Source organism: Comamonas sp. FG99 (assembly GCF_057808605.1).
This window is the reverse complement of the sequence record NZ_JBMDII010000022.1, coordinates 54,675-97,334: the sequence shown is the minus strand read 5'-3', so window position 1 is coordinate 97,334 and position 42,660 is coordinate 54,675. Positions and strand designations below refer to the sequence as shown.

The following is a 42,660-nucleotide window of genomic DNA, read 5'->3' as shown; positions in this document are numbered from 1 at the left end:
CTATCCGCGAAGGCGGCCGCACCGTGGGCGCCGGCGTCGTTGCCAAGATCATTGCATAATTGATCATTCTTGTAGGGGTATAGCTCAATTGGCAGAGCGTCGGTCTCCAAAACCGAAGGTTGTAGGTTCGATTCCTACTGCCCCTGCCACTTACTAGAAGTGGATAACGAGCCCGCCCAATGTGTGCGGGCTTCGGCGTCTTGGTGACGCCCATTTTGCAGGCTCATTGTTATGGCTGTTACGCAGGTTGAAACCGTGAATTCCGGTGCGGACAAGGCAAAGCTGTCCGCTGTTGTCTTGCTGGTGATTGCTGCCATTGCCGGCTTCTATCTGCTGGGCAAGCAGGGCGCAGTCGTGCAGTGGGCGGTCTTGCTGGTCGGCCTGGTGCTGGCTGCTGCCACATTCCTGGTTTCCGAGCCAGGCAAGCGCTTCGTCGGTTTCGCGAAGGACGCCACGCGCGAGGTCAAGAAGGTGGTGTGGCCCACCCGCAAGGAAACCTTGCAGATGACGGCCTATGTCTTTGCCTTTGTCGTGATCATGTCGCTATTCCTGTGGCTGACCGACAAGACGCTGGAATGGGTGTTGTACGATTTGATTCTGGGTTGGAGGAAGTGATGCCTAGCACCGATACGGCGATGGATTCGAATTCTGAATTGCCCGCAGGCTCCGCAAACCCCGATTTGCGCTGGTACATCGTCCATGCCTATTCCGGCATGGAGAAGGCGGTCGAGCGCAATATCCTGGAGCGTATCAACCGCTCGGACATGCAGCACAAGTTCGGTCGCATCCTTGTGCCCACGGAAGAGGTGGTCGAGGTGCGCAATGGTCAGAAGAAGACCGCCGAGCGGCGTCTCTTCCCTGGCTATGTGTTCGTCGAGATGGTCATGGACGACGACTCTTGGCACCTGGTCAAGCACACCAGCAAGGTGACCGGCTTCGTCGGCGGCGCCAAGAACCGTCCGGTGCCGATCTCCGAGGCGGAAGTCCAGAAGATCGTCAGCCAGATGCAGGAAGGCTCGGAAAAGCCGCGCCACAAGGTGGAATTCGTGGTGGGCGAGCTGATCCGCGTCAAGGAAGGCCCGTTCACCGATTTCAACGGAACCGTCGAAGAAGTCAACTACGAGAAGAACAGGCTTCGAGTTTCTGTTATGATATTCGGCCGCTCAACTCCGGTTGAGCTCGAATTTGATCAGGTCGAGAAAACCTAAAGCTCGAAAAAGCCTGATCTCTCAAGCGCTTATGGACTCGGCGCATCAATAGAGTCTTTACCCCGGGGAGCCTGGCTGCATGTGTTGCAGCGGGCGCTACTACCCGTCAGGAGCTTTTATGGCAAAGAAAATTGTCGGCTTCATCAAGCTGCAGGTGCCAGCTGGTAAGGCCAATCCCTCGCCGCCGATCGGTCCCGCACTGGGCCAGCGCGGTCTGAACATCATGGAGTTCTGCAAGGCATTCAATGCGCAGACCCAAGGTGTGGAACCCGGCCTGCCGCTGCCGGTGGTGATCACCGCTTTCGCGGACAAGAGCTTCACCTTCGTGATCAAGACGCCGCCCGCAACGGTGCTGATCAAGAAGGCCATCAAGCTGGACAAGGGCTCTTCGAACGCCCTGGCCAACAAGGTGGGCAAGATCACCCGCGCTCAGCTGGAAGAGATCGCCAAGACCAAGCTGAAGGACATGAACGCCGCTGACGTGGACGCCGCTGTGCGTACGCTGGCTGGCTCGGCCCGCTCGATGGGCGTGACGGTGGAGGGTCTGTAAATGGCTAAGCTGACCAAGAAGCAAAAGGCCCTGCAGGGCAAGGTGGACTCCACCAAGCTGTACGCATTCGCCGACGCCGTGGCCCTGGTGAAGGAAGCCGCGACCGCCAAGTTCGATGAATCCATCGACGTGGCGATCCAACTGGGCGTGGATGCCAAGAAGTCGGACCAGGTGGTTCGCGGCGCCGTGGTGCTGCCCCATGGCACCGGCAAGACCACCCGTGTGGCCGTGTTCGCGCAGGGCGCCAAGGCTGAGGAAGCCAAGGCTGCTGGCGCCGACGTGGTCGGCATGGACGATCTGGCTGCACAGGTCAAGGCTGGCGACATGCCCTTTGACGTGGTGATCGCCGCTCCCGATGCGATGCGCGTCGTGGGTACGCTGGGCCAGATCCTGGGCCCGCGCGGCCTGATGCCGAACCCCAAGGTCGGCACCGTCACGCCCGACGTGGCTACCGCCGTGAAGAACGCCAAGGCTGGTCAGGTGCAGTTCCGCGTCGACAAGGCCGGCATCATCCACAGCACGATCGGCCGCCGCTCGTTCGAGAACGACAAGCTGCAGGGCAACCTGGCAGCGCTGGTGGACGCACTGAACAAGGCCAAGCCCGCTTCGAGCAAGGGCCTGTACCTGCGCAAGGTGGCGGTTTCGTCGACCATGGGCCTGGGCGTTCGCGTGGACACCCAGACCATCGCGGCGTAATCGCGAAGAAATCATGCCGCCGGAGCAATCCGGCGCATGTGGTGGGCCGCCCCGGCGACGGGGCGGGCCATCCAAGACCGTTGGCGCGCCCGTCCTCGGGCAGGGTGCTTAAAGATTGGCCAACGTAGATGGCGATCCCGCTGCAGATGGAAATTTGGTTTCCCTAACAGTTGGTCGCTGCAAACCAAGAGCGCGTACAAGGCTGTGGCCGCGTACGCATTTGAAGGAGTAGACCTTGAGTCTGAATCGCAGTGAGAAAGAAGCGGTCATCAATGAAGTGACCAGCCTCGCCGCTAAAGCTCAAACGCTGGTGTTTGCGGAGTACCGCGGCATCACGGTCGCCGACATGACGAAGCTGCGCGTGGAAGCCCGCAAGCAAGGCGTGAACCTGTCCGTGTTGAAGAACACGCTGGCTCGCCGTGCTGTTGCTGGCAGCGCATTCGAAGTGGTGGCAGACCAGATGACCGGCCCGCTGATCTACGGCTTCTCGGAAGATGCAATTGCCGCCGCCAAGGTGGTGGCTGACTTCGCAAAGACCAACGACAAGCTGGTCATTCGCGGTGGTGCATACGAAGGCAAGGCCCTGGATGTGAACGGCGTGAAGCAGTTGGCAAGCATTCCGTCGAAGGAAGTGCTGCTGGCGCAATTGCTGGGCTTGATGCAATCCCCCATCTCTCGTACCGCTCGCGTGCTGGCCGCTCTGGCCGAGCAAAAGGGTGGCGGGGCAGAGGCAGCTGCCGCCTAAGGCGAGCCGCTGTCAACCAACACATTGTTAGGATTTGAAAAATGGCATTCGATAAAGACGCATTTTTGACCGCTCTGGACAGCATGACGGTCCTGGAACTCAATGACCTGGTGAAGGCCATTGAAGAGAAGTTTGGCGTGAGCGCTGCCGCCATGGCCGCTCCTGCCGCTGCCGGCGGCGGTGCCGCTGCTGCCGCAGAAGAAAAGACCGAGTTCAACGTGGTGCTGGCTGAAGCCGGTGCCAACAAGGTTGCCGTCATCAAGGCCGTGCGCGAAATCACCGGCCTGGGCCTGAAGGAAGCCAAGGACCTGGTCGACGGCGCTCCGAAGAACGTGAAGGAAGGCATTGCCAAGGCTGACGCCGAAGCTGCCGTCAAGAAGCTGACCGAAGCCGGTGCAAAGGCTGAACTCAAGTAATTGAGTCTCGTCGCCTAGGCTGGAGTGCTCGATGGGCGCTCCAGCCTTTGGCGCTTATGGAAAGCGCTGGCGAGAGAGCACCAAAAAATGGCCTGGCTGTTGCAGCCCGCGGCTCTTTTTTAGTGTTTTCTAACCACCCGACACTAGAAAACACCTTGGTTCGGGCGATGTGCAACGCATCGCCGTCAGCCATGGTTGGTAGTGGCCAACCGCCAAGCTGCAGACCCTGGATACGGGTTTGCCATTGCAGCGAGAGAGCGAAGCGACGCCCGAGGCGGTACCGAGTGTACTGCCAGACGCGCAATCCGCTGATCGCTGCGGTGGCAGGCCCGTGCGAGCAGGGGAAGTCGTCGCAGACCCGATTCCATGTCTTTGCCCGGAGATTTCATGGCCTATTCTTACACCGAACGCAAGCGCATCCGCAAAAGTTTCGGCAGCCGCGACAGCGTGCTGACAGTGCCTTACCTGCTGCAAATGCAAAAAGACGCCTATACGGCATTCTTGCAGGCAGATACCCCCCCCAAGAAACGCAGCGACGAGGGCCTGCAGGCGGCTTTCAATGCCGCTTTCCCTATCGTCTCCCACAACGGCTTCGTGGAAATGAAGTTCGTCGAATACAACCTGGCCAAGCCAGCGTTCGACGTGCGCGAATGCCAGACCCGCGGCCTGACCTTCTCCTCGGCCGTGCGCGCCAAGGTGCAGCTGATCATCTATGACCGCGAGTCCTCGACACCGCAGTCCAAGGTGGTCAAGGAGGTCAAGGAGCAAGAGGTCTACATGGGCGAAGTGCCCCTGATGACCGACAAGGGCTCCTTCATCGTCAACGGCACCGAGCGCGTGATCGTCTCGCAGCTGCACCGCTCGCCCGGCGTGTTCTTCGAGCACGACAAGGGCAAGACCCACAGCTCGGGCAAACTGCTGTTCTCGGCACGCATCATTCCCTACCGCGGCTCGTGGCTGGACTTCGAGTTCGATCCCAAGGACCTGCTGTACTTCCGCGTCGACCGCCGCCGCAAGATGCCGGTGTCGATCCTGCTCAAGGCCATTGGCATGACGCCGGAGTCGATCCTCGCGACCTTCTTCGACAACGACAACTTCCGCCTGATGGACAGCGGCGCCCAGCTGGAGTTCGTTGGCGATCGCCTCAAGGGCGAAGTGGCGCGCTTCGACATCACCGACAAGGCCGGCAAGGTCGTGGTGGCCAAGGACAAGCGCATCACCGCGCGCCACACCCGCGAGCTGGAGCAGTCGGGCACCAAGTTCATCAGCGTGCCGGAAGACTTCCTGCTCGGCCGCGTCGTGGCCAAGAACATCGTCGATCCGGACACTGGCGAGATCGTGGCCAAGGCCAACGAGGAGCTGACCGAGGCGCTGCTCAAGAAGCTGCGCAGCGCCGGCATCCAGGAGCTGCCCTGCATCTACACCAACGAGCTGAACAACGGCGCCTACATCTCGCAGACGCTGCGCACCGACGAGACGGTGGATGAGTTCGCCGCGCGCGTGGCCATCTACCGCATGATGCGCCCCGGCGAGCCGCCGACGGAAGACGCGGTGCAGGCTCTGTTCCAGCGCCTGTTCTACAGCGCCGACACCTATGACCTGTCGCGCGTGGGCCGCATGAAGTTCAACGCCAAGATCGGCCGCAACGAGGCGACCGGTCCGATGGTGCTGTCTAACGAGGACATCCTCGAAGTCGTGAAGATCCTGGTGGACCTGCGCAACGGCAAGGGCGAAGTCGACGACATCGACCACCTGGGCAACCGCCGCGTGCGCTGCGTGGGCGAACTGGCCGAGAACCAGTACCGCACCGGCCTGGCACGTATCGAGAAGGCCGTGAAGGAGCGTCTGGGCCAGGCCGAGCAAGAGCCGTTGATGCCGCACGACCTGATCAACAGCAAGCCGATCTCGGCTGCGCTGAAGGAGTTCTTCGGCGCCTCGCAGCTGTCGCAGTTCATGGACCAGACCAACCCGCTCGCCGAAATCACGCACAAGCGCCGTGTCTCGGCCCTGGGCCCGGGCGGTCTGACCCGCGAGCGCGCAGGCTTCGAAGTGCGCGACGTGCACGTGACCCACTACGGCCGCGTCTGCCCGATCGAAACGCCTGAAGGCCCGAACATCGGCCTGATCAACTCGCTGGCGCTGTATGCGCGCCTGAACGAGTACGGCTTCATCGAGACCCCATACCGCCGCGTGGTGGACGGCAAGGTCACCATGGAGATCGACTACCTGTCGGCCATCGAGGAAGGCAAGTACATCATCGCCCAGGCCAACGCCGAGCTGGATGCCGAAGGCCGCCTGACCGGCGACCTGGTGTCGGCCCGCGAGGCCGGCGAATCCACCTTGGTGTCGGCCGAGCGCGTGCAGTACATGGACGTGTCGCCGGCGCAGATCGTGTCGGTGGCGGCCTCGCTGATCCCGTTCCTGGAGCACGATGACGCGAACCGCGCGCTGATGGGCGCCAACATGTCGCGCCAGGCCGTGCCCGTGCTGCGCCCGGAAAAGCCCATGGTGGGCACCGGCATCGAGCGCGTGGCGGCGGTGGACTCGGGCACTGTGGTGACGGCCAGGCGCGGCGGCATCGTCGACTATGTCGACGCGACCCGCATCGTGATCCGTGTGAACGACGACGAGGCCGTGGCCGGCGAAGTCGGCGTGGACATCTACAACCTCATCAAGTACCAGCGTTCCAACCAGAACACCAACATCCACCAGCGCCCGATCGTCAAGCGTGGCGACAAGCTGGCCAAGGGTGACGTGGTGGCCGACGGCGCCTCGACCGACCTGGGCGAGATCGCCATCGGCCAGAACATGCTGATCGCCTTCATGACCTGGAACGGCTACAACTTCGAGGACTCGATCCTGATCTCGGAGCGTGTGGTGGCCGAAGACCGCTACACCTCGATCCACATCGAGGAGCTGGTGGTCATGGCGCGCGACACCAAGCTGGGCGCCGAGGAAATCACCCGCGACATCCCGAACCTGTCGGAGCAGCAGCTCAACCGCCTGGACGAATCCGGCATCATCTACGTGGGTGCCGAAGTGCAGCCCGGCGACGTGCTGGTCGGCAAGGTCACGCCCAAGGGCGAGACCACGCTGACGCCCGAAGAGAAGCTGCTGCGCGCGATTTTCGGCGAGAAGGCCTCCGACGTGAAGGACACCTCGCTGCGCGTGGACCAGGGCTCGTCGGGCACCGTGATCGACGTGCAGGTCTTCACCCGCGAGGGCATCCAGCGCGACAAGCGCGCCCAGCAGATCATCGACGATGAACTCAAGCGCTTCCGCCTGGACCTGAACGACCAGCTGCGCATCGTCGAGGCCGATGCCTTCGACCGTATCGCCAAGCTGCTGACCGGCCGCGTGGCCAACGGCGGCCCGCAAAAGCTCGCCAAGGGCACGAAGATCGACAAGGCCTACCTGGACGGCGTGGAGAAGTTCCACTGGTTCGACATCCGCCCGGCCGAGGAAGAAGTCGCCGCCCAGCTCGAATCGATCAAGAACTCGATCGAGCAGCAGCGCCACAACTTCGACCTGGCCTTCGAGGAAAAGCGCAAGAAGCTCACGCAGGGCGATGAGCTGCCCGCCGGCGTGCTGAAGATGGTCAAGGTCTACCTGGCCGTCAAGCGCCGCCTGCAGCCCGGCGACAAGATGGCCGGCCGCCACGGCAACAAGGGCGTGGTCTCCAAGATCGTTCCGGTCGAGGACATGCCCTACATGGCCGACGGCACCCCTGCCGACATCGTGCTGAACCCGCTGGGCGTGCCCTCGCGCATGAACATCGGCCAGGTGCTCGAAGTCCACCTGGGCTGGGCCGGCAAGGGCCTGGGCCAGCGCATCGGCAACATGCTGCAGGAGCAGGCCCGTGCCGCCGAGGTGCGTACCTTCCTGGAAGAGGTCTACAACTCGCGCGGCCGCAAGGAAGACCTCTCGCAGGTCAGCGACGACGAGGTCATGGTCATGGCCAAGGAGCTGACCAGCGGCGTGCCGTTCGCATCGCCCGTGTTCGACGGCGCCTCCGAGCAGGAAATCAAGGACATGCTGAAGCTGGCATATCCCGATGACCTGAAGGAGCGCAAGGGCCTGACCGAGAGCCGCACCCAGGCCTACCTGTACGACGGCCGCACCGGCGAGCGCTTCGAGCGCCCGACCACCATCGGCTACATGCACTACCTGAAGCTGCATCACCTGGTCGACGACAAGATGCACGCGCGCTCCACCGGCCCGTACTCGCTGGTCACGCAGCAGCCGCTGGGCGGCAAGGCCCAATTCGGCGGCCAGCGTTTCGGCGAGATGGAAATGTGGGCGCTGGAAGCCTATGGCGCCGCCTACCTGCTGCAGGAAATGCTGACGGTGAAGTCCGACGACGTGCAGGGCCGTACCAAGGTGTACGAGTCCATCGTCAAGGGCGAACACACGATCGAGGCCGGCATGCCGGAATCGTTCAACGTGCTGGTCAAGGAAATCCGCTCGCTGGGCCTGGACATCGAACTGGAACGTTCTTAAATATTGAAAGGGAAAGAGTCACATGAAATCGCTACTCGACCTGTTCAAGCAATTCACTCCTGATGAGCATTTCGATGCCATCAAGATCGGCCTGGCTTCGCCCGAGAAGATCCGTTCGTGGTCCTTCGGCGAGGTGAAGAAGCCCGAGACCATCAACTACCGCACCTTCAAGCCCGAGCGCGATGGCCTGTTCTGCGCCAAGATCTTCGGGCCCATCAAGGACTACGAGTGCCTGTGCGGCAAGTACAAGCGCCTCAAGCACCGCGGCGTGATCTGCGAGAAGTGCGGCGTCGAAGTGACCCAGACCAAGGTGCGCCGCGAGCGCATGGGCCACATCGACCTGGCTGCGCCCTGTGCCCACATCTGGTTCCTGAAGTCCCTGCCTTCGCGCCTGGGCCTGGTGCTGGACATGACGCTGCGCGACATCGAGCGCGTGCTGTACTTCGAAGCCTATGTGGTGGTCGATCCGGGCATGACCCCGCTGAAGAAGTTCAGCATCATGTCGGAAGACGAGTACGACAAGAACCTCGAAGAGTACGGTGACGAGTTCGTTGCCAAGATGGGCGCCGAAGGCATCAAGGACCTGCTCGAATCCATCGAGATCGAGGCCGAGATCGAGCGCCTGCGCAACGACCTGACCGGCTCCGAAGTCAAGGTCAAGAAGAACGCCAAGCGCCTGAAGGTGCTGGAAGCCTTCAAGAAGTCGGGCATCAAGCCCGAGTGGATGGTGCTGCAGGTGCTGCCGGTGCTGCCTCCGGACCTGCGCCCGCTGGTGCCGCTGGACGGCGGCCGCTTCGCGACCTCCGACCTGAACGACCTGTACCGCCGCGTCATCAACCGCAACTCGCGCCTGCGCCGCCTGCTGGAGCTGAAGGCTCCGGAGATCATCGCGCGCAACGAAAAGCGCATGCTGCAGGAAGCGGTGGACTCGCTGCTGGACAACGGCCGCCGCGGCAAGGCGATGACCGGCGCCAACAAGCGCGCGCTGAAGTCGCTGGCCGACATGATCAAGGGCAAGAGCGGCCGCTTCCGCCAGAACCTGCTGGGCAAGCGCGTCGACTACTCGGGCCGTTCGGTGATTACCGTGGGCCCGACGCTCAAGCTGCACCAGTGCGGCCTGCCCAAGCTGATGGCGCTGGAGCTGTTCAAGCCCTTCATCTTCGCGCAGCTGGAGCAGCGCGGCATCGCCACCACCATCAAGGCCGCGAAGAAGGAAGTCGAGACCGGCACGCCGGTGGTGTGGGACATCCTCGAAGAGGTGATCCGCGAGCATCCGGTGCTGCTCAACCGCGCGCCCACGCTGCACCGCCTGGGCATCCAGGCCTTCGAGCCCATCCTGATCGAAGGCAAGGCCCTGCAGCTGCACCCGCTGGTGTGCGCGGCCTTCAACGCCGACTTCGACGGCGACCAGATGGCCGTGCACGTGCCGCTGTCGGTGGAAGCGCAGATGGAAGCCCGCACGCTGATGCTGGCCTCCAACAACGTGCTGTTCCCGGCTTCGGGCGAACCGTCGATCGTGCCTTCGCAGGACGTGGTGCTGGGCCTGTACCAGGCCACCCGCGAGAAGATCAACGGCAAGGGCGAGGGCATGGTGTTCGCCGACCTCGGCGAGGTGCAGCGCGCGCTGGATTCCGGCGTGGTCGAGCGGGCCTCCAAGATCAGCGTGCGCCTGACCGAATGGTCCAAGAACAAGACCAGCGGTGAATTCGAGCCCGAAACCAAGCTGGTCGAGACCACCGTGGGCCGTGCGCTGCTGTCCGAGATCCTGCCCAAGGGCCTGCCCTTCGCCAACATCAACAAGACGTTGAAGAAGAAGGAGATCTCCAAGCTCATCAACATCTCCTTCCGCAAGTGCGGCTTGAAGGAGACGGTGGTGTTCGCCGACAAGCTGTTGCAAAACGGCTTCGGCCTGGCGACCCGCTCGGGCATCTCGATTGCCATCGGCGACATGCTGGTGCCGCCGCAAAAGGCCGAGATCATCGGCCGCGCGGAAGCCGAGGTCAAGGAGATCGAGCAGCAGTACGTCTCGGGCCTGGTGACCTCGGGCGAGCGCTACAACAAGGTGGTGGACATCTGGGGCAAGGCCGGCGACGAAGTCTCCAAGGTCATGATGCAGCAGCTGGCCAAGGAAAAGACCACCGACCGCCATGGCAAGGAAGTGGAGCAGGAGTCCTTCAACGCCATCTACATGATGGCCGACTCGGGCGCCCGCGGCTCTGCCGCCCAGATCCGCCAGCTCGCCGGCATGCGCGGCCTGATGGCCAAGCCTGATGGCTCGATCATCGAGACGCCGATCACCGCGAACTTCCGCGAAGGCCTGAACGTGCTGCAGTACTTCATCTCCACGCACGGCGCCCGCAAGGGCCTGGCCGACACGGCGCTGAAGACCGCGAACTCGGGCTACCTGACCCGCCGCCTGGTCGACGTGACGCAGGATCTGGTCATCACCGAGCAGGACTGCGGCACGCACAACGGCACGCTGATGCGCGCCGTGGTCGAGGGCGGTGAAGTGATCGAGTCGCTGCGCGACCGTATCCTCGGCCGCACCGCGGCCGACGAGGTGCTGCACCCCGAAACCCGTGCCGTGCTGGCACAGGCCGGCGATCTGTTCGACGAAGACCTGATCGAAGACCTGGAAGCCGCCGGCGTGGACGAAGTGAAGGTGCGCACCGCGCTGACCTGCGAAACCCGCTACGGCCTGTGCGCCACCTGCTACGGCCGCGACCTGGGCCGCGGCGGCCTGATCAACCTCGGCGAAGCCGTGGGTGTGATCGCCGCCCAGTCCATCGGCGAGCCCGGCACGCAGCTGACCATGCGTACCTTCCACATCGGTGGCGCGGCATCGCGCGCCGCCGTGGCATCGAGCGTGGAAGCCAAGTCCAACGGTGTGGTCGGCTTCAACGCCGCCATGCGCTACGTGACCAACAACAAGGGCGAACTGGTGGTGATCTCGCGTTCCGGCGAAATCATCATCCAGGACGAGTACGGCCGCGAGCGCGAGCGCCACAAGCTGCCCTACGGCGCGACGCTGACCGTCAAGCCCGACCAGCAGATCAAGGCCGGCGCCATCCTGGCGAACTGGGACCCGCTGACCCGACCCATCATTACCGAATACGCCGGCCAGGTGAAGTTCGAGAATGTGGAAGAGGGCCTGACCGTGGCCAAGCAGGTCGACGAAGTGACCGGCCTGTCCACGCTGGTGGTGATCGACCCCAAGCACCGCGGCTCCGCCAAGGTGGTGCGTCCGCAGGTCAAGCTGGCCGATGCCAATGGCCAGGAAGTCAAGATCCCCGGCACCGACCATGCGGTGACGATCGGCTTCCAGGTCGGCGCCCTGCTGCAGGTGCGCGACGGCCAGGAAGTGGGCCCCGGCGAAGTGCTGGCCCGTATACCGATGGAAGGCCAGAAGACCCGCGACATTACCGGCGGTCTGCCGCGCGTGGCCGAGCTGTTCGAAGCCCGCACGCCCAAGGACAAGGGTTCGCTGGCCGAGATGACCGGCACCATCTCCTACGGCAAGGAAACCAAGGGCAAGGTGCGCCTGCAGATCACCGACCTGGAAGGCCGCGTCTGGGAAGAGCTGGTCTCGAAGGAGCGCAACATCCTGGTGCACGAAGGCCAGGTGGTGAACAAGGGCGAGCTGATCGTCGACGGCCCGGCCGATCCGCAGGACATCCTGCGCCTGCTGGGCATCGAGGAGCTGTCGCGCTACATCGTCGACGAAGTGCAGGACGTGTACCGCCTGCAAGGCGTGAAGATCAACGACAAGCACATCGAGGTGATCGTTCGCCAGATGCTGCGCCGCGTCGTGGTCGAGAACCCGGGCGATTCGCACTACATCGCCGGCGAGCAGGTCGAGCGCTCGGAGATCCTGAACACCACCGACGCACTGCGTGGCGAGGACAAGATCCCCCCGACCTTCACCAACGTGCTGCTGGGCATTACCAAGGCATCGCTGTCCACCGACAGTTTCCTGTCGGCGGCATCGTTCCAGGAAACCACCCGGGTGCTCACCGAGGCTGCCATCATGGGCAAGCGCGACGAGCTGCGCGGCCTGAAGGAAAACGTGATCGTCGGCCGCCTGATCCCCGCCGGTACCGGCCTGGCCTACCACCAGGCCCGCAAGATCAAGGATGCGATGGACGAGGCCGAGCGCCGCGCCATCGCCGACGCCGAAGCCGCCGAGCTGGCTGAGGCCGAAGCCGTGGCCAGCACCGGCGACAGCGTCGCCGATCCGGCCGCGGACTGATCCACCGCAGGCGGCAGCGGCCAGGCGCCAAGCCTGCGCCGCTGACCGGGCCATCCGCCATCCCGCCCCATCCGCTTCGGATGGGGCGGGATTTTTTTGAATCAAACTGGCCTGTATCGCGCTATGGGTAAGCGCTACTAGCTATAAAATGCGTAGTATTTTGCCGCCACCCGCCATGGCGGCGGTGCTTGCCGCGGCAGTTCGGCTGCGGCAGCGTCCGCTGGGGCAAAATAGCGCCACATGAACCGCCCATCCCGCCACCCTGCCTCGCCACCCGGCGCCGCGCCTACGCTGGCGAGCCAGCTGCTGCCCGTGGCCGATGCCTTGATCGCCGTACGGCAGGGCCAGTCGGTGCGCACGGCGCTGGCGCGGGTCGATGCGGCGCAGCGCCCCGGTGTGCAGGCCCTGCTGTTCGAGGTGCTGCGCCAGCTGGGCACGGCTGAGGCGCTGCGCAGCCGGCTGGCCGCCCGCAAGCCGGCAGCCCTGGCCGATGCCCTGCTGTGCAGCGCGCTGGCGCTGCTGCTGCCCGAGCCGCCGCGCTACGACGCCTTCACCCTGGTGAACCAGACCGTCGAGGCGGCCAAGCGCCGCCCCGCCACGCGCGCGCTGGCCGCATTCATCAACGGCTGCCTGCGCCGCTTCCTGCGCGAGCGCGCCGAATTGCTGGCTGCCGTGCAGGCTGATCCGGTGGCCCGCTGGAACCATCCCCAGTGGTGGCTGCAGCGCCTGCAGCACGACTATCCGCAGCAGTGGCAGGAGATCCTGCAGGCCAACCATGGCCAGGCGCCGCTGGCGCTGCGGGTGAACCGCCTCAAGACCTCGCGCGACGCCTACCTGGCGCAGCTGGCCGGGGCCGGCCTGGATGCGGTGGCGGGCGAGGGGCCTGCCGCCATCTTGCTGCGCCAGGCCGTGCCGGTGGACCAGCTGCCCGGCTTTGGCGAGGGCTGGGTATCGGTGCAGGACAGCGCCGCGCAGATGGCCGCGCCGCTGCTGCTGGACGGCCTGCGCCGGCCTGCCGGGCGCCGCTGGCAGTTGCTCGATGCCTGCGCGGCGCCGGGCGGCAAGACCGCGCACCTGCTGGAGCAGGCGGGCGGCAGCGAGGTCGCGCAGGTGGTGGCCATCGAGGTGGACGCCCGCCGTGCCGAGCGCATGCGGGAGACCTTGTCGCGCGTGGGCGTGCAGGCCGAGATGCTGGTGGCCGATGCCGCCGACGTGCCCACCTGGTGGCCTGCGCTGCAGGCGCGCCAGGGCATTGCCGGCTTCGATGCGGTGCTGCTCGACGCGCCATGTTCTGCATCCGGCATCGTGCGGCGCCAGCCCGATGTGCGCTGGCTGCGCCGCGCCGCGGACATCGATCAGCTGGCCGGCATCCAGCAGCGCCTGCTGGCGCAGCTGTGGCCGCTGGTGCTGCCCGGCGGGCGCCTGCTGTACTGCACCTGCTCGGTGTTCCGCCAGGAGGGCGAGGAGCAGATCGCGCGCTTCATGGCGGCGCATGCCGATGCCCGGCGCCTGCCCGCGCCGGGCCACCTGCTGCCGCAGCGCCTGCGGGACGGCGGCCAGGCGGCTGAGCTGGCACGCGACCACGACGGCTTCTACTACGCGCTGCTGGAGCGGGGGCAGCCCCAATGAAGGGCCTGGCATGGCATCGGCTGGCCGCGGTGTTCGTCGCCTGCATGCTGTGGGCCGGGCTGGGCCATGCGGCGCCCAAGGTGGAGATGCAGCTCGAACGCAAGGCCGACGGGGCGTTCACCAATATCGCACTGCAGTTCGAGCTGCCGGAGCAGCTCGAGGATGCGCTGGGCAAGGGCGTGGCGGTGTATTTCGTGCAAGAGGCCGAGGTGATCGCCGAGCGCTGGTACTGGCGCGACAAGCGCGTGGCCAAGGTGGCGCGCTACCTGCGGCTGAGTTTTCAGCCGCTGACGCGGCGCTGGCGCCTGCACCTGTCGTCTTCGCCGTTCGCCGAGTCGGGCATGGCGATGTCGCTGGGGCAGAGCTTTGACAGCCTGGACGAGGCCATGGCCGTCATCAAGCGCGTGCGCCACTGGAAGATCGCCGATGCGCAGGACATCGCCGGCGGCAGCGACTACCTGGTGAAGTTCAGCTTCCGGCTCGACATGGCGCAGCTGCCCCGGCCCTTTCAGATCGGCCCCTTCGGCAGCAACGGCCTGAACCTGCAGCTGAGCACGCAGCTGCCGCTGCCCGAGCAGGAGACGCCATGAAGGTCGGCAAGCCTTCGTCGCTGCGCGCAGCCCATCCGTCCCGGCGGGTGCGCTGGTCTGTGATGCTGGGCCTGGCCGCCATTGCGGCGCTCGCGTTGCTGCTGCTGTTTTTGCTGTCCTTCGCCACCAACAACCGCGCGCTGTACGAGCGCAATTTCGGCTGGCTGCTCGGCGTCAACGTGGCGGTGGCGGTGCTGCTGCTGCTGGTGGTGCTGTGGGGTGCGGGCTACCTGCTCAGGCGGCTTTCCAAAAAGCGCTTCGGCAGCAAGCTGCTGCTCAAGCTCGCGGCCACCTTCGCCCTGGTCGGCGTGGCGCCCGGGGTGGTGATCTACTTCGTGTCGTACCAGTTCGTCTCGCGCTCCATCGAGAGCTGGTTCGACGTCAAGGTCGAGGGCGCGCTCGACGCCGGCGTGAGCCTGGCGCGCGTCACGCTCGACACCACCGCCAACGCCATGGCCGACCGCACCCGCACCGCCAGCGCGCAGCTGGCCCAGGTGTCCGACGCGGCCGCCGGCGTGGTGCTGGAGCGCATCAAGGACCAGCTGGGCGCCGACGACCTGGTGCTGTGGGGCGCCAACGGCCAGGCCATTGCCAGCACCGGCCAGTCGCGCTTCGTGCTCAATCCCGAGCGGCCGCCGGCCACGCTGCTGCGCGCGGCGGTGCAGCAGCAGCGCAGCTTCCAGATCGAAGGCCTCGATGACGTCGCCAACGCCAGTGCCCAGACCGATCCGCGGGTGCGGGTGAAGACGCTCGCCCAGATCGCCAGCAACGACCTGGGGCTGGTGCCCGACGCACGCTTTCTGCAGGCCACGATGACGCTGCCGCCCGCGCTGGTCTCCAATGCCATCAAGGTGCAGGAGGCCAACCGCGAATACCAGGAGCGCGCGCTGGCGCGCACCAGCCTGCGCCGCATGTACATCGGCACGCTGACGCTGAGCCTGTTCCTCGCGGTGTTCGGCGCCATCGTGCTGGCGGTGCTGCTCGGCAACGAGCTGGTGCGCCCGCTGCTGGTGCTGGCCGAGGGGGTGCGCGAAGTCGCGTCCGGCAACCTGCGGCCCAAGCCCACGCTGCTGAGCAAGGACGAGCTCAGCGGCCTCACGCGCTCGTTCGCCGAGATGACGCAGCAGCTGCTGGATGCGCGCCGGGCGGTGGAGCGCAGCATGCGCCAGGTGAACGAGGGGCGGCAAAGCCTGCAAACCATTCTTGACAATCTCACGGCCGGCGTGATCGTGCTCGACGAGCGCGGCGCCATCCTCACCTCCAACCCCGGCGCCACGCGGATACTGCGCGTGCCCATGGCGGCCTACGAAGGCAAATTGTTGCCAGATGTTCAGGGGCTGGAAGTGTTCGCGCACGAGGTCTCGGAGCAGTTCGCGCAGCTGCACGAGGCATCGTCCGAGCGCCGGCTCGACCACTGGCAGCGCGCCTTCGACCTGCATGCCGATCCGCACCACCTGCACAACCACGACAGCATCAACCTGATCGCGCGCGGCGCCATGCTGCCCGACAACCGCCGCCTGCTGGTGTTCGACGACATCTCCGAAATCGTCTCCGCGCAGCGCGCCCAGGCCTGGGGCGAGGTGGCGCGGCGCCTGGCCCACGAAATCAAGAACCCGCTCACGCCGATACAGCTGTCCGCCGAGCGGCTGCAGATGAAGCTCGAAGCCAAGCTCGACGAGCCCGGCCGCGCGGTGCTCAACAAATCCGTATCCACCATCGTCGACCAGGTGGATGCGATGAAGCGCCTGGTCAACGAGTTCCGCGACTATGCGCGCCTGCCCGCCGCCGACCTGCAGCCGCTGGACCTGAATAACTTGATTACAGACATGCTGCATCTGTATGGTGTAGAAAACGCAACCGTACCCATCGAAGCCGACCTGGAGCCGGCGGTGCCGCGCGTGATGGGCGATGCCCAGCAGCTGCGGCAGGTGATCCACAATCTGCTGCAGAACGCGCAGGATGCCACGCAGCAGGCCCACAAACTGGATGCGCTGATGCCGCCGGTGCGGATCTCGACCCGGTGGGCCAGCGGCAGCGAGCGGGTTCGCCTGACCATTGCCGACCATGGCAGCGGCTTTGCGGACTACATCCTGCAGCGGGCCTTCGAGCCCTATGTGACCACCAAGTCCAAGGGCACGGGGCTGGGGCTCGCGGTGGTCAAGAAGATCGCCGACGAACACCATGCACGCGTGGAAATTTCAAATCGAACGGAGGGGGAAAAAATTCTGGGCGCCCAAGTATCGCTATCATTGATGGCGGCTGTTGCCGCATAGATGTGGATCAAAGGCTGCGTACCGGTTTCTCGAAGAGCATATGGCAAATATTCTGGTTGTCGACGACGAATTGGGCATTCGGGATCTTCTGTCGGAGATCCTGAATGACGAAGGGCACAGCGTGGACTTGGCAGAAAACGCCACCCAGGCCCGGGCTGCGCGCAATGAAAGCCAGTACGACCTCGTGCTGCTGGACATCTGGATGCCCGACACCGACGGTGTTTCGCTGCTGAAGGAGTGGTCCATGTCGGGCGCGCTCACCATGCCGGTCATCATGATGAGCGGCCACGCCACCATCGACACCGCAGTGGAGGCCACGCGCATCGGCGCCTTCTCGTTCCTCGAAAAGCCCATCACCATGCAGAAGCTGCTCAAGGCGGTGGAGCAGGGCCTGCAGCGCAACGTGCCCGCGTCGGCCGCGCATGTGAACGGCAGCGCCGCGTCGGCGGCCGTGGCCGGCGATGAGGCGCCGGGGGCGGGCAATTCCGCAAGCCATGGCGCCATCGCATCCGCGGTGCCGGCCTCGGCCGATGCCGTGCCCCACGCCCACCAGGGCTTCGATCTGGACCGGCCGCTGCGCGAGGCGCGCGACGGCTTCGAGAAGGCCTATTTCGAGTTTCACCTGGCCCGCGAAGGCGGCTCGATGACGCGCGTGGCCGAGAAGACCGGGTTGGAGCGCACCCACCTGTACCGCAAGCTGCGCCAGCTGGGCGTGGACCTGACGCGGAACAAGCGAGGCTAATTTTGGCGTTTTCCCTGAACCCCGTTTTTTTCGGGCTATAATTCGATTCGTTGGCCCGGTAGCTCAGTTGGTAGAGCAGCGGATTGAAAATCCGCGTGTCCGTGGTTCGATTCCGCGCCAGGCCACCAACATCTTTCAAAAGCCCATCCATTGCGATGGGCTTTTTGCTTTGCGCGGCCTGCCATGGGGCCCTGGCGGCCTTCAGGGTGTTCGGGCAGGGTTCGGGTGCTAGGTGTCCTTCTCGTCGACTTTCTCCTGTTTATGTCTCCTGTCTCCCCGACCGCCTTACTGGGCATTGATTTCGGCACCTCCAACTCGGCCATGGCCTTCAAGCCCGATGCGGCGGTAGCCGGGCCTTCGCGGCTGCTGCAGGCCGAAGGCGCGTCGCTGGCCATGCCCACGGCCGTGTTCTTCAATACCGAGGAGCACCGTACCCACTTTGGCCGCGATGCGGTGGCGCGCTATCTGGAAGGCACGGAAGGCCGCTTGATGCGTTCGCTCAAAAGCCTGCTGGGCAGCGCGCTGATGCAGGAAAAAACCGTGGTGCACGGCCAGTTGATGGCCTACCAGGACATCGTGGCCCTGTTCGTGCAACAACTGGCCGCCACGGCCACGCGCCAGCTGGGCGCGCTGCCCGCCACGGTGGTGATGGGCCGGCCCGTGCATTTTGTCGATGGCGACGCGGCACGCGATACCCAGGCGCAGAATGCGCTGGAGCAGGCTGCGCGCGCGGCGGGCTTTGCCGATGTGCGTTTTCAGCTCGAACCGATCGCCGCCGCACTCGATTACGAGCAGCGCATCACGCGCGAAGCGGTGGTGTTGGTGGTGGACATTGGCGGCGGTACCTCGGATTTCACCGTGGTGCGCCTGGGGCCGCAGCGCATGCGCCGCCCAGGCCGCGCAGACGACATTCTGGCCACAACCGGCGTGCATATCGGTGGCACCGATTTTGACCGGCGCCTGAGCCTGCATGTGGCCATGCCCTTGCTGGGGCTGGGCCATGTGGGCCCTTCGGGCCGCGAAGTGCCCAGCGGGGTGTTTCACGATCTGTCCACCTGGCACCTGATCCAGTGGCTCTACACCGCGCCGCGCTTGCGAGATGCGCAGGCCCTGCGCAGCAACTACCGCGATACGGCCTTGCATGACCGGCTGATGCGCATGCTGCACGAACGCTGGGGCCATCGTCTGGCCAACGCGGTGGAAGAGGCCAAGATCGCCGTATCCAACCTGCACAGCGCGCAGCGCCTCGATGTGGAATGGCTGGAGGCCGCGCTCAGCCCCGAGGTGGCGCCCGCCAGCCTGCAGCAGTGCCTGCAGGCCTTGCTGGCGCAGGTGGCCGATTGCGCGCTGCACTGTGTGCAGTTGGCAGGGCTGCAGCAGGCGCAGATCGATGCGATCTACCTGACCGGTGGATCCTCCGCGCTGCGGCCTTTGCGGGCGGCGCTGGCGCAGGTGTTCGCCGGCATACCCCAGGTCGAAGGCGATCTGTTTGGTGGTGTGGCCGCAGGCTTGGTGCATGGCCAGATGCCGTGATGATCGTGCCCCCGAAAAACGTACCCCTTGCTGAGTGTTTCAATGTAGGCAAGGAAAACGGAAATGACAAAAACAGCGCGGCGCGCTACACGCTGGAATTCAAGCAGGAGGCGGTGCGATTGGTGCACGGCGGGCAGAGCATCGCAGCAGCGGCCAGGACGCTGGTCGTGGTCGAGCAGACGCTGTTCAACTGGGTCAAAGCCGAACGCCAAGGCAAGCTCACTGCGCTGACAACAAGGTGGTCCGTGCCGAGCAAATGGAGATCAGCCGGCTGCGTGCGGAACTGGCGCGGATGACCTTCAGTTAGACTGCAAAGCAAACCGGAGGAGACCCAATGCCAATACCACTGGAGGCCATCCAGCAGCCGTTCTCTTTACCGCCTTGCGCCAAGCGCCTGGTGGATTTGCGCGTTGAGGTAGCTGCCAGAAGTTTTGCGTGTGATGCACTATCCCCAGGATTTTGAAACATTCAATCGCGAGACGCTGATTGCCATTCCGGCCTTCAATCGCGCCGCCTGCTTGCTGCGGCTGCTGGAGAGCCTGCATGCCAGCCAATCGGTATTGCCGGCCAATGTGCATGTGTTCGACGATGCCAGCGACGAGTTTGATGCGCATTTTTTGCGCGCCTGCCTGCACCCTGCGTCTCAGCTGATCCGCCACGCTGAGAACAGTGGCGGTGCGGACCGGGCCGTGGAGCGGATTTTTCAGTTTTTTGTGCGCAGCGACTACCAGCAATTGCTGCTGCTGGACAGTGATCTCATCGTTGCCGATGGCTGGCTGCGCGCGAGCTGGCGGGGCTTTGCGCATGCGCAAGGGCTGCTGTCGCTCTTCAATACGCCCACGCACTATGCCAGCGCGCCTGCTGGCCCGGGCCTGGTGCAAAAAGCCAGCGTAGGTTTTGCGGGGACATTGTGGAGCAGGGAGCTGGTGAGCGAAGTGCTGCAGCAGGTAGACGCGGGTGGCGCCTACGACTGGGACATTTGTGCATACCTGCAAAAACGCAGGAAGATCATGTGCCTGCTGGACTCTTGCGTGCAGCATTTCGGGGTTGAGGGCCAGAACTCCTGCCTCGCCAGGTTTGACTACGGCATTGGATTCATGCCGGGCAACATGGTTGCCGCCAACATCGTGGCCAGGGAGACCGAGAAGATCATCCTGGCCTTGAAAGACCTCACGCAAGGCCCCCGGCCCAAGCCCTCGATGGCGGCCCATTTGGCTTCATTGTTCTTCAAGTCGTGAGTGCCGGCGCCGGTGCGAGGCAAGCTGCAAAACCTTGCAGGGCGGCTTCGACTCGAAGGCATCGCGGTGCTGGCTGATGAAGGCCTTCAAGACTGCAATCGGAGCAGGGGTGCCTGCCCGTCAAGCCAGCTTCCGCACCTCGAGGCGAGCACGCCACGGCGCTCTTCGCTACTTGTTTTCCGGTGGCGCCACGGCTGCCTCATTGGGCGGAGATCCCTCGGGTGCCGCAGCCTTGCGCTGGGCCTTCTCGGCCTTCTTTTTCTTCTTCTCCAGCTCGCGTTGCCGCTTTTCGAATTGGTAGTTTGGTTTTGACACTGGACGATTCCTTTTGTGGTTTGCACCGCTCACCATACCCGATGTATCACACCCGACAAACCCAAGCGCCTCTTTTTGTTGTGGTCAGCCCAGCAAAGTGGCCTGTGCCAGGCCAAGGCGAGAGGTTCCATGAAGAAGTACACAACGGAGTCCAGGCGCGCGGTTGTCCGGGACTTCACGCAGCTGAACGCCTGCGATGCCATGCTCGCGCGGCTGGCGCGCTATCTGCGCGAGCACGATTCACCGGTGGGGGCGATTGGAGACGGGGGTGAAATGCCGTGGCACAGGCCGCCCCTGCTACACCCCCTGCATCAGCGCCTTCACCTCCGCCCGGGCCTGGGCCTGCAGTTCGGCCAGGTCCAGGCCGGGGATGGCGTCGTCTTCGGCGATGATCCTGCCGTCGCACAGCAGCCAGCACAGGCGCGGGCGACCACCGCTGGCGATGGGGCCGATCGCGGGGTCGTGCAGGCCGAAGTAGCGCGGGTCGTCGAGGCCGTAGACGGCCAGGTCGGCGGCCTGGCCAACCTGCAGCGTGCCCACGCCGTCGAAGCCCAGCATGCGCGCGCCGCTGGCGCTGGCCCAGTGCACGATCTGCTCCACGGTCACCGCGTCGGCGCCTTCCTCGCCCGCGCCTTCGGGGCGGGGGCGCGCCTTGGCGCCGGCATGGGCGCGGTGCAGCAGCCAGGCAAAGTGCAGTTCGCTGATCATGTCGGCGGCCTCGTTGGAGGCAGCGCCGTCCACGCCGATGGTCACCGCCGCGCCCAGCCTTTGCAGCGCGGGCGCGGGGGCGATGCCGTCGGCCAGGCGGGCGTTGCTCTGCGGGCAGTGGGCGATGCCGGTGCGGCTTTCGCCCAGCAGGCGCATCTCGCCGGGCGTCAAGTGGCACAGGTGGGCGAGCCAGACGTCGGGGCCCAGCCATTCGTGCTCGGCCAGGTATTCGATGGGCAGGCAGTGGTGCACTTCGCGGCAGTATTCGACATAGGCCACCGATTCGGACATGTGGCTGTGCAGCCGCAGGCCCATGGCGCGCGCGGCGCGGGCCACTTCCCTGAGCTGTTCCTTGGGCAGCGAGACATGCACCGAGGTGGGCGCCATCGCGACGCGCTGGCGCGCGCGCGGCCCGCGCTGGTGAAAGCGGGCGGCGGTCTGCTCCACCGCGGCCAGCATCTGCTCCAGCGTCTCGGGCGGCTGCGCCAGCTTGTCGCTGTCTTCCAGCTTGCGGGTGACGGTGGCGCCGCCGCGCAGCAGCATGAAGCGCAGGCCCAGCTGGTCGGCCTCGTCGAACAGCAGCTCGGCGGCCTCCTGGCTGGCGCCGGCCTGGAAGAGGTAGTGGTGGTCGGCCACGGTGGTGCAGCCCGAGCGCAGCAGCTCGACCAGGCCGATGCGCGCGGCCAGGCGCAGGCGCTTTTCGTCGAAGCCGCGGCGGTAGGCGAAGGGCACGGCCTGCAGCCAGGGGCTGAGCGTGAGGTCGATCCCCGCCGGCACGCCCTTGAGCAGCGACTGGAACAGGTGGTGGTGGGTGTTGACCCAGCCGGGGTAGACGACGCAGCCGTGGGCATCGAGCACGCGCTCGCCGGGCTGCGGCGCGAGGCCCCGGCCGATCTCGGCCACCACGCCGCCGGCGATGCGCAGGTCGGTGGCGGCGCTGCGGGCCTGCGCGCCGGGCAGGCCGGTGAAGATGCATTCGGCGTTGCGGATGAGTATGCGGGTGTCCATGGGGCGTGCTTATGATGAATGTGTGCTTTTAAAAAGGGTAGCTGCCAGCGCTTGGTATTGCTGAAATTCAAATATAAAAATACCTGAAATTCATGCATGCCAAGCGCTGATAGCTATTGTTTTTTTATCGCTTGGGCAGCAGCCCTTCCACGCCCTGCACCAGGTAGTTCATGTTGGCCAGGTCGGTGTCCGAGAGGTTCTGCCCGGCGGCCACGCGCAGCTTGCCGTCCTGGTCGGTGATGGGGCCGGCAAAGGGGTTCAGCCGGCCTGCGGCGATGTCCTCGCCGAGCTTGGCGACCTTGTCGCGCACATCGGCGGGCACCGCGGCGTTCAGCGGCTGCATCTTGATCATGCCCTCGCGCAGGCCGCCGAGCGTATTCTCGGGCTGCCAGCGCCCGGCGAGCACGTCTTCCACGGTCTTGATGTAGAAGCCGCCCCAGTTCTGCACGATCGAGGTCAGGTTGGTCTTGGGGCCGAACTTGGACATGTCCGAGTAGTAGCCCAGCGTGTAGATGCCCTTTTCCTCGCCGGTGGTGACGATGGAGACGCCCGAGGTCGCGTAGGCCAGCGTGTCCACGCCGAGCTTGATCAGCGCGTTCGCGGCATCGCGCTCCTTGCCCGGGTCGTACCAGGCGTTGACCCAGATCAGCCGCAGCTTGGCCTTGGGGTTGACGCTGCGCATGCCCTGCGCAAAGGCGTTCACGCCCTGCAGCACCTCGGGGATGGGGAAAGCGCCCACGTAGCCCACGTCGCCGCTCTTGCTCATATGGCCGGCCACCACGCCTTCGAGGTAGCGGCCCTCGTAGTAGCGCGCGTTGTAGGCGCCCACGTTGGCGGCGGTCTTGTAGCCGCTGCCGTTCATGAAGATCACGCCCTTGGGCGCGGTGCGCGCGACCTTCATCGTTGGCTCCATGAAGCCGAACGACGGCGTGAAGATCAGCTTGCAGCCGTCTTGCACGAAGTTGCGGATCACGCGCTCGGCGTCGGGCCCCTCGGCGATGTTCTCCACATGCTTGGTCGTGATCTTGTCGCCCAGCGCGGCGGCCAGCTCCTTGCGCGCCAGCTCGTGCTGGTAGGTCCAGCCGCTCTCGCCGATGGGGTTGGAGTACAGGAAACAGGTGCTCAGCGGCGCGGCCGCCGCGGCGCCGCCGAAGGCGGCCAGCAGGCCCAGCGAGGTGGCGGCCATCAAGAGGCGCTTGGTGCGTTGGTTCATCATCTTGTCTCCGTTGTGGTTGTAGGGAAAGCGAAGGAGTCAGCGCTCCGGGCGGAAGGCCTGGCCCAGCGACGCGGGGGAGTTGAGCCGGATGGTGGCGCGGTTGCGCGAGATCAGCACCAGCACCACGATGGTGGCGACATAGGGCAGGGCCGACAGCCACTGCGCCGGGATCTCGATCTGCAGGCCCGCGCCCTGCACGAAGAGCTGCGACACCAGCACGCCGCCGAACAGGTAGGCGCCCACCATCACGCGCAGCGGCCGCCAGGTGGCGAACACCACCAGCGCCAGCGCGATCCAGCCGCGCCCGGCCACCATGCCCTCGGCCCACAGCGGGGTGTAGAACACCGACAGGAAGGCGCCGCCCAGCCCGGCCATGGCGCCGCCGAAGGCCACCGCCAGGTAGCGGATCGCGATCACCGGGTAGCCCACCGCGTGCGCCGCCGACGGCGACTCGCCCACCGCGCGCAGCACCAGGCCGCCGCGGCTGCGCTGCAGGAACCAGGCGGCGGCGGCCACCAGCAGCCACGACACATAGACCAGCGCCTGCTGGTTGAACAGCGCCGGCCCGAGCAGCGGGATGTCGGCCAGCAGCGGGATGCGCAGCGGCTGTACCGCCACCAGCGGCGCGGACTCGTAGGGCTTGCCGAAGAAGGCCGCCAGCCCCACGCCGAAGATGGCCAGCGCCAGGCCCGAGGCCACCTGGTTGGCCTGCATGCTCAGCGTGATGTAGCCGAATAGCAGCGCCATCGCCACGCTCGCGGCCATGCCCACCAGGGCCGCGAGCCACGGGCCCGTGCCCGCATGGGCGGCGGCGAACGCGGCCACCGCGCCCACCGACATCATGCCCTCGGCGCCGAGGTTGAGCACCCCCGCGCGCTCGGTGATCAGCTCGCCGATGGCGACGATGATCAGCGGCGTGCCGGCCACCAGCGTGGCGGCAATGATCGAGGCGATCAGCGAGCTGTCCATGGCAGCGCTCCTTTCCATGCGGCGCGCTCCCAGCGCAGCCGGTAGGCGATGAACAGATCCGAGGCCAGCAGGAAGAACAGCAGCATGCCCTGGAACACCTTGGAGATCGACGACGGCAGGTTCATGTGCTGCTGGGCCTGCTCGCCGCCCAGGAAGAACAGCGCCATCAGCAGGCTGGCGCCCAGGATGCCGGCCGGATGCAGCCGCCCCACGAAGGCCACGATGATGGCCGCGAAGCCGTAGCCCGCCGAGATCTGGCTGGTGAGCTGGCCCATGGGGCCGGCCACTTCGGTCATGCCGGCGATGCCGGCCAGCGCGCCGCCCGCCAGCAGCCCCACCCAGATTGCGCGCTTGGCCGAAAAGCCCGCATAGCGCGCGGCATCGGGCGCCTGGCCGCCCACCTGCATCTGAAAGCCCTGGAAGCTGCGCTGCAAAAACACATAGCCCGCGAGCAGCACCGCCAGCGCCAGCACGAAGCCGGCATGCAGCCGCGTGCCGTCGATCAGCAGCGGCAGCAGCGCGCTGTCGCCGAAATTGCGCGTCTGCGGAAAGTTGTAGCCATCGGGGTCTTTCCAGGGGCCGTAGATCAGCCACGAGGCCAGCAGCTGCGCCACGTACACCAGCATCAGCGAGACCAGGATCTCGTTGGTGCCGAAGCGCGTGCGCAGCCAGGCCGCAATCGCCGCCCACAGCGCGCCGCCGATGGCGCCGGCCACCACCATGGCCGGAATGGCCCAGGGCGCGGACTGGTCGCCCACCTGCAGCGCGATGCCGGTGGCGAAGACCGCGCCGCAGATGAACTGCCCCTCGGCGCCGATGTTCCACACGCCGGCGCGAAAGCCTACCGCCAGCCCCACGCCGATCAGCATCAGCGGCGTGGCCTTGAGCAGCAGCTCGCTCACGCCGTACAGGTCGCTCAGCGGCTGCAGGAAGAACACGCGCAGTCCCTGCAGCGGGTTCTGGCCCAGCGCCGCGAACAGCGCCAGCCCGCCCAGCAGCGTGAGCGCCACCGCCAGCAGCGGCGACAGCCAGCGCATGCGGCGCGAGGCCTCGGGGCGTGCTTCGAGCTTAAGCATGGGACACCATCCTTTCCTCTGCGGCGGGCGCGGGCGCCGCGCCGTCCTCGGGCCACAGGCCGCTCATCCACAGGCCTATGGTCTCCACATCGGTCTGCTGCGTGGGCACGGCGGGCGACAGACGGCCGTCGGCGATCACCGCGATGCGGTCGCAGACCTCGAACAGCTCGTCGAGCTCCTCGGACACCACCAGCACCGCCGCGCCCGCATCGCGCAGCGCCACCAGCGCCTGGCGGATGAAGGCCGCGGCCCCCACGTCCACACCCCAGGTGGGCTGCGCGGCCACCAGCACCCGCGGCTGCTGCAGCAGCTCGCGCCCGACGATGAACTTCTGCAGGTTGCCGCCCGACAGCGAGTTGGCCGGCGCCTGCGCGCCGCCGCACTTGACCTTGAAGCCGGCGATGCAGCGCTCGGCAAAGGCGCGCACCGCGCCCTGCCGGATCAGGCCATGCCGCAGCAGGCCCTGGCGGTGCGCGGTGAGCAGGGCGTTGTCCGCCAGGCTCATGGCCGGCACCGCGCCGCGGCCCAGCCGCTCCTCGGGCACGAAGCCCAGGCCCTGCACGCGCCGCGCGGCGCTGCCCAGGTGGCCTATGGGCTGCCCGTCCAGCTGCACCATGGCCGCGTCGCCGCGCGCCAGCCGCGCCTCGCCGGAGATGGCCTGCAGCAGCTCCTGCTGGCCATTGCCCGAGACGCCGGCGATGCCGACGATCTCGCCGGCGCGCACATCGAGGCCGATGTGCTTGAGCGCGGTGCCGAACGGGTGCGCGGCCGGCTGGCTCAGGCCGCGCAGCGCCAGGCGCACCGCGCCCGGTGCGGCGGGGGCGCCGCGCTGGCAGGCCACCAGCTCCTTGCCGATCATCAGCCGCGCCATCGAGGCCGGGGTCTCGCGGCTCGGGGTGCAGTGGCCGCTGACCCGGCCGTTGCGCAGCACGGTGGCGGCATGGCACAGCTCGCGCACCTCGTCGAGCTTGTGGCTGATGTAGAGGATGCTGCAGCCTTCGTGCGACAGCTGGCGCAGCGTCTCGAACAGCTTGCGCACCGCCTGCGGCGTGAGCACCGAGGTGGGCTCGTCCATGATCAAGAGGCGCGGGTTCTGCAGCAGGCAGCGGATGATCTCCACCCGCTGGCGCTCGCCCACCGACAGCGTGTGCACCAGGCGCCGCGGATCCACCGGCAGGCCGTAGCGGCGGCCCACCGCGTCGATGCGTTGGGCCAGGTCCTCCAGGTCGGGGCGCCCGGGCAGGGCCAGCGCCACGTTCTGCACCACCGTCAGCGTCTCGAACAGCTGGAAGTGCTGGAACACCATGCCAATGCCGAGGCTGCGCGCCTGGCTGGGGCTGGCGACGGCCACCGGCTCGCCGCGCCAGCGCATCTCGCCCGAGGTGGGCGCGGTCACGCCGTAGATGATCTTCATCAGCGTGGACTTGCCCGCGCCGTTCTCGCCCAGGATGGCGTGGATCTCGCCGGGCTGCACCACCAGGTCGATGCCGTCGTTGGCCACCACCGAGGCATAGACCTTGCGGATGCCCTTGAGCTGCAGCTGCGGCGGCGCGGCGGCGCCGGTGCTGTGCAGGCTGGCCGCCATGTCAGGCCGCCTTGCCGTTGGCCGGGGCGGCGGCCGTGGCGCTTTCGCCATGCTCTTTTTCGTGGGCGTGGAACAGCACGTTCAGCAGCACCGCGGTGAAGGTGCCCAGCAGGATGCCGTTCTGGCAGAACTTGGCCAGCAGCTCGGGCAGCTGCGCGAAGAAGCGGTCTGCCACCAGCGGGATCATGCCCAGCGCCAGGCTGATGGCGACGATGTAGGCATTCTTGCGGTTGTTCACGAAGTCCACATGGCTGAGGATGCGCACGCCGGTGGCGGCCACCATGCCGAACATCACCAGCGCCGCGCCGCCCAGCACGTACTGCGGGATCGAGGCGGCGATGAACGAGATCTTGGGAAAGCTGCTGAGCACGATCAGCATGGCACCGGCGGCCACGCAGACCCAGCGGCTGCGCACGCCGGTGACCTGCACCAGGCCGATGTTCTGTGCATACGAGGTGTAGGTGAAGGTGTTGAAGAAGCCGCCAACGATGGCGCCCACGCCGTCGGCGCGCAGGCCGCGCGCGATGTCGTCCTTTTGCAGCGGGCGCTCCACCACCTCGGCCAGCGCCAGGAACTGGCCCACGCCCTCGATCATGATCACCACCATCACCACGCACAGCGTGACGATGGTCATCGGATCGAAGCTGGGCCAGCCGAAGTGAAAGGGCGTGATGAGCTGGAACCAGCCGGTGGACTTCATGCCCACGAAATTCACCTGGCCCAGCGCCAGCGTGATCGCAAAGCCCGCGACGATGCCGATCAGCACCGCGATGTTGGCCAGGAAGCCCTTGCAGTAGGCGATGATGAACAGGATGATCAGCAGCACCAGGCCCGAGATCGCGATGTGCGAGGGAATGCCGTAGTTGGGATTGGCGATCATCCCGTTGGGGCCGTGGATGGTGGGGTTGCCGCCCGCGGCCCAGTTGATGCCCACGCGCATCAGCGACAGGCCGATGATCAGCACCACCGAGCCGGTGACCACCGGCGGAAACCAGCGCAGCAGCTTGCCCACGTAGGGCGCCACCAGCAGCGTGAAGACCCCGGCGGCCATGACGCCGCCGAACACCGCCGGCAGCCCGAGCTGCGGATTGGAGCCGGTGGCGATGATGGGTGCGACGGCGGTGAAGGTCACCCCCATCATCATCGGCAGGCGGATGCCCACCTTGCCGATGCCCATGCTCTGGATGATGGTCACCAGGCCGCAGCAAAACAGGTCGGCCGCGATCAGGAAGGCGATGTCTTCCTTCGCCAGCTTGAGCGCGCCGCCGATGATCAGCGGCACCGCGATGGCGCCGGCATACATCACGAGCACATGCTGCAGGCCCAGGGCCATCAGCTTGGGAAGGGGCAGCTTCTCGTCCACCGGGTGGACTGCAAAAGCGCGGGGCGTTGCGGTGCTGGTCGTCATGGCTTTGTCTCCTGATTTCTTGTGGGGGGTGCCTCGGCCGGGCTGCTGCGGTATGTTTCCGCTTGTCGGGTGCAGTCCGGCCGTCGTCGCCGGGCTATGCCCGTGGCAGCCAGGCCTGGGCGCGGGCCATGGCCTCGGGGCTGATGCGGGCGCGCACGCCGTCGAAGCGCGGGCCGCGCGTGGCGTCCAGCCCCAGGCGCGAGGTCGTGCCGTCGGCGGACGATGAGGGGTCGAGCGCGCTGCCGGGCAGGCCGTCGACGATGAACAGGTCCTGGTGCGGCTGGAAGTGCGTGGCCAGGGCCCACAGCACCTCTTCGTCGCGCATCACGTCCACGTCCTCGTCCACCGCGATCACGGTCTTCAGGTAGGGGTCCCAGCCGAGCAGGCCCATCATCACCTGGCGCGCCTCGCCGGGGCGGCTCTGCTTGAGCGCCACGTAGGCATGGAAGTGCGTGCCCGAGCTGGGGTAGTGCACCGCGGTGACGCCGGGAAAGCGCTCCTTGAGCTTTTCCACCATCTCCGATTCGCGCGGAATGCGGCCCAGGTTCAGGTGCTCGGCCGAATTGCCGCCCACCACGTCGAGCAGCCAGGCGTCGCTCCTGCGCAGCAGCGTCTCGACCTGCAGCACGTTGTTGGTCGAGCGGTCCGACGAGTAGCCGGTGAACTCGCCGAACGGGCCTTCCTCGGCGCGGGCGGCCGGGTCGATCACTCCCTCGATCACGAACTCGGCATGCGCCGGCACCGCGATGCCGTACTTTGGGGTGCGCACCACGTCGAGCGGCGCGCCGAACAGGCCGCCGGCCAGGTCGCGCTCGTCCACGCCATAGGGCAAGCGCCCCGCGCCGGCCAGCATGAACAGCGGGTGCGCGCCGATCACCATCGCCACCGGCAGCGGCCGGCCCCTGGCCTCGGCCGCGCGCAGCATGCGCCACAGGTGGCCGCGCGAATGCAGGCTGGTGGCGATCTCGCTGGGCGAGTGCACCATCGAGCGGTGGTAGCTCACGTTGCCTATGCCCTCGTCGCGGTCCTCGGCCACGATGATGGCGTTGGTGATGTAGGGGCCGCGGTCGGTGGCGAAATGCCGGATGGTCGGGATGTCGCGGGCCAGGTCGATGCCGCTGGCCAAGACCCGCTGCGTCACCGCGCCGGACTGCAGCTCGCGCGGGGCGACCAGGCGCCGGCTGCGGGCCTGGTATTCGGCATGGATGCCGGCCGGCGGCACGCCGCCGAGCATGCGCCCCACGCGTTCGCGGGAGGCGAAGAGATTGGTCACCAGGGGCGTGTGCAGGCCCTCCACCTGGTTGAACCTGAGCGCCGGGTGGCGCCCCTGGCCGGCCAGCGACCAGACGGCGGCGCTCACGTCCTCGTCGCGGCTGACGGCATGCTCCACCGTGAGCACGTCGTCGGGGTAAAGGGACTCGTAGGCTGCGAAAAACCGGTGCAGATCCTGGCCGGTGTCTTCGAGCATGGCTTTCGAATTCATCAAGCAACTCCTGAACAGCGCACGCAACTGGCGTGGCGGGATCTGCGGGACGGCCAGCAAGGGCCGCCCCGCAGCATGGGCCGTCGTCCCCTCGGGGGGAAGGCGCGAAGCGCCTCAGGGGGACTGCTATTTCACGCCGGCGTAGGTGTCGGCCAGGCGCGCCTGGGCGTCGGCCTGGTCGCGCGGCGGCGGCGTGGTCTTGATGCCGCACAGCCGGGCGATGTTGTTGCCCAGGTAGTCCTCCAGCGTGTCCTCGTCGAGGTCGATGCCGTGCGGCGCGGGCTTGCACAGCATCTCCAGCTCGCGCAGCCACATGCCGGGCTCGTTGGGCGGGCTGTCGGTGCCGAACACCAGCTTGTTCTTGGGCAGCTCCTTGGCGAACTCGGCGATGCGGGCCTGGAAGCACCAGCCCGACTCGACGTACACGTTGGGCGTGTCCATGGCCATCCAGAAGGTCTCGAACGAGTAGTTGCCGCCGGTCTGGATGCCGAAGTGCGCGATCACGAAATTCACCATCGGGAACTCGCGGATGATCGGATAGAACATCGTCGGGATGGTGAAGGGGCCGTCGCCGGTGTGGATCAGCACCACGGTGCCGTACTTGGCGCAGACCTTCATCGCGGGGCGCAGCCAGTCTAGCGCGCGGTCGGGCCGGTAGCCGTGCATGTTGGCGTGCAGCTTGATCATCTTGAAGCCGTATTCCTTGATGTGGAATTCCAGCTCGGCGGCGCCGTTCTCGGGGCCCCAGCGCGGGTTGTAGGTGAAGTTGCCGATGAAGCGGTCGGGGTACTTCTGGCACAGCTCGGCGATGTAGGCCATGTAGTCGCGCACGCCTTCGCGCCCGCGCCGGTTGCCGTCGCGGTAGCCGGTGTTGCCCGGCGGCGGCTGGATGAAGCCCATGTCGATGCGGCGCGGCTTGCCGTTGATCATGTAGGGCCCGTCCATCAGCTTGAGCATGCGCTCGCCGTTGAAGGGCGTGCCGGTGTGGCGCCAGGCCTCGTCGACCAGGTTGGTGGGATGCAGGTGGGTGTCAATGATCATGTTGTTGTCTCCATATCTCAGTACAAGCCGATCACCGGGTGGCGCTCGGCCTTGCGGCCCAGGATTTGCTCGGCTTCTTCGAAGGTCTTGGGGTGCGGCGTGGGCTCGATGCCGATCATTCGGGCGATGTTGTTGCCCAGGTAGTCTTCCAGCGTCTCCTCGTCCAGGTTCAGGCCCTGCGGCGGGTTGGTGCACAGCACTTCCAGCAGGCGGATCCACATGCCGGGCTCGTTGGGCGGCGTGTCGGTGCCGAAGATGATCTTGTGTTTGGGCAGGGTCTTGGCGAACTCGACGATGCGCGACTGCAGGCACCAGCCGGATTCGCAGAACACGTTGGGCAGCTCCATGGCCCACTGGTAGGGCTCGAAGCAATAGACGCCGCCGGTCTGCACGCCGAAGTGGGCCATGATGAAGTTCACCGTGGGGAACTCCTTGATCATCGGCACCCATTCGGTCGGGATGCTGTAGGGGCCGTCGCCGGTGTGCAGCTTGACCGGTACGCCCAGCTCGGCGCACTTCTGCAGCGCGGGACGTACCCAGTCCAGCGCGCGGTCGGGGCGGTAGGCGTGCATGTTGGCCTGCAGCTGCACCATCTTGAAGCCGTGCTCCTTGACGTAGCGCTCGATGGCCTCGACGCCGTTCTTCACGCCGCAGCGCGGGTTGTAGACGAAGCAGCCGATCAGGCGGTCGGGGTGCTGCTGCACGCACTTGAGCGTATAGGCCATGTAGGCGTCGATGGATTCGCGGCCGTCCTTCTCGCCATCGGTCCAGGTGTAGATGGTGTTGCCCTGCGGCGGCTGGATGAAGGCCTTGTCGATGCGGCGCGGCTTGCCGTTGACGTAGTACGGGCCGTCCATGGTGGCCAGCAGTCGGTCCACGGTGTAGGGCTCCCCATCGTGCCACCAGGCCAGGTCGACCTGGTCGGTGGGGTAGCAGCTAATGTCGATGATCATGGATTCAGTCTCCTTTGTGGATGACGGGTTGAAGCGCTTCAGGGCGTGTGCCTAGGCGGCTTCCAGGGCCTCGTGGGAAACAGGGGCGCAGCTGGTGCAGGCGGCCAGCCGGGCGCGCAGCGCGTCGGCCTGCAGGTTGCGGCCGATGAAGACCAGCTTGCTGCCCGGGGTCTCGTCCCACCAGGGGATGGAGGGCTTGAGCTCGAGCAGGCGGTGCACGCCCTGCAGCACGTGGCGGCGGTCGTCGCCGTGCGCGTGCAGGATGCCCTTGACGCGGTAGATGTCGTCGCCATCCACGGCCAGCAGCTCATTGAGCGACTGCATCAGGCGCCCGGTGTCGAAGGGCTGCTCGAACAGCAGCGAGACCGAGCCCACCGATGGGTCATGGCTGTGCGGCGCCAGCAGGGCGGCCGCCTCGTGCGAGTGCGGTTGTCCATGGCCGTGGTCGTGGCCGTGGTCGCAATGCGCGTCGCAGATATGGCCATGTTCGTGACCATGGTCGTGGTGGCCGCCCATGAAGTGCGGGTCCGTCGCGGTCAGCGCGTCGCACTCGAAGGACTGCAGGCCGAGGATCTGCGACAGATCGACCTTGGCCTGCACGGTGCGCAGGATGGGGGCGTTGCAGTTCAGCGCGCGGATGCGGCCTTCCAGCTCGGCCAGCTCGGGCGGCGCCACCAGGTCGGTCTTGTTCAGCAGGATGCGGTCGGCCACCACGATCTGCTGCACCGCCTGGTTGTCGTGCTCGGCCAGCGCCGGGTCGTCCAGGTGCGGCTGCACATGCAGCGCATCGACCAGGGTGACCACGCCGTCGAGCACCACCTGCCTGGCGACCTCGTTGTCCATGAAGAAGGTGGCGGCCACCGGCGTGGGGTCGGCCAGGCCGCTGGTCTCGACCAGGATGTGGTCGAACTGGTCCTGGCGCTGCAGCAGCATCTGCAGGGTCTTGACCAGGTCGTTGCGCACGTCCACGGTGCAGCAGATGCAGCCGTTGACGATCTGGAAGATCTCCTCGTCCGAGTTGGCCATCACCAGGTCGGAGTCCACGTCCACCTCGCCGAACTCGTTCTCGATCACCGCGATGCGGTGGCCGTGCTTCTCGGTCAGGATGTGGTTGAGCAGCGTGGTCTTGCCGGCGCCGAGGAAACCGGTGAGGATGGTGACCGGCACCGGCCTCTTGAGGGAAGTGGTGGATGCGTTCATGCGTTGGCTCCTTCAGTCTGGTTGGATTGCTCGCGCAGGGCCTGCAGCACCTGCTCGGGCTTGATGGGGTAGTGGCGAAAGCGCACGCCGATGGCGTCGTGGATGGCGTTGGCGATGGCCGGGCCGATGGCGACGATCGGGTCCTCGCCCACGCCCTTGGCGCCGAAGGGGCCGCCGGGGTCGGGCGCGGTCTCCAGGATCACCGTGCGTATCGGCGGCATGTCCATGGACAGCGGCATCTTGTAGTCGACGAAGTTGGCGTTCAGCGAGCGGCCGGTTTGCATGTCGATCTGGTAGTCCTCGTACAGCGCGTGGCCTATGCCCTGCTGGATGCCGCCCTCGATCTGGCCGGCGGCCGCGATCGGATGGATCACCTTGCCGATCTCGTGCACCGGCACCACCTGCAGCACGCTGACCTGGCCGGTCTCGGTGTCGACGCTGACCTCCACGAAATGCGCCGCGAACGAGTACGACTTGGTCGGGTGGTAGGTGGCGCTGCCGACGAACTGCGCAGCCGGTATGCCCTTGCGCGGCGCCACCGCGTCGCGGATGCTGATGCTGCGGTCGGTGCCGCGCACGTGGATGATGCCGCCGCTCGATTCCAGATCGTCGGGCGCCACTTCGAGCTGTCCGGCGGCGCGCTCGTACAGCTGGCGCTTGATCTCCAGCGCCGCGAGCTGCGCCGCCTTGCCGCCCAGGTAGGTGGTGTGGCTGGCGAAGGCGCCGATGTCCCAGGGCACCACGTCGGTGTCGCCATGCGTGACCGAGACCGACTCGAACTGCACGCCGATCTCCTCGGCCACGATCTGCGCCAGCGCGGTGTGCGCGCCGGTGCCCAGGCCCGCCGTGCCGGTGAGCAGCACCACGGTGCCGTCCTCGTTCATCTTGACGATGGCGTTGCCCTGCTCCTTGATACCGGGATAGGCGCTGCTGCCGTGCATCTCGCAGCCCAGGCCCCAGCCGCGGCGCTGCACGCCGGTATCGCGGGGGCGCTGGCGCAGCGCGGCCCAGCCCACTTCCTGCATGCCGCGGCGGATGCAGTCTTCCAGGCCGTGGCCGATCAGCGGATGGCCCGAGGGCGCGATGTCGCCCTCGCGCACCGCGTTCCTGAGCTTGAGCTCGGCCGGGTCCATGCCCAGCTGCTCGGCGGCCTCGTCCATCTGGGTGTCGATGGCGTAGTAGGTCTGCACCACGCCATAGCCGCGGAAGGCGCCGGCGATCGGGCTGTTGGTGTACAGGCATCGGCCTTCCAGCTCGATGTTCTCGCAGCGGTACAGCGAGGTCATGGCGGTGGTGCCGACGATGGTCACGCCCGGGCCGTGCGAGCCGTAGGCGCCCGAGTTGAACACCACGCGCGCCTGGCGGGCGGTGATGGTGCCGTCCTTCTTGAAGCCCTGCTTGAGCCAGATCTTGGCCGGGTGGCGCGTGCGCCCGCCCAGGAAGGTCTCCTCGCGGGTGTACTCCATGCGCACCGGGCGGCGTGTCTGCCTGGCCAGCAGCGCGCACAGGAACTCGCTCTGGAACAGGTCCTGCTTGGCGCCGAAGCCGCCGCCCATGTGGTCCACCAGCACGCGCACCTTGTGCAGCGGCAGGCCCAGCACCTCGGCCATGATGCCGCGCACCATGAAGGCGGTCTGGGTGGAGATCCACACCGTGAGGTTGCCGTTGCCGTCCCACTGGCACATGCAGGCGTTGGGCTCCATGTAGGCCGGCGTGGGGCGGCCGCCTTCGTACTCGCCCTCGATGATCAGGTCGGCCTCGGCGAAGCCCTTGTCGATATCGCCACGGCTGACCTTCACCGGCGGCAGCACCAGGTTGCCGCCGGGCTCGCGCTCGTGGATCAGCGGCGCATCGGGGCGGGCGGCGTCCTCGGTGGTGAACACCGCCGGCAGCGGCTCGTACTCCACGTCGATCAGATCCAGCGCGGCCTCGGCGATCTCCTCGCTGGTGGCGGCCACCACCGCCACCGTCTCGCCCCAGTAGCGCACCTTGCTGTCCAGGATGTACTGGTCGGGCGTGACCGAGGCCGAGCGCGGATGCGGCGAGCCGGCGTGCAGCACGCGCGGCACGTTCTCGTGCGTGAGCACCGCCTTCACGCCCGGCAGCGCCAGCGCGCGGCTGGTGTCGATGCGGCGGATGTTGGCATGCGCGATGTTGCTGCGCTTGCTGCGGGCATACAGCAGGCCGGGCAGGTGCATGTCGGCCACGTACTGGGCGGTGCCGGTCACCTTGGCCAGCAGGTCGGCGCGCTTGACGCTCTTGCCGATGATGGTGCTCTGGCTCATTGCGCGGCCTCCTCGTTCGCAGGCGTTTCTGCGGCCATGGCGATGGCGTCGATGATCTTGGTGTAGCCGGTGCAGCGGCAGATGTTGCCGGCGATCGCGAAGCGGATCTCATCCACCGTGGGCCTGGGGTTCTCGTCGAGCAGCGCCTTGGCCTGCACCAGGATGCCCGGGGTGCAGAAGCCGCACTGCGCGGCGCCGCACTGCATGAAGCATTCCTGCAGCCGGTGCGGCGTGCCGTCTGCGGCCTGCAGGCCCTCGACCGTGGTGATCTCGGCGCCTTCGGCCTCGAAGGCCAGCACCAGGCAGGAGTTGACCGGCTTGCCGTTCATGATGACGGTGCAGGAGCCGCACTCGCCCACGTCGCAGCCTTTCTTGCAGCCGGTCAGGCCGGCCTCGCCGCGCAGCGCGTCGAGCAGGCTGCGGTTGGGGCTGGTCAGCATGTCGCGGGCCTCGCCGTTGACGGTGAAGGAAACGATTTTCTTGCTCATGGCTGTGCCTCCCGGGCTTGTTGCAAGGCTTGCTCCAGCGCGCGCCGCGTCAGCACGCGCACCATGTCGCGCCGGTAGGCGGCGCTGCCGCGCACGTCGCCGATGGGGCGGGATTCGTCGCTGGCGGCCTGCGCCGCGGCCGCCAGCAGAGCGGGCGTGGGCGGCTGGCCGCGCAGCAGCGCCTCGGCCTGCGCCGCGCGCAGCGGCGTGGGGGCGACGGCGGCGAGCACGATGGCCAGCTCGGCCACCTCGCCGCCCGCGCCCAGCGCCACCCGCACCGCGACGCCCACCGTGGCCAGCTCCATCTGCGAGCGGCGGCCGTGCTTGATGTAGGCCTTGCCGGTGCGCGGCGCGGGCGCCGGGATCTCGATGTGGGTGACGATTTCGTCGCCCGCGAGCACGGTGCGGCCGGGGCCGCTGCAAAAATCCTGCACCGCCACGCGGCGCTGGCCGCCGCCGCCGTGGATGCGCAGCACCGCGCCGTCGGCAATCAGCGCCGGCAGCGTGTCGGCCGAGGGCGAGGCGCGGCACACATTGCCCACCACGGTGGCGCGGTTGCGCACCTGGATGGAGGCGAAATCGGTGGCCGCCTTGGCCAGGCTGGCGTAGTGCTTTTGCGTGATCGGCGAGGTCTCGACCTGCCGGGTCGTCACCAGCGCGCCCAGCAGCAGCCCGTGCGACTGGGTGAACGCGAATTCATCCATGCCGGGAATCTTCTTGAGGTTGATCACATGCGCCGGCTGGCGCACATGCTCCTTCATCTGCACCATCAGGTCGGTGCCGCCGGCGAGGAGGCTGGCCGGGCCGGCGCGCAGCAGCGCGACCGCCTCGTCCAGCGAGGCCGGCTCGCTGTAGTCGAAGTGTTTCATGCTTCAGTCTCTTGCTTCTTCGGAAGAACGCCCCGAAGCGGGCCCCGTCCAGCGCCTTACCGCGCCCACGTCGATGTCGAACAGGTCCAGCACCCGGCCCAGGGTGTGGTCCACCATGTCGTCCAGGCTTTGCGGCCTGGCGTAGAAGGCCGGCACTGGCGGCGCGACGATGGCGCCCATCTCGGTGACGGCGGTCATGTTGCGCAGGTGCGAGAGCGTCAGCGGCGTCTCGCGCGCCAGCAGCACCAGGCGGCGGCGCTCCTTGAGCATCACGTCGGCGGCGCGCGTGACCAGCGAGCCGCCGATGCCATGGGCGATCTCGCCCAGCGTCTTCATCGAGCACGGCGCGATCACCATGCCCAGCGTGCGGTACGAGCCACTGGCGATGCAGGCGCCGATGTCCTCGTTCTTGTGCACCTGGGCGGCCAGGGCGTTCAGGTCGGACATGCGCAGCGTGGTCTCGCAGACCATGGTGATCTGCGCCGCGCGGCTCACGATCAGGTGTACCTCGATGCCGGCCGGCTGCAGCATCTGCAGCAGCCGCCAGCCATAGACGAAGCCCGAGGCGCCGGTGATGGCGACGATCAGGCGGGAGCGGGAAGCCTGGCTCATGCGGCGCTCCGATATAGTGCGTTGCCATGGACTGCGAAACCGCCTGGAACGATATCGTCGCCATGTACGCCGACCCAGCGCTGGCCCGCGAACTGCTGCGCCGCCAGGACGAGGAGGGGCTGGACGTGGTGCTGCACCTGTTTGCGCTGTGGGCCGAGCGCCAGGGCCGCCCGCTCGCCGGCGAGGCGCTGGCCGAGGCCACGGCGGCGGTTGCCGGCTGGCGCGCCCAGGTGATCGAGCCGCTGCGCCGGCTGCGGCGCGCGATGAAGGCCATGGACGCCGACCCCGCATTGCGCGATGCCGTGCGCCGCCAGGTGCAGGATGCCGAGCTGGCCGCGGAGCGGGCGCAGGTGGCGATGTTGTGCGAGTGGCTGCGGGCGCGGTGAGGTTGGGCGGACAGGCCAACCGGCGGGCGTCGAGGCCGGCGGATCCCATGAGAATGCGAGGGACAGGCTCAGCATCTTGGCCTCCTTCTTGAAGGACCAACCCGACGAATCCAGCTCCGTCACGGGCATGGCTGAATGCTGACAGATGCCCCGGCTTTCAGAAACCACTGGATCGCTATATATTCGGCCTGAATTTATCCATATTCACGATGAATCAGAATGTCACCTTGCGCCAGCTGGGCGTGTTCGTTGCGGTGGCCGATGCGCGCACCATCACGCGCGCGGCGGACACGCTGGGGCTGCCCCAGTCGTCGGTCAGCACCCAGCTGCGGGAGCTGGAGGAGGCGCTGGGCCTGCGCCTGTTCGACCGCCACACGCGCATGCTGCGCCTGACCGAGGCCGGCGGCGAGATCCTGCCGCTGGCGCGCAAGACCCTGGCCGACCTGGATGTGATGGTGGGCAGCTCGGCCCAGCTCAAGACGCTGGAGCGCGGGCGCGTGTCGATCGCCGCCTCGTCGCTGCAGGCGGCGCTGGTGCTGCCGCGCATGGTGCGGCAGTTCATCCAGGCGCACCCGGGCATCAAGGTGGAGCTGCTCGACGTGGCCCAGGACGAGGTGCTGAGCATGGTGCAAAGCGGCGCGGTGGATTTCGGCGTGGGCACCGCCTTCGGCGAGCATGCCGGCCTGGCCATGCGGCCGCTGTGGGTCGAGCCCTTCTACGCGGTGCTGCCGCCCGGCCATGCGCTGCTGGCCAAGGCCGGGCTCTCCTGGCAGGATTTGCAAAAAGAGGTGCTGATCGGCTCGCGCCGCGGCAATCCGGTGCGCACGCTGCTGGATTTCGCGCTGGCCAGCGCCGGCCTATCGCTGAGCTTCACGCACGAGACCTCGCTGCCGCTGACGGCGGCGGGCATGGTGGCGGCCGGGCTGGGCATCGGCGTGCTGACCAGCTCATCGCGCCAGGTGGCCGAGGCGCTTGGCCTGGTGCTGCGGCCCATCGGTCCGCCGGTGGTCGAGCGCGGCGTGGTGATGGTGTTCCACCCCGGGCGCTCGCTGTCGCCCGCGGCCAAGAAATTCACCGAGGAACTGCAGGAATGGGTGGGCACCATGCTGGACCCCGACATGCGCCCGCGCCAGCACGACGCGTTCTGCACCGTCTGCTACCAGTTCGACTGCCACACCATTCACTGAGCCTGTTCCCGCTTGAGCTCCAGCGCCGCGTCGTACAGCTCGTTGCGCGATTGGCCGGTGATCTCCGCCGCCAGTCGCACCGCGGTCTTGAGCGGCAGCTCGGGCAGCAGCAGCTGCAGCACGCGCAGCTCCAGGCCGGCGCTGGCCGCCTTGGCCTGCGGGTGCACGAGCAGCGCGAACTCGCCCTTGGCGCGGTTCGCATCGGCCGCCAGCCAGGCGGCCAGCTCCTGCGCCGGGCAGGTGGCCAGCTCCTCGAACTGTTTGGTCAGCTCGCGCCCCAGCGTCACCGGCCGCTGGCCCAGCGCGGCCAGCGCCTGGGCCAGCGCGGCGATGCGGTGCGGCGCCTCCAGCAGCACCTGGCAGCGCGTGTCGCGGGCAATGGCCTCGACCGCCTGCTGGCGTTCCTTGGCCTTGGTGGGCACAAAGCCGACGAAGCTGAAGCCGCTGCCTTCGCCCTGGGCCACCGCGCCGGCGCAGCTGAGCAGGGCGGTCACGCTGCTGGCGCCGGGCAGCGGGCTGATGCGCAGGCCCTGCTCGCGCACCGCGGCGCACAGGCGCGCGCCGGGGTCGCTCACGCCGGGCGTGCCGGCGTCGCTCACATAGGCCACGCGCAGGCCCTGCTGCAGCCGGGCGATCACCTGCTGCGCGGCCTCGGCCTCGTTGTGCTGGTGCACGGCCAGCAGCTGCGCGCCGGCTTTGTCGATGCCATAGGCGCGCAGCAGCGCGTGGGTGTGGCGCGTGTCCTCGCAGGCGATGGCGTCGGCCAGGCCCAGCAGGTGCAGCGCGCGCAGGCTGATGTCGGCCAGGTTGCCGATGGGCGTGGCCACGATGTAGAGGCAGGCTTGCGGATAATGCTGGGCACCGGCGGCGTCCTGCGCGGCTTGCAAGAGCGTCTTCATGGCCTTTCCATCGTGCCCGCAAGGGAGCAAAGCGTTGCAATCGAGGCGCACGCCGTAGGCCATGCGGGCGGCCTGGGCAAGGCGGGTAACGAAGAGTGCAGCGCTTTGCTTTCTTGCCCTTCGGGTTGCCCCGCAAAGGCCGCGTCTGCGGCGTTGCAAATCCTCGCCGGGCGACCAGCCCGACTGCGGTTCGCGCCTGGCATCCGCGGCCTTTGCGGGGCAACGGGCATGATGGAAAGGCCATGAAGACGCTCTGGGAGAGAGAAAGATGCACTCACCGTGGAAGATCCTTGAAAAAATGCGCGCCGCCGTGGCGGGCGGCCCGCGCACCACGCGCGCGGCGGGGCAGGCGGCCGAGGACGCGGCCCTGCATTATCTCCAACGCCAGGGCCTGCGCCTGCTGGCGCGCAACTGGCGCACGCCGGGGCGTGGCGGCGGCGAGATCGACCTGATCCTGCAGGAGCCGGGCGGCACGGTGGTCTTCGTCGAGGTGCGCCAGCGCCGGCGGGCGGAGCATGGCGGCGCCGGCGCCAGCATAGGCGCCGCCAAGCAGCGGCGCATCGTGCTCGCGGCCCGCCACTGGCTGGCGCTGCAGCCGCGGCTGCCGCCGTGCCGCTTCGATGCGCTGCTGCTGGAGCCGCAGATCCGCTGGGTGAAGGCGGCGTTCGAGGCCGATGCCGCTTCATGAAAGGCCAAATTCACGCGGTTATCATCGGGCCTCCATGCTTGAGCAATACATCCAACAGCAATTCATCGACAGCGCCGATCTGCAATACCAGATTGCCCAGGAGATGGGCGAGGGCATTGCCAACGCGGTGCATGTGCTGCTGGCCTGCGTTACCAGCGGCAACAAGCTCCTGTGCTGCGGCAATGGCCTGTCGGCCGCGCAGGCGGCGCAGTTCGCCGCGATCTGCGTCGGCGGCCTGGAGCGCGAGCGGCCCGAGCTGGCGGCCGTGGCGCTCGATACGGGCATGCTGGCCTGCACCCAGCAGGGCCTGAACCTGTCGCTGGACCTGGCCCCCTGGGCGCTGGCGCGCCAGGTGCGGGTGCTGGGCCAGGTGGGCGATGTGCTGCTGGTGATCTCGGTCGATGGCGACGATGCCGCGCTGCTGTACGCGGTGCAGGCAGCGCATGAGCGCGAGATGTCGGTGCTGGCGCTGAGCGGCCGCACCGGCGGCGCCTTGGCCGATATCTTGATCGAAACCGACGTCCTGCTGTGCGTGCCGCACGATGCGATGGCCCGGGTGCGCGAGGTGCACCAGCTGGTCCTGCATTGCCTGGCCGACGGCATCGACATGCAGTTGTTAGGAGAAGAGGAATGAGGTCTGTCACCGCTGCTTCGCTGAAGCGTCTCACTTGCCTGCTGGCCTGCGCCGGCGCACTGGCCGGTGCCGTATCCGGCTGCGTGCCCGTGGTGCTCGGCGGCGCCGCGGCCACCGGCACGGTGCTGGCGGTGGACCGCCGCACCACCGGCTCGCAGGTGGAGGACGAGGGCATCGAGCTGCGCGCCGGCAACCGCATCAACGAGACGGTGGGCCAGGGCGGCCACATCAACGTCACCAGCTACAACCGCCAGGTGCTGCTGACCGGCGAGGTGCCGAACGAGGCCTTCAAGCAGAAGGTGCAGGCGGCCGTGGCCGGCACGCAGAACGTCAATTCGGTGGTGAACGAGCTGGCGGTGATGGAAAGCTCCACGCTGTCGCAGCGTTCGGAAGATACCTACATCACCGGCAAGGTGAAGGCCAGCCTGATCGATGCCAAGGACCTTTCCGCCAGCACCATCAAGGTGGTGACCGAGCGCAAGGCGGTCTACCTGATGGGCCGGGTGACGGAGCGCGAATCCAAGCGCGCGGCCGAGATCGCCCGTGGCGTGAGCGGCGTGGCCAAGGTGGTGCGCGTGTTCGAGATCATCTCCGAGCAGGAGCTGCAGCAGATCAGCGTCAACCGCGCGAGTGGCAGCAACGCCGCGCCGGTGATCACCGACAGCAGCGCGGCCCCGGTGGGTGGTGCCAAGGCGGTTGCGGCCCCTGCGCCCGCCGCGCCCGCGGCCAGCAGCACGGGCGTGACCACTTCGCCGGTCACCAGCTCGCCGGTGCAGCCGCTGAACGACGGCTTCACCACCAAGCCTTGAAGCCCTTGCCCGGGGCAGGGCCGCTGGTGCGGCCCTGTTTTACTTTTTCCCCAGCCGGGCAATGAGGCTGGAGGTGTCCCAGCGCCTGCCGCCCATCTGCTGCACGTCGGCGTAGAACTGGTCCACCAGCGCCGTGACCGGCAGGCGCGAGCCGTTGCGCTGGGCCTCTTGCAGCACCAGGCCCAGGTCCTTGCGCATCCAGTCCACCGCGAAGCCGAAATCGAACTCGCCCTGCACCATGGTGCGGCCGCGGTTGTCCAGCTGCCAGCTCTGCGCCGCGCCCTTGCCGATGACTTCGAGCACCCGGTCCATGTCCAGGCCCGCGTTCTGGCCGAAGGCGATGGCTTCGGACAGGCCCTGCACCAGGCCGGCGATGCAGATCTGGTTCACCATCTTGGTGAGCTGGCCGGCGCCGCTGTCGCCCATCAGCGTGAAGGCGCGGGCAAAGGCCATGGCCACGGGGCGCACCTGC

General features: G+C 67.0%; 35 protein-coding genes, 2 tRNA genes and 1 pseudogene (1 of these 38 cut by a window edge). 22 read left to right on the top strand and 16 right to left on the bottom strand.

Annotation, left to right across the window (positions count from 1 at the left end):
- The first annotated feature begins 73 nt into the window (after positions 1 to 73).
- From ACODRX_RS15945 to ACODRX_RS15865, 17 genes and pseudogenes are all read left to right on the top strand, one after another.
- Positions 74 to 149: transfer RNA gene (locus ACODRX_RS15945), tRNA-Trp, on the top strand.
- Positions 150 to 231: 82 nt separating this feature from the next.
- Positions 232 to 615, top strand: coding sequence for a preprotein translocase subunit SecE (gene secE / locus ACODRX_RS15940; protein WP_488872505.1), 384 nt, complete (start codon positions 232 to 234; stop codon positions 613 to 615).
- Complete coding sequence (gene nusG, locus ACODRX_RS15935) at positions 615 to 1,208, top strand: transcription termination/antitermination protein NusG (RefSeq protein ID WP_488872504.1); 594 nt, start codon at positions 615 to 617, stop codon at positions 1,206 to 1,208. The genes secE and nusG overlap by 1 nt, the downstream gene beginning before the upstream one ends.
- A 118-nt stretch (positions 1,209 to 1,326) precedes the next feature.
- Positions 1,327 to 1,758 carry a 50S ribosomal protein L11 gene (gene rplK / locus ACODRX_RS15930; protein ID WP_488872503.1) on the top strand — a complete coding sequence of 144 codons (432 nt, stop codon included), beginning with the start codon at positions 1,327 to 1,329 and terminating at the stop codon, positions 1,756 to 1,758.
- Positions 1,759 to 2,454 (top strand): 50S ribosomal protein L1, encoded by a 696-nt coding sequence (gene rplA / locus ACODRX_RS15925; protein ID WP_488872502.1) that lies wholly within the window; start codon positions 1,759 to 1,761, stop codon positions 2,452 to 2,454.
- A gap of 235 nt (positions 2,455 to 2,689) precedes the next feature.
- Positions 2,690 to 3,199: a 50S ribosomal protein L10 gene (gene rplJ, locus ACODRX_RS15920; RefSeq protein ID WP_488872501.1), complete on the top strand. Its 510-nt coding sequence runs from the start codon at positions 2,690 to 2,692 to the stop codon at positions 3,197 to 3,199.
- Between the two features lie 41 nt (positions 3,200 to 3,240).
- On the top strand, positions 3,241 to 3,615 hold the full coding sequence (gene rplL, locus ACODRX_RS15915) for a 50S ribosomal protein L7/L12 (RefSeq protein ID WP_488872500.1): 375 nt from the start codon (positions 3,241 to 3,243) through the stop codon (positions 3,613 to 3,615).
- A gap of 387 nt (positions 3,616 to 4,002) precedes the next feature.
- The gene (rpoB, locus tag ACODRX_RS15910) at positions 4,003 to 8,115 is read left to right on the top strand and encodes a DNA-directed RNA polymerase subunit beta (RefSeq protein ID WP_488872499.1); all 4,113 of its coding nucleotides are present in this window, start codon (positions 4,003 to 4,005) and stop codon (positions 8,113 to 8,115) included.
- 22 nt (positions 8,116 to 8,137) lie between these two features.
- Positions 8,138 to 12,364 (top strand): DNA-directed RNA polymerase subunit beta', encoded by a 4,227-nt coding sequence (gene rpoC, locus ACODRX_RS15905; RefSeq protein WP_488872498.1) that lies wholly within the window; start codon positions 8,138 to 8,140, stop codon positions 12,362 to 12,364.
- Positions 12,365 to 12,604: 240 nt separating this feature from the next.
- Complete coding sequence (gene rsmB, locus ACODRX_RS15900) at positions 12,605 to 13,993, top strand: 16S rRNA (cytosine(967)-C(5))-methyltransferase RsmB (protein ID WP_488872497.1); 1,389 nt, start codon at positions 12,605 to 12,607, stop codon at positions 13,991 to 13,993.
- A complete protein-coding gene (locus tag ACODRX_RS15895; RefSeq protein WP_488872496.1) occupies positions 13,990 to 14,583 on the top strand; it encodes a DUF4390 domain-containing protein in 594 nt (197 codons plus the stop codon). Before rsmB ends, ACODRX_RS15895 begins: the two co-directional genes overlap by 4 nt.
- A complete protein-coding gene (locus ACODRX_RS15890; RefSeq protein ID WP_488872495.1) occupies positions 14,580 to 16,856 on the top strand; it encodes a sensor histidine kinase in 2,277 nt (758 codons plus the stop codon). The genes ACODRX_RS15895 and ACODRX_RS15890 overlap by 4 nt, the downstream gene beginning before the upstream one ends.
- A 40-nt stretch (positions 16,857 to 16,896) precedes the next feature.
- Positions 16,897 to 17,598 (top strand): response regulator, encoded by a 702-nt coding sequence (locus ACODRX_RS15885; protein WP_488872494.1) that lies wholly within the window; start codon positions 16,897 to 16,899, stop codon positions 17,596 to 17,598.
- 52 nt (positions 17,599 to 17,650) lie between these two features.
- Positions 17,651 to 17,726: transfer RNA gene (locus tag ACODRX_RS15880), tRNA-Phe, on the top strand.
- A 133-nt stretch (positions 17,727 to 17,859) separates the two neighbouring features.
- Positions 17,860 to 19,131, top strand: coding sequence for an Hsp70 family protein (locus ACODRX_RS15875; protein WP_488872493.1), 1,272 nt, complete (start codon positions 17,860 to 17,862; stop codon positions 19,129 to 19,131).
- A gap of 92 nt (positions 19,132 to 19,223) precedes the next feature.
- A pseudogene (locus ACODRX_RS15870) lies at positions 19,224 to 19,426 on the top strand (transposase); the annotation flags it as partial.
- Positions 19,427 to 19,571: 145 nt separating this feature from the next.
- Positions 19,572 to 20,369, top strand: a complete 798-nt coding sequence (locus tag ACODRX_RS15865; RefSeq protein ID WP_488872492.1) for a glycosyltransferase family 2 protein — start codon at positions 19,572 to 19,574, stop codon at positions 20,367 to 20,369.
- A gap of 612 nt (positions 20,370 to 20,981) precedes the next feature.
- On the opposite strand, the gene ACODRX_RS15860 is transcribed toward ACODRX_RS15865, so the two are convergent.
- The 14 genes from ACODRX_RS15860 to ACODRX_RS15795 form a co-directional block, all read right to left on the bottom strand.
- Positions 20,982 to 22,400 (bottom strand): amidohydrolase family protein, encoded by a 1,419-nt coding sequence (locus tag ACODRX_RS15860; protein WP_488872491.1) that lies wholly within the window; start codon positions 22,398 to 22,400, stop codon positions 20,982 to 20,984.
- A gap of 124 nt (positions 22,401 to 22,524) precedes the next feature.
- On the bottom strand, positions 22,525 to 23,616 hold the full coding sequence (locus ACODRX_RS15855; protein ID WP_488872490.1) for a BMP family ABC transporter substrate-binding protein: 1,092 nt from the start codon (positions 23,614 to 23,616) through the stop codon (positions 22,525 to 22,527).
- A 36-nt stretch (positions 23,617 to 23,652) separates the two neighbouring features.
- Positions 23,653 to 24,585: an ABC transporter permease gene (locus ACODRX_RS15850; protein WP_488872489.1), complete on the bottom strand. Its 933-nt coding sequence runs from the start codon at positions 24,583 to 24,585 to the stop codon at positions 23,653 to 23,655.
- Entirely contained in the window at positions 24,570 to 25,661 is a 1,092-nt protein-coding gene (locus ACODRX_RS15845) for an ABC transporter permease (RefSeq protein WP_488872488.1), read from the bottom strand. Before ACODRX_RS15845 ends, ACODRX_RS15850 begins: the two co-directional genes overlap by 16 nt.
- A complete protein-coding gene (locus ACODRX_RS15840) occupies positions 25,654 to 27,246 on the bottom strand; it encodes an ABC transporter ATP-binding protein (RefSeq protein WP_488872487.1) in 1,593 nt (530 codons plus the stop codon). Before ACODRX_RS15840 ends, ACODRX_RS15845 begins: the two co-directional genes overlap by 8 nt.
- Position 27,247: 1 nt before the next feature.
- On the bottom strand, positions 27,248 to 28,654 hold the full coding sequence (locus tag ACODRX_RS15835) for a nucleobase:cation symporter-2 family protein (protein ID WP_488872486.1): 1,407 nt from the start codon (positions 28,652 to 28,654) through the stop codon (positions 27,248 to 27,250).
- A 94-nt stretch (positions 28,655 to 28,748) separates the two neighbouring features.
- A complete protein-coding gene (locus tag ACODRX_RS15830; protein WP_488872485.1) occupies positions 28,749 to 30,137 on the bottom strand; it encodes a UbiD family decarboxylase in 1,389 nt (462 codons plus the stop codon).
- Between the two features lie 126 nt (positions 30,138 to 30,263).
- A complete protein-coding gene (locus ACODRX_RS15825) occupies positions 30,264 to 31,178 on the bottom strand; it encodes an amidohydrolase family protein (protein WP_488872484.1) in 915 nt (304 codons plus the stop codon).
- A 17-nt stretch (positions 31,179 to 31,195) separates the two neighbouring features.
- Positions 31,196 to 32,131 carry an amidohydrolase family protein gene (locus tag ACODRX_RS15820; protein ID WP_488872483.1) on the bottom strand — a complete coding sequence of 312 codons (936 nt, stop codon included), beginning with the start codon at positions 32,129 to 32,131 and terminating at the stop codon, positions 31,196 to 31,198.
- Positions 32,132 to 32,182: 51 nt separating this feature from the next.
- Positions 32,183 to 33,331, bottom strand: coding sequence for a CobW family GTP-binding protein (locus ACODRX_RS15815; protein WP_488872482.1), 1,149 nt, complete (start codon positions 33,329 to 33,331; stop codon positions 32,183 to 32,185).
- Complete coding sequence (locus ACODRX_RS15810) at positions 33,328 to 35,616, bottom strand: xanthine dehydrogenase family protein molybdopterin-binding subunit (RefSeq protein ID WP_488872481.1); 2,289 nt, start codon at positions 35,614 to 35,616, stop codon at positions 33,328 to 33,330. Before ACODRX_RS15810 ends, ACODRX_RS15815 begins: the two co-directional genes overlap by 4 nt.
- The gene (locus tag ACODRX_RS15805) at positions 35,613 to 36,104 is read right to left on the bottom strand and encodes a (2Fe-2S)-binding protein (RefSeq protein ID WP_488872480.1); all 492 of its coding nucleotides are present in this window, start codon (positions 36,102 to 36,104) and stop codon (positions 35,613 to 35,615) included. The genes ACODRX_RS15810 and ACODRX_RS15805 overlap by 4 nt, the downstream gene beginning before the upstream one ends.
- Entirely contained in the window at positions 36,101 to 36,973 is an 873-nt protein-coding gene (locus ACODRX_RS15800; protein ID WP_488872479.1) for an FAD binding domain-containing protein, read from the bottom strand. The genes ACODRX_RS15805 and ACODRX_RS15800 overlap by 4 nt, the downstream gene beginning before the upstream one ends.
- Positions 36,974 to 36,976: 3 nt before the next feature.
- A complete protein-coding gene (locus ACODRX_RS15795; protein WP_488872478.1) occupies positions 36,977 to 37,585 on the bottom strand; it encodes a UbiX family flavin prenyltransferase in 609 nt (202 codons plus the stop codon).
- Between the two features lie 26 nt (positions 37,586 to 37,611).
- On the opposite strand from ACODRX_RS15795, the gene ACODRX_RS15790 reads away from it, so the two are divergent.
- Positions 37,612 to 37,971 (top strand): TIGR02444 family protein, encoded by a 360-nt coding sequence (locus ACODRX_RS15790; protein ID WP_488872477.1) that lies wholly within the window; start codon positions 37,612 to 37,614, stop codon positions 37,969 to 37,971.
- Positions 37,972 to 38,180: 209 nt separating this feature from the next.
- Entirely contained in the window at positions 38,181 to 39,158 is a 978-nt protein-coding gene (locus tag ACODRX_RS15785; RefSeq protein WP_488872476.1) for a LysR family transcriptional regulator, read from the top strand.
- Here ACODRX_RS15785 and rsmI read toward each other — a convergent pair.
- On the bottom strand, positions 39,152 to 40,057 hold the full coding sequence (gene rsmI / locus ACODRX_RS15780) for a 16S rRNA (cytidine(1402)-2'-O)-methyltransferase (RefSeq protein ID WP_488872475.1): 906 nt from the start codon (positions 40,055 to 40,057) through the stop codon (positions 39,152 to 39,154). The two genes, ACODRX_RS15785 and rsmI, sit on opposite strands and share 7 nt — an antisense overlap.
- A gap of 268 nt (positions 40,058 to 40,325) precedes the next feature.
- On the opposite strand from rsmI, the gene ACODRX_RS15775 reads away from it, so the two are divergent.
- The 3 genes from ACODRX_RS15775 to ACODRX_RS15765 are packed head-to-tail and all read left to right on the top strand — an operon-like array spanning position 40,326 to position 42,188.
- Entirely contained in the window at positions 40,326 to 40,745 is a 420-nt protein-coding gene (locus ACODRX_RS15775) for a YraN family protein (RefSeq protein WP_488872474.1), read from the top strand.
- 34 nt (positions 40,746 to 40,779) lie between these two features.
- A complete protein-coding gene (locus ACODRX_RS15770; RefSeq protein ID WP_488872473.1) occupies positions 40,780 to 41,379 on the top strand; it encodes an SIS domain-containing protein in 600 nt (199 codons plus the stop codon).
- Entirely contained in the window at positions 41,376 to 42,188 is an 813-nt protein-coding gene (locus ACODRX_RS15765; RefSeq protein WP_488872472.1) for a BON domain-containing protein, read from the top strand. Before ACODRX_RS15770 ends, ACODRX_RS15765 begins: the two co-directional genes overlap by 4 nt.
- Before the next feature lie 39 nt (positions 42,189 to 42,227).
- Here the strand turns inward: ACODRX_RS15765 and ACODRX_RS15760 are convergent, their stop codons facing one another.
- On the bottom strand, positions 42,228 to 42,660 hold the end of the coding sequence (locus tag ACODRX_RS15760) for an NAD(P)-dependent oxidoreductase (protein WP_488872471.1). The gene runs 491 nt beyond the window's last position; only the last 433 of its 924 coding nucleotides appear in the window; its start codon lies off the right edge, out of view; its stop codon occupies positions 42,228 to 42,230.

What these genes read in the sequence shown, in the direction of transcription:
- ACODRX_RS15805 (WP_488872480.1), bottom strand. Translation starts at nt 36,104, where the DNA reads ATGAGCAAGAAAATCGTTTCCTTCACCGTCAACGGCGAGGCCCGCGAC.
- ACODRX_RS15840 (WP_488872487.1), bottom strand. Translation starts at nt 27,246, where the DNA reads ATGGCGGCCAGCCTGCACAGCACCGGCGCCGCCGCGCCGCCGCAGCTG.
- ACODRX_RS15885 (WP_488872494.1), top strand. Translation starts at nt 16,897, where the DNA reads ATGGCAAATATTCTGGTTGTCGACGACGAATTGGGCATTCGGGATCTT.
- rpoB (WP_488872499.1), top strand. Translation starts at nt 4,003, where the DNA reads ATGGCCTATTCTTACACCGAACGCAAGCGCATCCGCAAAAGTTTCGGC.
- ACODRX_RS15845 (WP_488872488.1), bottom strand. Translation starts at nt 25,661, where the DNA reads ATGCTTAAGCTCGAAGCACGCCCCGAGGCCTCGCGCCGCATGCGCTGG.
- ACODRX_RS15825 (WP_488872484.1), bottom strand. Translation starts at nt 31,178, where the DNA reads ATGATCATTGACACCCACCTGCATCCCACCAACCTGGTCGACGAGGCC.
- ACODRX_RS15895 (WP_488872496.1), top strand. Translation starts at nt 13,990, where the DNA reads ATGAAGGGCCTGGCATGGCATCGGCTGGCCGCGGTGTTCGTCGCCTGC.
- ACODRX_RS15835 (WP_488872486.1), bottom strand. Translation starts at nt 28,654, where the DNA reads ATGACGACCAGCACCGCAACGCCCCGCGCTTTTGCAGTCCACCCGGTG.
- ACODRX_RS15865 (WP_488872492.1), top strand. Translation starts at nt 19,572, where the DNA reads ATGCACTATCCCCAGGATTTTGAAACATTCAATCGCGAGACGCTGATT.
- rplK (WP_488872503.1), top strand. Translation starts at nt 1,327, where the DNA reads ATGGCAAAGAAAATTGTCGGCTTCATCAAGCTGCAGGTGCCAGCTGGT.
- ACODRX_RS15875 (WP_488872493.1), top strand. Translation starts at nt 17,860, where the DNA reads ATGTCTCCTGTCTCCCCGACCGCCTTACTGGGCATTGATTTCGGCACC.
- ACODRX_RS15890 (WP_488872495.1), top strand. Translation starts at nt 14,580, where the DNA reads ATGAAGGTCGGCAAGCCTTCGTCGCTGCGCGCAGCCCATCCGTCCCGG.
- rplA (WP_488872502.1), top strand. Translation starts at nt 1,759, where the DNA reads ATGGCTAAGCTGACCAAGAAGCAAAAGGCCCTGCAGGGCAAGGTGGAC.
- ACODRX_RS15800 (WP_488872479.1), bottom strand. Translation starts at nt 36,973, where the DNA reads ATGAAACACTTCGACTACAGCGAGCCGGCCTCGCTGGACGAGGCGGTC.
- ACODRX_RS15785 (WP_488872476.1), top strand. Translation starts at nt 38,181, where the DNA reads ATGAATCAGAATGTCACCTTGCGCCAGCTGGGCGTGTTCGTTGCGGTG.
- rsmI (WP_488872475.1), bottom strand. Translation starts at nt 40,057, where the DNA reads ATGAAGACGCTCTTGCAAGCCGCGCAGGACGCCGCCGGTGCCCAGCAT.
- ACODRX_RS15765 (WP_488872472.1), top strand. Translation starts at nt 41,376, where the DNA reads ATGAGGTCTGTCACCGCTGCTTCGCTGAAGCGTCTCACTTGCCTGCTG.
- rplL (WP_488872500.1), top strand. Translation starts at nt 3,241, where the DNA reads ATGGCATTCGATAAAGACGCATTTTTGACCGCTCTGGACAGCATGACG.
- ACODRX_RS15850 (WP_488872489.1), bottom strand. Translation starts at nt 24,585, where the DNA reads ATGGACAGCTCGCTGATCGCCTCGATCATTGCCGCCACGCTGGTGGCC.
- secE (WP_488872505.1), top strand. Translation starts at nt 232, where the DNA reads ATGGCTGTTACGCAGGTTGAAACCGTGAATTCCGGTGCGGACAAGGCA.
- ACODRX_RS15795 (WP_488872478.1), bottom strand. Translation starts at nt 37,585, where the DNA reads ATGAGCCAGGCTTCCCGCTCCCGCCTGATCGTCGCCATCACCGGCGCC.
- ACODRX_RS15815 (WP_488872482.1), bottom strand. Translation starts at nt 33,331, where the DNA reads ATGAACGCATCCACCACTTCCCTCAAGAGGCCGGTGCCGGTCACCATC.
- ACODRX_RS15770 (WP_488872473.1), top strand. Translation starts at nt 40,780, where the DNA reads ATGCTTGAGCAATACATCCAACAGCAATTCATCGACAGCGCCGATCTG.
- ACODRX_RS15810 (WP_488872481.1), bottom strand. Translation starts at nt 35,616, where the DNA reads ATGAGCCAGAGCACCATCATCGGCAAGAGCGTCAAGCGCGCCGACCTG.
- ACODRX_RS15830 (WP_488872485.1), bottom strand. Translation starts at nt 30,137, where the DNA reads ATGAATTCGAAAGCCATGCTCGAAGACACCGGCCAGGATCTGCACCGG.
- ACODRX_RS15855 (WP_488872490.1), bottom strand. Translation starts at nt 23,616, where the DNA reads ATGATGAACCAACGCACCAAGCGCCTCTTGATGGCCGCCACCTCGCTG.
- nusG (WP_488872504.1), top strand. Translation starts at nt 615, where the DNA reads ATGCCTAGCACCGATACGGCGATGGATTCGAATTCTGAATTGCCCGCA.
- rsmB (WP_488872497.1), top strand. Translation starts at nt 12,605, where the DNA reads ATGAACCGCCCATCCCGCCACCCTGCCTCGCCACCCGGCGCCGCGCCT.
- ACODRX_RS15860 (WP_488872491.1), bottom strand. Translation starts at nt 22,400, where the DNA reads ATGGACACCCGCATACTCATCCGCAACGCCGAATGCATCTTCACCGGC.
- rpoC (WP_488872498.1), top strand. Translation starts at nt 8,138, where the DNA reads ATGAAATCGCTACTCGACCTGTTCAAGCAATTCACTCCTGATGAGCAT.
- ACODRX_RS15775 (WP_488872474.1), top strand. Translation starts at nt 40,326, where the DNA reads ATGCACTCACCGTGGAAGATCCTTGAAAAAATGCGCGCCGCCGTGGCG.
- ACODRX_RS15820 (WP_488872483.1), bottom strand. Translation starts at nt 32,131, where the DNA reads ATGATCATCGACATTAGCTGCTACCCCACCGACCAGGTCGACCTGGCC.
- ACODRX_RS15790 (WP_488872477.1), top strand. Translation starts at nt 37,612, where the DNA reads ATGGACTGCGAAACCGCCTGGAACGATATCGTCGCCATGTACGCCGAC.